Annotated in this window: 40 protein-coding genes and 1 riboswitch (2 of these 41 cut by a window edge); of the genes, 28 read left to right on the forward strand and 12 right to left on the reverse strand. The window is 56.9% G+C overall.

The window, feature by feature from the left end; all coding sequences use genetic code 11:
• Positions 1-144 carry the 5' portion of a LacI family DNA-binding transcriptional regulator gene (locus DW088_RS07700; RefSeq protein ID WP_118360290.1) on the reverse strand. It extends 873 nt beyond the left edge of the window, so only the first 144 of its 1017 coding nucleotides appear in the window; the start codon lies at positions 142-144; its stop codon lies off the left edge, out of view.
• 299 nt (positions 145-443) lie between these two features.
• Here DW088_RS07700 and DW088_RS07705 point away from each other — a divergent pair, with 299 nt between their 5' ends.
• On the forward strand, positions 444-1451 hold the full coding sequence (locus tag DW088_RS07705) for a Gfo/Idh/MocA family protein (RefSeq protein WP_118360291.1): 1008 nt from the start codon (positions 444-446) through the stop codon (positions 1449-1451).
• A 96-nt stretch (positions 1452-1547) separates the two neighbouring features.
• Here the strand turns inward: DW088_RS07705 and DW088_RS07710 are convergent, their stop codons facing one another.
• Positions 1548-2150 carry a hypothetical protein gene (locus DW088_RS07710; protein ID WP_118360292.1) on the reverse strand — a complete coding sequence of 201 codons (603 nt, stop codon included), beginning with the start codon at positions 2148-2150 and terminating at the stop codon, positions 1548-1550.
• A gap of 98 nt (positions 2151-2248) precedes the next feature.
• Positions 2249-3268 (reverse strand): Gfo/Idh/MocA family protein, encoded by a 1020-nt coding sequence (locus tag DW088_RS07715; RefSeq protein WP_118360293.1) that lies wholly within the window; start codon positions 3266-3268, stop codon positions 2249-2251.
• Between the two features lie 303 nt (positions 3269-3571).
• On the opposite strand from DW088_RS07715, the gene hrcA reads away from it, so the two are divergent.
• The 5 genes from hrcA to DW088_RS16735 all read left to right on the forward strand — a co-directional run bounded on the left by hrcA (position 3572) and on the right by DW088_RS16735 (position 8688).
• Positions 3572-4618, forward strand: a complete 1047-nt coding sequence (gene hrcA, locus DW088_RS07720; RefSeq protein ID WP_158574637.1) for a heat-inducible transcriptional repressor HrcA — start codon at positions 3572-3574, stop codon at positions 4616-4618.
• Between the two features lie 28 nt (positions 4619-4646).
• Positions 4647-5174: a nucleotide exchange factor GrpE gene (gene grpE / locus DW088_RS07725; protein WP_118360295.1), complete on the forward strand. Its 528-nt coding sequence runs from the start codon at positions 4647-4649 to the stop codon at positions 5172-5174.
• A gap of 56 nt (positions 5175-5230) precedes the next feature.
• Positions 5231-7078 (forward strand): molecular chaperone DnaK, encoded by a 1848-nt coding sequence (dnaK, locus tag DW088_RS07730; RefSeq protein WP_118360296.1) that lies wholly within the window; start codon positions 5231-5233, stop codon positions 7076-7078.
• Between the two features lie 166 nt (positions 7079-7244).
• Positions 7245-8396, forward strand: coding sequence for a molecular chaperone DnaJ (gene dnaJ / locus DW088_RS07735; protein WP_118360297.1), 1152 nt, complete (start codon positions 7245-7247; stop codon positions 8394-8396).
• A gap of 133 nt (positions 8397-8529) precedes the next feature.
• The gene (locus tag DW088_RS16735) at positions 8530-8688 is read left to right on the forward strand and encodes a hypothetical protein (protein ID WP_442861178.1); all 159 of its coding nucleotides are present in this window, start codon (positions 8530-8532) and stop codon (positions 8686-8688) included.
• 220 nt (positions 8689-8908) lie between these two features.
• Here the strand turns inward: DW088_RS16735 and ribH are convergent, their stop codons facing one another.
• The 4 genes from ribH to ribD all read right to left on the reverse strand — a co-directional run bounded on the left by ribH (position 8909) and on the right by ribD (position 12395).
• The gene (ribH, locus tag DW088_RS07745) at positions 8909-9370 is read right to left on the reverse strand and encodes a 6,7-dimethyl-8-ribityllumazine synthase (RefSeq protein ID WP_110436291.1); all 462 of its coding nucleotides are present in this window, start codon (positions 9368-9370) and stop codon (positions 8909-8911) included.
• 80 nt (positions 9371-9450) lie between these two features.
• Positions 9451-10659: a bifunctional 3,4-dihydroxy-2-butanone-4-phosphate synthase/GTP cyclohydrolase II gene (locus tag DW088_RS07750; RefSeq protein WP_117491331.1), complete on the reverse strand. Its 1209-nt coding sequence runs from the start codon at positions 10657-10659 to the stop codon at positions 9451-9453.
• A gap of 15 nt (positions 10660-10674) precedes the next feature.
• Positions 10675-11310 (reverse strand): riboflavin synthase, encoded by a 636-nt coding sequence (locus DW088_RS07755; protein ID WP_117491329.1) that lies wholly within the window; start codon positions 11308-11310, stop codon positions 10675-10677.
• Positions 11310-12395 carry a bifunctional diaminohydroxyphosphoribosylaminopyrimidine deaminase/5-amino-6-(5-phosphoribosylamino)uracil reductase RibD gene (gene ribD, locus DW088_RS07760; protein ID WP_118360298.1) on the reverse strand — a complete coding sequence of 362 codons (1086 nt, stop codon included), beginning with the start codon at positions 12393-12395 and terminating at the stop codon, positions 11310-11312. Before ribD ends, DW088_RS07755 begins: the two co-directional genes overlap by 1 nt.
• A 172-nt stretch (positions 12396-12567) precedes the next feature.
• Positions 12568-12694, reverse strand: a riboswitch (FMN riboswitch).
• 349 nt (positions 12695-13043) lie between these two features.
• On the opposite strand from ribD, the gene DW088_RS07765 reads away from it, so the two are divergent.
• From DW088_RS07765 to DW088_RS07845, 17 genes are all read left to right on the forward strand, one after another.
• Positions 13044-16424, forward strand: coding sequence for a PD-(D/E)XK nuclease family protein (locus DW088_RS07765; protein ID WP_158574638.1), 3381 nt, complete (start codon positions 13044-13046; stop codon positions 16422-16424).
• Positions 16405-19980, forward strand: coding sequence for a helicase-exonuclease AddAB subunit AddA (addA, locus tag DW088_RS07770; RefSeq protein WP_118360300.1), 3576 nt, complete (start codon positions 16405-16407; stop codon positions 19978-19980). The genes DW088_RS07765 and addA overlap by 20 nt, the downstream gene beginning before the upstream one ends.
• Before the next feature lie 378 nt (positions 19981-20358).
• Complete coding sequence (locus DW088_RS07775) at positions 20359-21864, forward strand: IMP dehydrogenase (RefSeq protein WP_117491317.1); 1506 nt, start codon at positions 20359-20361, stop codon at positions 21862-21864.
• A gap of 87 nt (positions 21865-21951) precedes the next feature.
• Positions 21952-23244, forward strand: coding sequence for a chloride channel protein (locus DW088_RS07780; RefSeq protein ID WP_118360301.1), 1293 nt, complete (start codon positions 21952-21954; stop codon positions 23242-23244).
• A 64-nt stretch (positions 23245-23308) separates the two neighbouring features.
• Complete coding sequence (locus tag DW088_RS07785) at positions 23309-23971, forward strand: HAD family hydrolase (RefSeq protein ID WP_118360302.1); 663 nt, start codon at positions 23309-23311, stop codon at positions 23969-23971.
• A 110-nt stretch (positions 23972-24081) separates the two neighbouring features.
• A complete protein-coding gene (locus DW088_RS07790; protein WP_118360303.1) occupies positions 24082-25470 on the forward strand; it encodes an MATE family efflux transporter in 1389 nt (462 codons plus the stop codon).
• Positions 25467-25925 (forward strand): S-ribosylhomocysteine lyase, encoded by a 459-nt coding sequence (locus DW088_RS07795; RefSeq protein ID WP_110436301.1) that lies wholly within the window; start codon positions 25467-25469, stop codon positions 25923-25925. Before DW088_RS07790 ends, DW088_RS07795 begins: the two co-directional genes overlap by 4 nt.
• Before the next feature lie 87 nt (positions 25926-26012).
• A complete protein-coding gene (rpmE, locus tag DW088_RS07800) occupies positions 26013-26216 on the forward strand; it encodes a 50S ribosomal protein L31 (RefSeq protein ID WP_016147979.1) in 204 nt (67 codons plus the stop codon).
• Positions 26217-26773: 557 nt separating this feature from the next.
• Entirely contained in the window at positions 26774-28054 is a 1281-nt protein-coding gene (gene hflX, locus DW088_RS07805) for a GTPase HflX (RefSeq protein ID WP_118360304.1), read from the forward strand.
• Positions 28055-28086: 32 nt separating this feature from the next.
• Positions 28087-28722 (forward strand): YigZ family protein, encoded by a 636-nt coding sequence (locus DW088_RS07810; protein WP_118360305.1) that lies wholly within the window; start codon positions 28087-28089, stop codon positions 28720-28722.
• A gap of 121 nt (positions 28723-28843) precedes the next feature.
• The gene (locus tag DW088_RS07815) at positions 28844-29845 is read left to right on the forward strand and encodes a deoxyguanosinetriphosphate triphosphohydrolase (RefSeq protein WP_118360306.1); all 1002 of its coding nucleotides are present in this window, start codon (positions 28844-28846) and stop codon (positions 29843-29845) included.
• A 58-nt stretch (positions 29846-29903) separates the two neighbouring features.
• Positions 29904-31670 (forward strand): DNA primase, encoded by a 1767-nt coding sequence (gene dnaG, locus DW088_RS07820; protein ID WP_118285635.1) that lies wholly within the window; start codon positions 29904-29906, stop codon positions 31668-31670.
• Positions 31667-32905: an RNA polymerase sigma factor RpoD gene (rpoD, locus tag DW088_RS07825; protein WP_110436306.1), complete on the forward strand. Its 1239-nt coding sequence runs from the start codon at positions 31667-31669 to the stop codon at positions 32903-32905. The genes dnaG and rpoD overlap by 4 nt, the downstream gene beginning before the upstream one ends.
• A gap of 608 nt (positions 32906-33513) precedes the next feature.
• The gene (locus DW088_RS07830; RefSeq protein WP_118360307.1) at positions 33514-35598 is read left to right on the forward strand and encodes an elongation factor G; all 2085 of its coding nucleotides are present in this window, start codon (positions 33514-33516) and stop codon (positions 35596-35598) included.
• Positions 35599-36174: 576 nt separating this feature from the next.
• Positions 36175-38109, forward strand: a complete 1935-nt coding sequence (locus tag DW088_RS07835) for a sensor histidine kinase (RefSeq protein WP_118360308.1) — start codon at positions 36175-36177, stop codon at positions 38107-38109.
• Positions 38099-38773 (forward strand): response regulator transcription factor, encoded by a 675-nt coding sequence (locus DW088_RS07840; protein WP_158574639.1) that lies wholly within the window; start codon positions 38099-38101, stop codon positions 38771-38773. The genes DW088_RS07835 and DW088_RS07840 overlap by 11 nt, the downstream gene beginning before the upstream one ends.
• Before the next feature lie 170 nt (positions 38774-38943).
• Positions 38944-48900 carry an InlB B-repeat-containing protein gene (locus DW088_RS07845; RefSeq protein ID WP_118360310.1) on the forward strand — a complete coding sequence of 3319 codons (9957 nt, stop codon included), beginning with the start codon at positions 38944-38946 and terminating at the stop codon, positions 48898-48900.
• 401 nt (positions 48901-49301) lie between these two features.
• Here the strand turns inward: DW088_RS07845 and DW088_RS07850 are convergent, their stop codons facing one another.
• The 5 genes from DW088_RS07850 to DW088_RS07870 all read right to left on the reverse strand — a co-directional run bounded on the left by DW088_RS07850 (position 49302) and on the right by DW088_RS07870 (position 53928).
• Entirely contained in the window at positions 49302-50228 is a 927-nt protein-coding gene (locus tag DW088_RS07850; protein WP_118360311.1) for an ROK family protein, read from the reverse strand.
• 12 nt (positions 50229-50240) lie between these two features.
• A complete protein-coding gene (locus tag DW088_RS07855) occupies positions 50241-50969 on the reverse strand; it encodes a phosphatase (protein WP_118360312.1) in 729 nt (242 codons plus the stop codon).
• Between the two features lie 109 nt (positions 50970-51078).
• Positions 51079-52584 (reverse strand): D-alanyl-D-alanine carboxypeptidase family protein, encoded by a 1506-nt coding sequence (locus DW088_RS07860; protein ID WP_118360313.1) that lies wholly within the window; start codon positions 52582-52584, stop codon positions 51079-51081.
• Positions 52571-52813 carry a hypothetical protein gene (locus DW088_RS07865; protein WP_110436314.1) on the reverse strand — a complete coding sequence of 81 codons (243 nt, stop codon included), beginning with the start codon at positions 52811-52813 and terminating at the stop codon, positions 52571-52573. The genes DW088_RS07860 and DW088_RS07865 overlap by 14 nt, the downstream gene beginning before the upstream one ends.
• Before the next feature lie 92 nt (positions 52814-52905).
• Entirely contained in the window at positions 52906-53928 is a 1023-nt protein-coding gene (locus DW088_RS07870) for a sporulation protein (protein ID WP_118360314.1), read from the reverse strand.
• Positions 53929-54045: 117 nt separating this feature from the next.
• Between DW088_RS07870 and DW088_RS07875 the strand changes: the two genes are divergently transcribed.
• The 5 genes from DW088_RS07875 to ybeY form a co-directional block, all read left to right on the forward strand.
• Positions 54046-54306 carry a YabP/YqfC family sporulation protein gene (locus DW088_RS07875; RefSeq protein WP_118360315.1) on the forward strand — a complete coding sequence of 87 codons (261 nt, stop codon included), beginning with the start codon at positions 54046-54048 and terminating at the stop codon, positions 54304-54306.
• Between the two features lie 16 nt (positions 54307-54322).
• Positions 54323-55546 (forward strand): sporulation protein YqfD, encoded by a 1224-nt coding sequence (locus tag DW088_RS07880; protein WP_118360316.1) that lies wholly within the window; start codon positions 54323-54325, stop codon positions 55544-55546.
• A gap of 20 nt (positions 55547-55566) precedes the next feature.
• On the forward strand, positions 55567-55989 hold the full coding sequence (locus DW088_RS07885; protein ID WP_118360317.1) for a hypothetical protein: 423 nt from the start codon (positions 55567-55569) through the stop codon (positions 55987-55989).
• Positions 55990-56348: 359 nt separating this feature from the next.
• Positions 56349-57356 carry a PhoH family protein gene (locus tag DW088_RS07890; protein WP_118285624.1) on the forward strand — a complete coding sequence of 336 codons (1008 nt, stop codon included), beginning with the start codon at positions 56349-56351 and terminating at the stop codon, positions 57354-57356.
• Positions 57356-57671, forward strand: the 5' portion of a protein-coding gene (gene ybeY, locus DW088_RS07895) for an rRNA maturation RNase YbeY (protein WP_116705409.1). It continues 176 nt past the right edge of the window; 316 of the gene's 492 nt are visible here — the first part of the coding sequence; it begins with the start codon at positions 57356-57358; the stop codon falls past the right edge of the window. The genes DW088_RS07890 and ybeY overlap by 1 nt, the downstream gene beginning before the upstream one ends.

A 57671-nucleotide genomic window follows, 5' to 3' on the forward strand; every position in this document is an offset into this window, starting at 1 on the left:
AGGCTGGTAGCCGAGTTTTTCTGCGGCACGGACAACTTTTTCGCGTATCATCGGATTGACGTTGGGGCGTCCGTGCAGCACACGGTCCACCGTGCCGCGCGACACACCGGACAGCTCTGCAATTTTTTGTATGGTAACTGCCATTGACACATTCTCCTTTTCTACTTCAAAGTATAGGGGAGAGCAGCGCTGACGTCAAGCATAACTACGCACAGTGCACAATCAAAAATGCGCTGTCATCTGCTTTTGAGACTTCATTTTGCCATAAATTTGCGGTGCTTTTTTAGGCAGGCTACCAATGTTTTGATGGGACGGTTGACCGTGACGGCGGGATTGCGGTACAATGTATGCAATGAAGAAAAAAGTGTGAAAAAACGCGGGAATCCGCGTGTATTAACGAGATTTTAAGTGATTATTCTTGCTGTTAAAAGGAGAGGATCAGCATGCTGAATATTGGTGTTATTGGCTGCGGCGCAATTGGCCGCGATCACATTCGACGCCTGACGGACATTGTTCCGGGCTGTCAGGTTGTTGCCTGTGCAGACTATTTTGAAGAAGCTGCGATTAAGGTTGCAGCGCAGTATGAAGGCATGAAGGCATACAAGACCGGCGAGGAGCTGATCGCAGCACCGGAGGTGCAGGCGGTCGTTATCACCTCGTCCGACCCGAGCCACGCAGGCTATGTGCTCGAGGCTCTCAAAGCGGGCAAGCAGGTGTTCTGCGAGAAGCCGCTGGCGCAGAACGCAGAGGACTGCGAGAAGATCATCGCCGCAGAAATCGCACACGGCAAGCGTCTGGTGCAGGTCGGCTTTATGCGCCATTATGACCGCGGCTATGCCGAGATGAAGCGCATCATCGACTCCGGCGAGCTGGGTGCACCGCTGATGATTCACGCGTGCCACCGCAACGTATCTCAGCCGGATGGCTTCCAGACCGAGATGGGCGTTTCCAACGTTGCAATCCATGAGCTGGATATCTGTCGTTGGCTGCTCGGTGACGAGTATAAGAGCGGTCAGGTGCTCAAGGTGCGCCAGTCTGCGTGCTCTACCAAGGGTTATGACAACCCGCAGATCGTGCTGCTGGAAACCCAGTCCGGTGCGCGCATCGACGTAGAGGTTCAGGTTGCGGACGCTTACGGTTACGACATCCAGTGTCAGGTCGTCTGCGAGAAGGGCACAGTCAACCTGCCTGATCCGTATGCGGTTGTCAAGCGATCGAACGCGACCCGTTCGTTCCCGATCCTGACCGACTGGAAGGACCGCTTTATTGAAGCCTATGACATTGAGCTGACCCATTGGGTCAAGACCCTCGAGGAGAAGGGTGAGCCGGATGGTCCGTCCGCATGGGACGGCTACGCTGCCTGCGTTGCAGCAGACACGCTCAACCGTTCCCGCGGCACGAATCAGTTCCTGCCGATTGAGATGATGGATAAACCTGCTCTCTACCAATAATCTCTCATATAAAAGAAAAAGGACCGCTTAGGCGGTCTTTTTTCGCGTTTGCAGAAGTATTTGATATCTTATGGGCGACATGATCTCGTGCCGCAGTTATGCAATCTCGCTCTTGCGAGCGGCGCGGACGAACAGTCCGAGCACGATCAGGCAGAAACACTTAGAAAAGAGCGAAATCGAGGTTTTGAGCGCGCTGTCCAGCAGGACGGCGGCAATATCGCAGATCAGCGGCACGAAAAAGCACAGTCGGATCAGGCGGGACGGATAATCATAGCCGCGTTCCGCGCGAAGCGCCTCCAATCCGGTATACAGAAAGAACTGGGAAACGTACAGGCAAATCACGCCCGCCATGACTACCAGACTCATCACCGCGATGACCGCGGCAGAGTTATAGGGCGGTCGGTCGGTCAGCGCGATCAGAAGCGAGATCAGTCCGACAACGGCTGCGCAGACGCTGATAATGTTGACAGTGAAGGCGCGGTGCAGACGGTCGGACAGCTTGCCGAGCTGATAGAACGGATAAAACTGTGCGACTGCGGCAGCGAGTGCGAGAATATTAGATAACGTGATTTGACCGGCTTCACCGCTGAACAATACGACCGGCAGGTCGATCACGCTGAACAGCACATTCAGAGCATTGAACAGCCAGAACAGCAGCAGCCAGCGGTACGCGGGAGCATTAGGGTTAGCATTCGTCATAGACTCTACCTCCTTTCCATTATCATAGCAGAGAAGATGGAAATGTGCAAGAAAAAGCAGAGCCTTTCGGCTCTGCTTTTGTGCGATTTTACAATATATTAATACTGTACCTGAACCGGCTTGCCGGAGTGGAACGAATCCGTAATCGCGTAGGTAACGAGGGTAGCCTTGGTGCCGTCGTAAACGGTCAGCTCGGGCTTGCGGTCGTTCTGGATGCAGTCGATGAAGTCGACCATTTCCAACAGGTATGCTTCTGCGAAACGCTGCGGGAAGTTCTCGATGATCTCCTGACGGGCGCCGTACTGGTCGTATACCATAACGCGGTCCTTCCACGGTACACCGGCAACGCGGATATGCGCCTCGGTGCCGACGATTTCGGTCTCGGTGTGGTAGCCGTGCGGTGCAGTGCGGCCAACGTGCAGGAAAGCGACCGTGCCATTGTCAAACTTGAGCATTGCCATGCCGGTCTCGGTGTCACCGTTCTCGGCAAACTCGGGGTGCTTGAAGTTGGTGCCCGCGGCGTAAACCTCGGTAACCTCACCGCCGAGGAACCAGCGCATCAGGTCAATGTCGTGCGAAGCCGCGTCAATGAAGATACCGCCCGAGGTCTTGGAGAACTTGATGCAGCTCTCGACCAGTGCTTCCGGGTCCAGACCGGTAGCCTTTACCAGATACGGCTTGCCGATGCGGCCTGCGTTGATCTGTGCCTTTGCATCCGCATAGGACGGATCGTAGCGGCGCATAAAGCCAAGGAAGAAGATCTTGTCCGGGTGACGTTCAACGGCAGCCTCAGCGCGCTTGCACTCCTCAAGCGAGCAGCCGAGCGGCTTGTCGGTGAAGACGTGCTTGCCTGCATCGAGCGCGTACTCGATCATCCAGCAGTGCTCCGGAGAGGAGGAGACGATAACGACAGCTTCGATGTCTGCCTCGTCAACCATTTTCTTGTAGTCCGTGGTGGTGTACTCTACCTTGAGGTAGTCCTTTGCCCAGTCCAGCTCCTTCTGCACGAGCGAGCAGGCAGCGACCAGCTTGCAGCCGGGAATCTTGAACGCGAGATTCTGCGCGTGCACCGAACCGAGGCGGCCCAAACCAACGATGCCAACTTTGATTTCCTTCATGTTTGTTCTCCTTTTTATAGAGCGGATTTTCTCTCTACGGCAATCGAACGATTGCCTGTCTCTCTCATAGTAATTCTATCACTGCGTGGACGCGAACGCAAGGAAAAACGACCAAATCAGAGCATTTTTCATACGGTGAAAATTGGCATTTCAGCACTCGGCAGACGAGTGTGATAAAATTCCGACCATCATTTCATAAATTGTTCACAAACAGCACTTGACTTTGTCCGTATGTGGTGGTAAATTAAGTTTAGCACTCGGGGAGATGGAGTGCTAACAACCGAAAGAAAGGAGTCTGCTTCGGTGGAGCTTTCGGAACGTAAAAAGCAAATACTCAAAGCCATCATCGGCGATTACATCCGCACGGCTGAACCGGTTGGCTCCAAGGCATTGACCGAGGGACACGAGCTGCCGTTCTCGTCCGCCACCATCCGCAATGAGATGAGTGAACTGGAGGACATGGGCTACCTCGAAAAGCCGCACACCTCTGCGGGACGAATCCCCTCACCGCAGGGTTATCGACTGTATGTGGATGAACTGATGGAGCGTCCGGCCGACAATGCGGAGGACGGAAACGCACTGCAGAACAGCGTGCTTACCAAGGTACGCGAGCTTGACCACCTCATTCAGGAGGCCGGCAAGCTGCTCACCAGTCTGACGAATTACGCGTCGGTTGCTATCACACCGGCCATGACGCAGATCGCCATCCGGCAGTTTGAGATCATCGCAGTCGATAAGATGAATTTCGTAATCGTAGTAGTTACGGATTCGGGCACGGTCAAGAACAAAATGGTCCGCACGGTGGCTGAGGTCTCCAAGGATGAGGCCGAGCTGCTCACCTATGTACTCAACCAGACGCTGACCGGACTGCCGCTCTCGAGCATCACCGCCGAGCGATTCGACATTGTGCGCCGCGCCGCGGGATTGACCGCGCTGCTCGCTCCGGTAGCCGAGTACATCGCAGAGCTGATCACCGAGCTGAGCGACCAGAAGGTTTACCTCGACGGTGCCAGCAAGCTGCTTCGTTTTCCGGAGTACCGCGATACGAAAAAGGCGCAGACGCTGCTCGATTACATGGAGGATGACCGCAAGCACCTGCTGCCGGCCACCTGCAAGATCGACGGCATCCAGTTCTTCATCGGACCGGAAAACGGCGAAAACCCGCTGAGTGAAACCTCGGCGATCTACGCAAAATACGATATCGGCAAGATCGGCCAGGGCGCGATCGGCATCGTGGGTCCGACCCGCATGGATTACGCCAAGCTGTCCGCACAGCTCAGCCGCTTCGCAAAAGGGCTGAACAAACTGATCGCCGAGACATTTTTAGATGAAAAAGACGGAAATCACTGATTTCCTGTAAACGGAGGCACAAAACGACATGAGCAAAAAGACAAAGCCGGAGGCGGAAGAGCAGGAGCAGGTAAAGACCGAGGCTCCCGCAGAGGAGACCGCCAAGGCTGAAGCGAAGCCCGCGACGGACTGGGAAGCCAAGTATAACGACCTGAACGACCGTTATCTCCGCATGGCGGCGGAGTACGATAACTTCCGCAAGCGCAGCCAGCGCGAGCGCGAGCAGGCGTACACCGATGCCGTCAGCCGCGCCGTAACCGCACTGCTGCCGACCTACGATAACCTCGAGCGGGCGCTCAAGGCAGAGACTGCCGACACCGAATATAAAAAGGGTGTCGAGCTGACCATGACGCAGCTGACCGAAAGCCTCAAGGGCATTAACGTCACCGTCATCGACGCTGCTGCAGGCACCGCATTCGATCCGAACTTCCACAACGCGGTTATGCACGTTGAGGATGAAACCCTCGGTGAGAATGTCATCGCGGAAACTTTCCAGCAGGGCTTCCAGATTGGCGATAAGGTTATTCGCCATGCGATGGTGAAGGTTGCAAACTGATTACTAACTACTAATTAAAGTAAACAAAATCCTATCATTTAAGGAGTGTATTTATTATGGGTAAGATCATTGGTATTGACCTTGGTACGACGAACTCTTGTGTATCTGTTATGGAGGGCGGCGAAGCCGTAGTCATCCCTAACGCTGAGGGTGCGCGCACCACTCCGTCTGTTGTTGCATTTTCTAAGGACGGCGAGCGTATGATCGGTCAGGTCGCTAAGCGCCAGGCTGTAACCAACGCAGACCGCACCATTATTTCCATCAAGCGCCACATGGGCACTGACTACCGCGTAAACATCGACGGCAAGCCGTACTCCCCGCAGGAGATTTCCGCTATGATCCTGCAGAAGCTGAAGGCTGACGCAGAAGCATACCTCGGCCAGCCGGTAAATCAGGCGGTCATCACCGTTCCGGCTTACTTCTCCGACTCGCAGCGTCAGGCTACCAAGGATGCCGGCAAGATTGCAGGTCTGGAAGTTCTGCGTATCATCAACGAGCCGACCGCTGCTGCACTGGCTTACGGTGTAGATAAGGAATCCGAGCAGAAGATCATGGTATACGACCTCGGCGGCGGTACGTTCGATGTATCCGTTCTGGACATCGGCGAGGGCGTTCTGGAGGTTCTGTCCACCGCAGGTGATACCCACCTCGGCGGTGATGACTTCGACCAGCGCATCATCGACTGGATGGTTGACGAGTTCAAGAAGTCTAACGGCATTGACCTGTCGAACGACCGTATGGCTATGCAGCGCCTGAAGGAAGCTGCTGAGAAGGCAAAGATCGAGCTGTCCGGCATGAGCCAGACCTCCATCAACCAGCCGTATATCACGGCTGACGCTACCGGTCCGAAGCACCTCGAGCTGACCCTGACCCGTGCAAAGTTCAATGAGCTGACCGCAGACCTCGTAGAGCGCACCATGGGCCCGGTTCGTCAGGCAATGAGCGACGCTGGTCTGTCCGCTTCCGACCTGTCTAAGGTCCTGCTGGTCGGTGGTTCCACCCGTATCCCGGCTGTACAGGAGGCTGTTAAGGGCATCACCGGCAAGGAAGGATTCAAGGGCATCAATCCGGACGAGTGCGTAGCAATCGGCGCATCCATCCAGGGCGGCGTACTTGGCGGCGAGGTCAAGGACGTACTGCTGCTCGACGTAACTCCGCTGTCCCTCGGCATTGAGACCCTCGGCGGCGTATGCACCAAGCTGATCGACCGCAACACCACCATCCCGACCAAGAAGAGCCAGACCTTCTCCACCGCAGCTGACAACCAGCCGTCGGTTGAGATCCATGTTCTGCAGGGCGAGCGCGAGATGGCTGCAGGCAACAAGACCCTCGGCCGCTTCACCCTCGACGGCATCGCTCCGGCACCGCGCGGCATTCCTCAGATCGAAGTTACCTTCGATATCGACGCAAACGGCATCGTAAACGTATCCGCAAAGGATCTCGGCACCGGCAAGGAGCAGAAGATCACCATCACTGCATCCACCAATCTGTCTCAGGATGAGATCGACAAGGCTATGCACGAGGCTGAGCAGTACGCTGAGCAGGATAAGAAGAACAAGGAAGCAGTTGAGGTTCGCAACAACGCTGAGCAGCTGGTATTCCAGTCCGAGAAGGCACTGACCGATCTGGGCGACAAGCTGTCCGCAGATGAGAAGGCAGGCGTTCAGGCTGAGATTGAAAAGGTTAAGGAAGCACTCAAGGGCACCGATACCGATATGATCAAGGCTGCAACCGAGGGTCTGTCCAAGAAGTTCTCCGATCTGGCCGGCAAGATCTATCAGCAGCAGGCACCGCAGGGCGACCCGAACATGGGCGGCGCTCAGGGTGCAGGCGCTCAGGGCGGTCAGCAGGGCGACTTCGTAGACGCTGACTTCACCGAGGTCAAGGACGACGACAACAAGTAATAACAGATAGGAGTTAGGAAGTAGGAGTTAGGAGTTATGGCTGCCGGTTTTCGGCAGAGTGCAGCGAGATTGCACGGTATCAAAACTCCTGTCTCCTCACGCCTATCTCCTCACTAAGAGAAGGCGCGCTTCGGTGCGCCTATCCCTGTGTATAGGATGATTTTTTATGGCTGATAAAAGAGATTATTATGAAGTGCTCGGCGTACAGAAGGGCGCAAGTGATGATGAGCTGAAAAAGGCATACCGCAAGCTGGCGCGCAAGTACCACCCGGACCTCAACAAAGATAATCCGGAGGCTGCGGATAAGTTCAAGGAAGCAAACGAAGCGTACGAAGTGCTGTCCGACAAGGAGAAGCGCGCTAAGTACGATCAGTTCGGCTTTGCCGGCGTTGACCCGAGCTACGGCGGCGGTGCCGGTGCCGGTGGCTTCGGCGGCGGCTTTGATATGGGCGATCTGGGCGACCTGTTCGGTTCGTTCTTCGGCGGCGGCTTTGGCGGCGGACGGTCGTCCCGCCGTAATGCACCGCAGCGCGGCGAATCCATCCGTCAGACGGTGATCCTGTCCTTCGAGGAAGCCGCATTCGGCTGTGAAAAGGAGATCACGGTCGAGCGCATCGAATCCTGTGACGACTGCGGCGGCACGGGTGCCGCAAAGGGTACCACGGCAGAGACCTGTCCGAACTGCCGCGGCACCGGTGTGGTAACGCAGACCCAGCGCACGCCGCTCGGCATGTTCCAGACGCAGGGCGCCTGCCCGAACTGCCGCGGCACCGGCAAGATCATCAAGAAGCCGTGCCCGAAGTGCGGCGGTCAGGGTCGTGTCCGCAAGACCCGCAAGTTCAAGGTCAACATTCCGGCAGGTATCGACGATGGTCAGTCCATCCAGCAGCGCGGTCAGGGCAATGCAGGCGTGAACGGCGGTCCCGCAGGCGATCTGTTCGTAACGGTTGCCATCCGTCCGCATCCGATCTTTACCCGCAACGGCTCGGATGTACATGTCGATATTCCGATTTCGTTCGCACAGGCCGCACTCGGCGATACGCTGCAGGTGCCGACCATCGACGGCCGCATCGAGTACAAGATTCCGGAAGGCACGCAGACCGGCACGACGTTCCGCATGCGCGGCAAGGGCATTCAGAATGTCAACGGCCGCGGTCGCGGCGACCAGTATGTCCGCGTAAACATCGAGGTGCCGAAGAACCTGTCCGAAAAGCAGAAAAAGCTGCTGCGTGAGTTCGAGGAAACGTCCACAGACGAGAATCAGGTAAAGCGCAAGAGCTTCTGGGATAAGGTAAAGGACGCACTCAAGGATAAATAATTAAAGGAGCATTGCTTTTTGAACAAATTCGGTAAACTGGAGCTTGTGCGCTGACCGGGAGGTCGGCTGTACAGGAATCCGTAAACCACCTCCCCAAAAGACGAAAAATATCGACTTTTCAGGAGGAATTCCTATGAATTGGAAGAATAAACGCAAGCAATATCAAAAGGGTTACTACAAAACGCATGCCTGCGACGACAGCTTCACCTGCAGGGTGTGCGGCCGTCCGGTCGTGCCCGCAGGTGCGGTGTACTGCACTCTAACCGCGCAGCGGCGGACGATAACCCGATGAAGCTGATGTCCATCGCCATGAAGCCGGTGGCGTTCCCGCCGTTCCCGTTGGAGCGGATTGAGAAGCTGACCGCGCTCATGGGCGGAGAAGGCTCGGTAGAATAAAGAAAACCACCCGGGATTTTCTCGGGTGGTTTTTCGTCTGCAGGAGGAAAATGGAGAATTGAGGATGGTAAATAAAAATGCTCTCTGAATCATCAGAGAGCATTTTTTGCACAATTTTAGATCTGCGGCAGCAGGTTTGCCAGCTCGAGCGCCGCAATCGCTGCATCTGCGCCCTTGTTGCCGGCCTTGGTGCCTGCGCGCTCGATGGCCTGCTCGATGTTCTCAGTGGTAATCACACCGAACGTTACCGGTACGCCGGTCTGCAGGTTGACCTGTGCAATGCCCTTGGCAGCCTCGTTGCACACGAGGTCGTAGTGGCTGGTCGAGCCGCGGATGACTGCGCCGAGGCAGATAACTGCATCATACTTGCCGCTCTGCGCCAGCTTCTGCGCCGCAAGCGGAATCTCAAATGCACCCGGAACCCATACGAGCGTGATGTCGTCCGTGTCCACACCGTGACGTACCAGTGTGTCCTCCGCGCCGGAGATCAGCTTGGAAACGATAAATTCGTTGAAACGTGCACCAACAATTGCAAACTTGCCCTTGGTTGCTACTAACTTGCCTTCGAGTACCTTCATCTTAAAATCTTCCTTTCAATATGGTGAACAGATATATTGCAGGGCGAGGTGAGGTCATCCCGCCCTGCGGGATAGATTGATTACAATGTTTCACTAAAGAGGTGACCCATCTTAATTTTCTTGGTTCTGAGGTAGAACGCGTCGTCCTTCTGCGGTGCGATCTCGATCGGCACGCGCTCGGTGATCTCTACACCAAAACCGTCCAGACCATAAATCTTCTCCGGATTATTGGTCAGCAGGCGCAGCTCCTTTGCGCCGAGGTCCTGCAGAATCTGAGCGCCGATCCAGTATTCACGCAGGTCGGGCGCAAAGCCGAGCTTTACGTTTGCCTCGACTGTATCGAAGCCCTTTTCCTGCAGCTCATACGCCTTCAGCTTGTTGATCAGACCGATTCCGCGGCCTTCCTGGCGCATATAGAGCAGCACGCCGCGTCCTTCCTTGTCGATCTGCTGCATGGCTGCCGCAAGCTGCTGACCGCAGTCGCACCGGCGGGAACCGAACACATCGCCGGTCAGACACTCGGAGTGTACGCGGCAGAGCAGGTTCTTGCCATCGCCGATCTCGCCCTTGACGAGCGCAACATGGTGCTCGCCGGTCAGGTCGTTGACGTAGCCGTAGATGCGGAACTCACCGAAACGGGTGGGCATTTTCGCACAGGCTTCACGGACAACGTGCTTATCATGACGGCGGCAGTAGTCCTGCAGGTCCTTGATGGTGATGATCTTGAGTCCCCACTCCTTGGCCTTCTCCATCAGCTCGGGCGTGCGCATCATCGTGCCGTCATCGCGCATGATCTCACAGCACAGACCGCACTGCTCGAGTCCGGCCAGACGGCACAGATCGACAGTCGCCTCGGTGTGGCCGTTGCGGGTCAGCACACCGCCGCGGCGTGCGACGAGCGGGAAAACGTGTCCCGGACGGCGGAGCTCCTCCGGCTTGGTGTGGATATCCGCACATTTGCGGCAGGTAAAGCCGCGTTCCTCGGCGGAAATGCCGGTCGTGGTGTCCACATGGTCGATGGAGACCGTGAATGCAGTGTGGTGGTTGTCGGTGTTGACCTTTACCATCTGCTCCAGACCGAGACGGAGCGCAACCTGCTCACTCATCGGCGTGCAGATCAGGCCCTTGGCATGGGTCGCCATGAAGTTGACGTTCTCGGTCGTGGCGAACTGTGCGGCGCAGATGAGGTCGCCCTCGTTCTCGCGGTCCGGGTCGTCGATGGTGAGGATGAGGTGTCCGGCGCGAAGCTCTTCGAGCGCTTCTTCAACTGTATTGAACTGATATTCCATAAAAGAAAACCTCCGTTAAAATCCGTGTTGTGCAAGAAAATCCATTGTAATACCGCTGGATTTGTGCGGCGTGAGCATTTTTTCAACGTATTTGCCGATCACATCGCATTCGAGGTTGACCGGCTCGCCCGGCTTTTTGCCAAGCAGAATGGTCTGTGCGCCGGTGTGCGGGATGATGGAGACCGAAAAGTCGGTGTCCGTCACAGCCGCCACGGTAAGGCTGACGCCATCAATGGCGATCGAGCCTTTTTCGACGATGTACCGGAGCAGGGGAGCCGGTGTTTTGATCGTCACCCACACGGCGTTGTCCTCGCGCCGCTGCGAGAGAACCGAGCCGGTGCCGTCGATATGGCCGGATACGATATGACCGCCGAACCGTCCGTCGGCAGGCATCGCGCGCTCCAGATTGACCGGCGAGCCGCTCTGCAGACTGCCGAGCGCGGAACGCCGCAGGCTTTCCGCCATCACATCGGCGCTGAAGCTGTCGTCCGTCAGCGCGACCACGGTCAGACATACGCCGTTCGTGGCAATGCTGTCGCCGATTTTTGTATTTTCGAGCACGGTATCTGCCGCAATCGTCAGCCGAGCGCCTTTTGCGCCGCGCTCGATGCGCCGCACCGTACCGATTTCTTCGATAAGTCCAGTAAACATTACAATCTCCCTTCAAGCAGGAAATCTTCGCCCATCGGCGTGCAGGTCACGTCCTTCAGCGGAAGCGCCTGCACCATCTTGTCAAATCCCAGACCTCCGACCGGACTTTTTGCGCCTGCACCGCCGATGATTTTCGGGGCGATGTACGCCTGCACGCGGTGTACCACACCGGCCTCCAGCGCGGAGAACGCAAGTGCCGAGCCGCCTTCAAGTAATACGCCGTCGATGCCGAGTGCGCCGAGCTGGCGCATCAGGTCGGCAAGGTCTACGCGCTCGTCTTTCGTTTTGCATTCGAGAATGTGTACACCGTGCCGTTCCAGTTCAGCGGTGCGCTCATTTCGACCGACGACCGCGATATAGGTCGGGATTTTGTTCGCCGTCTGTACGATTCTGCTGTCGATCGGCGTGCGTGCGCGGCTGTCGCAGATTATGCGGATCGGATCGCGCCCGCCGTCAATGCGGCAGGTGAGCAGCGGATCGTCCTCAAGCACGGTGCCGATGCCGACCATGATGGCGGGCAGCCGGTTGCGCGTTTCGTGTACATGACGGCGGGCGGTCTCGCCGGTAACCCAGCGGCTGTCGCCGGTGTGTGCGGCGATTTTGCCGTCCAGCGTCATCGCGTACTTGAGCGTCACAAACGGCGTCTTGTGCGTGATGTAGTGAAAGAAAACTTCATTCACGCGGCGGCATTCGTCCTCGCACACGCCGGTCTCGACTTCAATGCCTGCGTCGCGCAGGATCTGTGCGCCTTTGCCGGCTACCAGCGGGTTCGGGTCCAGACAGCCGATGAACACGCGGCCGATCTTGTGCTCGATGACTGCATCTGTACACGGCGGCGTGCGTCCCCAGTGGCAGCACGGCTCGAGCGTGACGTAAAGGTCTGCGCCCGTGCAGTCCTCGGTGCAGTGCGCGAACGCGTTGCGCTCGGCATGCAGGCCGCCGATGTGCTCGTGCCAGCCTTCACCGATGATTTTTCCGTCCTTGACGATGACGCAGCCGACCATCGGATTCGGATTGACGTGACCGGCTCCGCGCTGGGCCAGCGCCAACGCCTGACGCATATATTCCTGTTTTTGCTCCTGCATAGAATCACCTGATATAATAATTCTGTAGAAAATTTCACGATAGTTTGGCGACAGCCAAAAAAAACGTCCCAAAGACAGAATCTTCGGGACGCTGAAAAAAGCATTGTGAAAATAAAAAGTCTGAAACACCGAATCGGCATTTCAGAACAGCAAACAACGGAAAATCTTTCCGCGCATTCTTCTTTTATCCAGACTATACTGTCGGCCTCGGAATTTCACCGAATCATGCTTCCGCCGAATGGCATCCGCTCGCGGGCTGTACCGCCGGTAGGGAATTGCACCCTGCCCTGAAGAATCAAATATTTGGTTTTGCGGGGCAGAGCCTTTATTGTTCCGCCTGAGGAAAGTATAGTCCCAAGCGGAGAAAAATGCAAGGTTTTTTTGAAAAAATAATTTTACAGAATGTGTGAATGCAAACAAAGCACCGCAAAAGTTCGAAAAAGACTGGAAAATACGCAGATAACGCACAAAAAATATAAAATGACCATACGGTTGTTATTGGTAATTTTCCGTTTTCCATTCCGACTCGCTAAGAGCCGCCCTATGGGCGGTTGCTCGCTGGACGCCCACTGCGGTGGGTGTATCCATTTTCAATTTGCTCCGGTTGTGCTATAATCAAATAGCTATGAAATGAAAGGAGAGTGTGCCATGCGGATCTGGACCGGACGAGCGGGAAGCGGCAAGACAACGGCCATCCTGCGGGAGATCGCGGCGCTGAGTGAAAAGGGAGAGGGACGGCAGATTCTGCTCGTGCCCGAGCTGAACTCGCACCTGATGGAGAGGCGGCTTGCCGCAGCCACGCACAACCACGGCGCACGCACGGCCGAGGTGCTGACGTTCTCACGATTGGCGGACCGTGTGTTCTCTGAGGTCGGCGGACTGGCACAGCAGATGCTGACACCGGCAGGTCAGCTTTTGACCTTGCAGGAGGCGGCACGCCGTGTGCAGGGGGGGCTGAGTGCATGGAAGGGTCTGGCAGACAAGCCGGAGCTGCTGCAGGAGGCGCTGCGGCTGATCGACGAGTGCAAAACCTGTGCGGTCGCACCGGAGACGCTGTTTGCGGCTGCCGAGGAGAGTGAGGACACTGTACTTGCAGAAAAATTGTCCGATCTTGCACAGATTTTGACGGCCTACGAGCGCCTGTGCGAGGAGTCCCTGCCCGACCCGAGAGACCGTCTGACACATCTGCGCGACCGTCTGGCAGAAAGCCACACGCTGGACGGTGCAGCGGTCTATCTGGATGGTTTTCTCGGCTTTACCGTGCAGGAAAGTGCAGTGGTTGATGCCATGCTGGCGGCAGGTGTGCCGCTCTCTGCGGCGGTAACCTGCGATACGGATTACCCGGAGATTTTCCTTACCGGCTGTAAAACAGTGCAGAAATTAACCCGGATGGCAAAACATCATAACCAGACGGTCGAGCGCATCGAACTGGGCGAAAGCAAGGTGGCCCGACCGGCGGGACTGGCTGCGCTCGAACGCGAAAGCCTGCTGCCGGTGCGCACCCCACAGGAGAGTGCGGACGGCGTTCGGCTGTACGAGGCGGCTTCGCCGTTTGACGAGTGCGAGCACGCGGCGGCTTACATTCGGCGCAAGGTGCGGGACGAAGGCGCGCGCTGCCGCGATTTTGTGGTTGCGGCACGCGATATCGAGCCGTACAGCGCGTTTCTCGCAATGGCGATGGCGCGGTACGACATTCCGGTGTTCCTCGCGGAAAAGCCGGATCTGCTGTCTCGTCCGCCGATGGCGCTGGTCACGAATGCACTCGAGGCGGTACGAAATCATTTCCGATATGAAGATCTGTTCTCCTGTCTCAAGACCGGGCTTGCGGGCTTGGATTGGGACGAAATTGACAAATTAGAGAATTATGTGCTCACCTGGAACATCCGCGGCGGAGCCTGGGAACGCGAGTGGACCGAGCATCCGGACGGCTATGGTTTGCCAATCGACGAGAATGCGAAGGCGCAGCTTGCCGAGCTGAACACACTCCGCAAACGGGCAATCGCGCCGTTCTCCGCACTGCGCGAGGCACTTGCAGGTGAGCAGCCTGCAGGTGACTGCGTGCGTGCGCTCTATGCATTTCTTCTTGCGGTGGACGCGCCGCAGCGCATGACTGACCGCGCCGCCGGACACGAGCAGGCGGGCCGTCTGCAGCTGGCCGACGAGTACCGCCAGCTGTGGGAAATCCTGGTCTCTGCAATGGAGCAGTTCGCGTGGGTGTGCGGGGATATGCCGCTGACGCTCGACCGTTTCGCGCAGCTGTTCCGGCTGGTGCTCGGCGAGTACGATGTGGGTACGATTCCGGTTTCGCTCGACCGCGTGACCTGCGGCAACATCGAGCGTGCGTGTACGGAAAATGCGAAATATGTCATCCTGCTGGGCGTTAACGACGGCCTGATACCGAAAACCCCGTCCTCGACTTCGCTGCTGAGTGACATGGACCGCGACAAAATGGATGCGCTCGGCGTGGAACTCAAAGCCTACGGCGAGGAACGCCTGTTGATGGAGCAGGAAACGCTCTATCGAGCACTGGCGTGCCCGACGGACGAGCTGCTGCTGACGTATCACACCATCGACGCAGGCGGCGGTGAAACGCGGCCGTCCTACTTCGTAAACACAGTGCGCGAATTGCTGCCGGATGTGCCGTTTTCCACCCACCGGACGGAGACCGTGCGCGACCGCCTGCAGGCGGAACGACCGGCGGTCGAACTTGCGTGCGCGTATCTTTCGGGCGACCGGACAGCCGCTGTGCGGGCCGCCTATGACTACTATAAGGATGATGAGCGAGTCAAAAACGCGCAGGCGCAGCGGCGCGGCAGAGGACCGCTGAGCAGTCCGCACACGATTGACGGCTTGTACGGAAAAAGTCTTAATCTGACCGCTTCGCGTGTGGATACGTTCTATTCCTGCCGGTTTGCATTCTTTATGCAGTATGGTCTGAAGGCCAAGCCGCGCCGTGTGGCGAAGTTTGATGCGCTCTCGACCGGCACATTCATCCACTATGTGCTCGAGCATGCGCTGGATACCCTTGGAAAGTGCGAGGGCGGCGCCGCCCATGCCGATCAGCCGACCGTGCGCAAAGCCTGCCGTGAAGCGGTACGGCAGTATGTCGCGGAGGAACTGGGCGGCCTGGAGAATAAAACCGCGCGCTTCCAATACCTGTTTCGCCGACTGGTGCGCGCCGTGGAGCAGATCCTCGACAACGTGATCGAAGAACTTCGCGTATCCGACTTTGAGCCGATCGACTATGAGCTGGACTTCTCGCGCAGCGGCGACCTGCCGCCCGTGCAGTGTGAGGACGGCGATGTGTCGGTTTCACTCTCCGGCAAGGTGGACCGCGTGGACGGCTACATCAAAAACGGCCGCCTCTATCTGCGCGTTATGGACTACAAAAGCGGCAAAAAATCATTTTCGCTGTCCGACATCTGGTACGGACTCAACATGCAGCTTATCATCTATCTGTACGCGCTGCAGCAGGAGGGTCTGGACCGCTATCGTGCCCGCCTGACCGCCGAGCTGAACGAAATCGTACCGGCAGGCGTGCTGTATGTTCCGGTACGCGATGAGCTGCCGGATGCGGCGCGCGACACGGACGAGGACGGGCTGCGCATTCTGCGCGACAAGGCGCTGCGGCGTTCGGGTCTGCTGAGTGACGATATGTCGCTGCTCGAGGCAATGGAGCACGGTCTGGAAGGTGACGGACGGTTTATTCCGGTCTCTATCAAGACCGGGAAGGGCGAGGATGAGCCGACGCTTGCCGCCAAGTCTGCGGTAGCCGATCTGGCGAAATTCGGCAGACTGGCACGCTACACGCAGAAAAAGCTGCTCGAAATGGGACAGGCTCTGCGAAACGGCAGCATTGAAGCCGACCCGCGCAAGACCGACCGCAGCTACTGCGAATGGTGTGATTTCCGGGCAGCCTGCCGGTTCGACGAGACCGCCGGAGACAAGGTACGCTGGCTGAAAAACATCAAGGACAAGGAATTCTGGGAGCAGTTAGGAGGGGACGACAATGCCGAAGTGGACACCTGATCAGCAGACCGCGATCGACGACCGCGGCGGTGCACTGCTGGTTTCGGCGGCAGCCGGCTCGGGCAAGACAGCCGTGCTGACCGAGCGTGTGCTCCGGCGGCTGACGGACGAGAACGATCCGGTCGATATCGACCGCCTGCTGCTGGTTACCTTTACCAACGCAGCGGCAGCCGAAATGCGCGAGCGAATCGGTGCGGCCCTCGGTGCGGCCGTAGCCGCAAACCCGCGGGATACCCGTCTGCGGCGGCAGCTGTTCCTCGTGCACCGCGCGAAAATCACGACCGTGCATGCGCTGTGTCTGTCGCTCGCACGCGAGCAGGCGGCGGTGCTCGGTATTGCACCCGACTTTCGCCTGATGGACGAAAACGAGGGAAAGCTGCTTCGCGCCGAGGTGCTCGAAGAAGTGCTCGACACGGCCTACGAGCAGGCGGACGAGAAGTTTTTCGCGCTCTGTGACCTGCTGACGGCGGGGCGCGACGATAAAAAGCTGGGCGAGGTCATTCTCGGCACCTACGAGAAGATTCAGGCGCATCCTGATCCGCGGGCGTTCCTCGAGGATGTGCGCGCGGGATTGTACACGCGCGGCATGGACACGCCGCACGGCCGTGTGCTGCGAGAGCAGGCGAAGTCGGCGGCACAGCACGGTGCGGCATTTCTGCACATGGCTGTGGATGAATTGACCGGCATTGATGAGCTGGCGGACAACTATCTGCCTGCGCTGACGAGCGACTTAAATCAGGCCGAGCGTCTGCTGGACGCACTGTTTGGCGGCAGCTGGGATAACTGCGTGCAGGCTGCCCGGTCGATCTCGTTTGACCGATTGAAGGCCGCGAGAAAATTTGAGGACAAGGCGTTCCTCGAACAGATCAAGGCCATGCGCGAGGAGTGGAAGGGCGTTGCCAATAACATTCGGGAGAAATGGCTGACCGTCACTGCAGAGGAAGCGGAGTACGACCGCGGCCTGACAGCCCCCGCGCTGTTCGCGCTCATTGACATGGTAAACGCCTTTGACGATGCCTTTACGGCAGCGAAACGTGCGAGAAATGCTGCGGATTTCAACGATTTAGAGCACTTTGCCGTGCGTCTGCTGTATACAGACGGCAAGCCGTCCGCACTGGCGAAAACCATGTCCGAGCAGTTCACCGAAATTGCGGTGGACGAGTATCAGGACACCAACGCCGTGCAGGATGCCATCTTCCGTGCACTCTCCAGAGACGAGACCAACCTGTTCATGGTCGGTGACGTCAAGCAGAGCATTTACGGCTTTCGACTGGCTGACCCGTCCATTTTCCTTGAGAAATACCGCAGCTTCGGTGAGGTGGCGGACGCCGCTGACGGGCAGCCGCGCCGTGTCGTGCTCGGGCAGAATTTCCGTTCACGAGCGGCTGTGCTGGATGCGTGCAACTATCTGTTTGCCGCCGTCATGGGCGAGACCGTGGGCGATCTCGTGTACACGGACAAGGAGGCGCTGCACCTCGGCGCGGACTACTATCCGGAGTCCGGAAATGCGCGGTACAAGACCGAAGTCCTGCTCGTGGACGCGGACGGACTCGGCGAGGACGATGATGCGCCGGATAAGACCGAACTCGAAGCACGGCTTGCCGCGAAGCGAATTCGTGCGCTGCTCGACGAAGGCTTTCCGGTGACGGATAAGCAGACCGGGAAGCTGCGTCCGGTCACGCCGGGCGATATCGTAATCCTGCTGCGCTCGCCCAGAAGCAAGGCGCCGACCTACATTGCGGAGCTGGAGCGCATCGGCGTAACAGCCAGTGCCGAGCAGCGCGGCGGCCTGCTGGAGACTGCCGAGGTCGGCACGATGGTGTCGCTGCTCAGCGTCATTGACAACCCGCGGCAGGATGTTGACCTTATCGGCGTGATGCGTTCGCCGCTGTTCGGATTCACCGAGCAGGAACTGGCGGATATTCGCCTTGTGGACCGCAGGATCAGCTATTATGACGCGCTGCTGCAGGCGAGAACAGATTTTCCCAAGGTGGAAACCTTCCTGCAGCGGCTGGACTTTCTGCGCACCTTTGCGTGCGATCAGCCGGTGTACCGCCTGCTGTGGGAGATTTACGATCAGACCGGCGCACTCGGCCTGTACGGCGCGCTGCCGAACGGCGCACAGCGCCAGAGCAACCTGCTGACATTCTTCGAGCGGGCGCGCTCGTTTGAGGGACAGGGCTTCCGCGGTCTGTTTGACTTTGTGCGCCTGCTGCGCGGCATGCTCGAGCAGGGCGAGGATTTCCAGACGGTCGGTGCCGAGGCCACCGGCGGTGCGGTCCGCATTCTGTCCATCCACAAGTCTAAGGGACTGGAATTTCCGGTCGTTATCGTGGCAGACTGCGCCAAGCAGTTCAACGACAGCGACCTCAAGGAGCCGGTGCTCGTGCACCAGAACCTCGGCTTCGGCAGTAAGTGCCGCGACCGTGACCGCGGTGTGCAGTACGACACAGCCGAGCGCATTGCAGTCTCGGTGCAGATGCGCCGCGAAATGATTTCCGAAGAACTGCGCGTATTATATGTAGCGATGACGCGTGCAAAGGAAAAACTGATTCTGACGGCAGCTACCGGCAGCCTGCGGAATTCGCTGAAAAAATGGTCGCTGCTGGCGTCGCTCGACGAGCTGCCGCAGTACGCCATGGGTGCGGCGCGCACGCCGCTTGCGTGGATTCTGACACCGCTGCTGCGGCATCCATGCGCGCGTGCCTTCCGCGAGGAGTATGCGCCCGAGGTGCCCGAGCACGGCACGGACAATGACGCATTCACGCTCAAGGTGTATTATCCGAACGACCTGCAGCCGCAGGAAACTGAAATCCTGCGTTTCGAGGACAGGGAAACCGGCGACTGCACCGTGCAGCCGCACTTCGACTACCCGCATGCTTACCTCGCGGAGCTGCCGAGCAAGCTGACCGCCACCGGTGTCGGCCGCGGCTACCGCGCAGACGAGGCCGCCGAGCAGACACCGCCGCCGCGGAAAGAAGTGCAGCTGCGCGCACCGCTGTTCGAGAAGGGAGAAAAGAAGCTGACGCCTGCCGAGATTGGCACAGCGCACCACCTGTTTATGCAGTTCTGCGACTTTGACGCCGCCTGTGCGCCGAACGGCGTGGAAAACGAGCTGAACCGTCTGGCGGAAAAGAAGATTTTGTCCACAGAACAGGCGCATGCTGTGGATAAACGCAAGATCGAACGGTTTTTCGCCTCCGACCTGTACAAAACCTTTATGGCGGAAAACAAGGTGCGGCGTGAGTTCAAGTTCTCCGTGCTCGTTCCGGCGCAAGCGTATTTTCCGGTTGCGGCAGACGCACCCGAGGAAAACGTGCTCCTGCAGGGCGTTATCGACTGCCTGATCGAAACCGACGACGGCTTTGTTATCCTTGACTTCAAGACCGACCGCATCAAGAAGGGCGGTGCGGTCGAGAGAGCCGAGCAGTACCGCCCGCAGCTGGCCGCCTACGCGCGTGCCGTGCATGAGATTTACGGCAGACCGGTCCGCGCGTGTGTGCTGTACTTTTTCCACACCGGCGATACCGAATGGGTGTCGCTCGACGAGACCTGACGGCATTCGACCGCACAGCAGTTAAGAGCGTGTTAAGATTCATTTGCACGCATTGACATTACGGCCGCACGATGGTAAATTGAGTACAACAAAAGCAAAGGGGCACCGGAAAAATACCGGACGGCTCCGCAGAACCTCAATACGCCACCATCATTCATTCCTCATTTCCAAATGAAAAATCCGCAGACGGGAACGTCTGCGGATTTTTCTATCTGTCAGAGGCTGATTTCGCGACAGCCGTTTGCACGGATTGCATAACACGCATGCGGCAAAAATCGTGAAAAACCGTCATATGCCCGCTTTACTTTACAGGGCAAAAAGGATATAATAAGCTTAACTATCAAAAACGACCTATTTGGAGAAAAGGAGAACGACGAAATGGCGTATTATTTCAGTGAACCTTCGCATACCTTTAACGAATATCTGCTGGTACCGGGGTATTCCTCTGCGGAGTGCATGCCGGCGAACGTAAGCCTGCGCACACCAATCGTTAAGTACAAAAAGGGCGAGGAATCCGCGCTGTATGCCAACATTCCGATGGTTTCCGCAATCATGCAGGCGGTATCGGATGATCGTATGGCGATCGCACTGGCGCAGGAGGGCGGTATCTCCTTTATCTTCGGTTCGCAGTCGATCGAGAGTGAGGCTGCCATGGTTTCCCGCGTAAAGAGCTACAAGGCAGGCTTCATCGTATCCGACTCCAACGTAAAGCCGGACACCACCCTTGAGGAAGTCCTCAAGCTGAAGGAGCGCACCGGTCACTCCACCATGGCTGTTACCGATGACGGCACCGCTAACGGCAAGCTGCTCGGCATTGTCACCAGCCGCGACTACCGTGTTTCCCGCATGGAGCGCAGCGTTAAGGTTGAGGAGTTCATGACGCCGTTTGACAAGCTGATCACCGCTCCGGCAGACACCAGCCTCAAGATCGCAAACGACATCATCTGGGACAACAAGCTGAACTCTCTGCCGCTGGTAGACGACAAGCAGCATCTGGTTTATATGGTATTCCGTAAGGACTACGACAGCCACAAGGCAAACTCTCTTGAGCTGCTCGATGAGCACAAGCGTTATGTAGTCGGCGCAGGCATCAACACCCGTGACTACGCAGAGCGTGTTCCGGCACTGGTTGAGGCCGGCGCAGATGTTCTCTGCATCGACTCCTCCGAGGGTTTCTCCGAGTGGCAGAGCCGCACTCTGTCCTGGGTACGCGCAAAGTACGGCGACAGTGTAAAGGTCGGCGCGGGCAACGTTGTTGACCGCGAGGGTTTCCGCTTCCTTGCTGAGGCCGGCGCGGACTTCATCAAGGTCGGCATTGGCGGCGGCTCCATCTGCATCACTCGTGAGCAGAAGGGCATCGGCCGCGGTCAGGCTACCGCTCTGATCGAGGTTGCAGCCGCTCGTGACGAGTATTTCGAGGAGACCGGCATCTACATTCCGATCTGCTCGGACGGCGGTATCGTTCACGATTATCACTGCACGCTGGCGCTGGCTATGGGCGCCGACTTCCTCATGCTCGGCCGCTACTTCTCTCGTTTTGACGAGTCCCCGACGAACAAGGTCAACATCAACGGCAGCTACATGAAGGAGTACTGGGGCGAGGGTTCTGCCCGTGCCCGCAACTGGCAGCGCTACGACATGGGCGGCGACAAGAAGCTGTCCTTCGAGGAAGGCGTTGACTCCTACGTTCCGTACGCAGGCTCGCTGAAGGACAACCTCGGTCTGACCCTGAGCAAGGTCCGTTCCACCATGTGCAACTGCGGCTCTCTGTCCATTCCGGAGTTCCAGAAGAAGGCAAAGATCACGCTGGTATCCGCAACCTCGATCGTCGAGGGCGGCGCACACGATGTTGTGCTCAAGGAAACCGCATCTACGAGCAAATAAGCATAGTTTACTCACAAATTGCCCCACAGGTTATCTCTGCGGGGCAATTCTTATCGGAAATGAGATTGCATGAAGGGGAGGGGCGCTATGCCTCAGAATAATAAGCCGGGACGCCGTCTGCTGCGGCGGCTGTACGGTTCGTGGTACCGCGTGCGGCGCAATATCAGCGCGTTTGCGCGGTGGTGCCTGTTTGCAGTCATTATCGGCGTGGTGGTGGGCGCAGTCGGCGCGGCGTTTGAGCACGCACTCGAATGGGCGACCGAAACCCGTCAGGAATACAGCTGGACGCTGTATTTTCTGCCGCTGGTCGGTCTGTTTATCGCGTTCTGGTACAGTAAAATGGATATGCCGCTTGAACGCGGCACTAACTTCATCCTGACCTCGGTGCGGCAGGATCATCCGGTGCGGCTGCGGCTTGCTCCGAGCATCTTCATCACCTCGGTGCTGACCCACCTGTGCGGCGGCTCTGCCGGACGAGAAGGTGCGGCGCTGCAGCTCGGCGGTGCGATTTCGGGCAATATCGGACATCTGATGCACCTGGACGACAAGGATTCCCGCACGATCACCATGTGCGGCATGGCAGCGTGCTTTTCGGCGCTGTTCGGCACACCGCTTGCGGCGAGCGTGTTCGCAATGGAGGTTATCAGCGTGGGCGTGATGTACTACGCGGCGCTGTTTCCGTCCATCCTTGCGAGCGTAATCGCGCATCAGGTAGCGCTGCAGCTTGGCGGCGGCACGACCGCGTTTACGCTCTCCGGTGTGCCGGAAAATACGGATGTGCTGCTCATTGTAAAGCTGGTGGCGTTCGGCGTGGTCTGCGCCGGACTGAGTGCGCTCGTGTGCATCGTCTTCCATAAAATCGGTCATCTGTTCAAGCATTTTCTGCCGAACCAGTACGCCTGCATTGCGGTTGGCGGCGCGGTCGTGGTGCTCATCAGCCTGCTGCTCGGCACGCGCGACTACAACGGTGCAGGCATGCAGGTCATTGAACGCGCGATTGCCGGTCACGCGGCCTACGAGGCGTTTTTCCTCAAGCTGGTGCTGACGGCGATTACCATTGGCGTCGGCTATAAAGGCGGTGAGATCGTGCCTGTGCTGTTCATCGGCGCGACTTTCGGCGCCGCCTACGGCGGATTTTTCGGTCTGGCTCCATCCTTTGCGGCCAGTCTCGGTATGACGGCCGTGTTCTGCGGCGTGACAAATTCGCCGCTTACATCTATCCTGCTGGCGTATGAGCTGTTCGGCGGTCAGAGCCTTGCGCTGTTTGCACTGGTCATCGCCATCGCGTACATGCTCTCCGGCTACTATGGTCTGTACAGTGAGCAGAAGATCATCTATTCCAAGCTCAGACCGCAGTTTATCGACCGCAAAACGAAATAATGGAGAATGAACGCCATCTCCAGTTCCTGATTATTCATTACTAATTATCCTGAAAGGATTCAACATGGCAAACGCAAACATCAAAGGTGCAATTTTCGACATGGACGGCACGCTTTTGGACTCCATGCCGGTCTGGAAACGACTGACACAGCGCTACCTCGCGCAGTTCAACGTTCACATCACGGACGCGGACTACGCGGTATGCGAGGGCTTTTCTCAGCCGCAGGTTGCGGAGTATTTTCTGAAACGCTATCCGAATCTGCCGCTGACCCGTCAGCAGATGCTCGACGGCATGGACGAGTTGATTACCTCCCGCTACGAGACGATTGCAAAGCCCAAGGACGGTGTAATCGACTTTCTCAAAGGTCTGCGCGCATGCGGCGTCAAAATGGCCATCGCTACGCTGACGGCACGCCGCCACGCGGAGAAGGCGCTCATCGACCGCGACATGATGAAATATTTCGAGTTCATGCTCACCATCGAGGACGTGGGCGTGCCCAAGTACGAGCCGGACATTTATCTCGAAGCAGCAAAGCGCCTCGGTCTGACAGCAGGCGAGTGCATGGTGTTTGAGGACGCGCCGTATGCGGGCGTAACGGCGAAAAAAGCCGGTTTTGCGCTCTGCGGCATGGCCGAACCCGCCTACGCGGAGGGCGAAGACACGCTCCGGCAGGTCAGCGATATGTTCGTCGAGCATTCCTTTGCCGAACTTGCCGGAAAACTGTAAAAAACACTTGCAATATAACGCATCATATCCTATTATATATAGGAAAGAGAGTATGGAGCTGCGTTAGGAATCCTAACGCGGCTTCCTTTTACGTTGGGAGGCTGGAATTTTTGGAACAACAGAATAAAATGGGCACCGCGAAAATGGGTCCGCTGATCTTTTCGATGGCACTGCCGGCGATGATCTCCATGATCATCAACGCGCTGTACAACATCGTAGACAGTATCTTCGTGGCCAAGTATTCGCAGGATGCGTTGGCGGCGGTTTCGCTCGTATATCCGCTGCAGATGCTGGTCGTGGCGATCGGTGTCGGCACCGGTGTCGGCGTAAACTCACTGATCGCACGCCGTCTGGGCGAGAGACGCCAGAAGCACGCGGACTCTGCGGCAGAGCACGGTGTAGCATTGGCGGTTGTCGGCGGCATCGCGTTCTTCATCCTCGGATGGGGACTGTCCGGTGTATTTGTCGGTGCGTTCGGTGCAAGTGAGTCGGTTTCGACGTTCGCTATCCAGTATTCGCACCTTGCGGTCGGCATGAGTATTTTTGTTATGATCTCGATGATGTGCGAGAAGATCCAGCAGTCCGGCGGCAACATGATCATCCCGATGTGTCAGGGCCTGACCGGTGCGATCATCAACATCATCCTTGATCCGCTGATGATCTTCGGTATCGGTCCGTTCCCGGAGATGGGTATTCGCGGCGCGGCTCTCGCGACCGTTATCGGCCAAATCTTCGGCATGGCGCTTGGCCTGTGGGGCGTGTTCCGTCAACAGAAGGTGCTGAATGTCAACATGCGCGAGTTCAAGTGGCGCGGACAGACGGTCAAGGATATTTACCGCGTCGGCCTGCCGGGCATTGTCATGCAGAGCGTGGTCTCGGTTATGACGGCCGGTATGAACGGTATTTTGATTGCCTTCTCGCAGACGGCGGTCAACGTACTCGGTGTGTATTTCAAGCTGCAGACCTTCGTCTTTATGCCGGTATTCGGACTTAATCAGGGTGCGCTGCCGGTTATGGGCTACAACTACGGCGCACGCAACCGCAAGCGTCTGATGGGAGCGTACAAGATTACGCTGACGGCGGCTGTCGTCATTATGGCGCTTGGTCTGGTGCTGTTCCAGCTGCTGCCCGAGCAGATGCTCATGCTGTTTGTGGACAAGTCCGATGCGGCGGCAGCACAGGAGATGCTCGAGGTCGGCGTTCCGGCGCTCAAGACCATCAGCCTGTCGTTCCTCGGCGCGGCGTTCGGCATCATCAACTCCACGCTGTTTCAGGCCACCGCACGCGGCATGAACAGCCTGATCGTGTCCGTCTGCCGTCAGCTGGTCGTTATCCTTCCGGCGGCATGGCTGCTGGGTCAGCAGTTCGGCCTGAATGCGGTATGGTATGCATTCCCGATCGCAGAGATCGCAGCATTCTTTATCTCGTATATTCTGCTCTGGCGCGAATACCGCACGGAGCTTCGATTCCTTGGTATTGAAAGGGAGGCAAAGGCATGAAACGAATTGCCAGCTTTGAAGTAAACCATGACAAACTGAAGCCGGGTATGTATACCTCGCGTATCGACGGTGACATCACCACCTATGACATCCGCATGGTGTACCCGAATGCGGGCACTTACATCCAGCCTGCGGCGGGGCATACGTTCGAGCACCTGTTTGCAACCTATGCGCGCAACTCGAAGTTTGCCGATCAGATCATCTACTGCGGCCCGATGGGCTGTCAGACCGGCTTTTATTTTCTCGTGCGCGATATGAAGCCGTCGGATGCGATTGCGCTCGTGCAGGAGAGCATGGCGTTTATCGCCGCTTACGAGGGCGAGATTCCGGGCGCGAGCCGCATTGAGTGCGGCAATTATCTGCTGCACGATCTGGCAGGCGCAAAGCAGCTTGCTGCGTCCATGATTCCCGTGCTCGAGGGCTGGAAAGAAGAAAATCTGATTTATGAAAAATAATGCTTGCATTTTCGGAAAACATGTGGTAAGATAATTTTACGACTGTTGGAGATATGTAAACATATCCGTGGAAAGAGGTGAAACAACATGAAACAGGGCATCCATCCCGACTACAAGCAGACCACGATCCGCTGTGCCTGCGGCAATGTCATTGAGACCGGCTCCACCAAGGAGAACATCGTCGTTGACGTTTGCTCCAAGTGCCACCCCTTCTTCACGGGTAAGCAGAAGCTGGTAGACACCGGCGGACGTGTTGATCGCTTCAAGAAGCGTTTCAATCTGGACAAGTAATGAGAAAAGCCATCGAAACGTGTTTTCGATGGCTTTTTCGTTATCTATACGCTGCCCGCTCGGGGCAAGAGGGTAGACACCTGCGGTTTCTACCCTCTTAACTCCCGTTTCCCTTTGTTTCTTAGCTTGGCGCAGACCAGAGACCGGCGAACGCTCCGAAATAGGGGAACGGCAGTCGGGTTACCCGTCTGTAGGGGCGCGCATTGCGCGTCCATTACTCGACCGATTCGCAGTTCTCGGATACCGTACTGCTACACAGGTGGTTTAGTCTGCGCAGGCGCGGCATATCTGTGCCGCGCAACTCGTTGGTCTGGTGGCTATGGACGGCGCCTGCGGGTTTAATTTGATAACAGATGTTACTGCAGGGTGCGCTGACTTACAACGATAGGGCATTTTCTATATAACAAAAAATCCGCCACGGTTTGCCGTGACGGAAAAATATTCACTTTTTCTATCTTTATATTACCGCAAATCGGACGGAAAATCAAGTCTTATACGGTTTTGCGTTTGGGTGTAATAAATATAGAGGACAATTTAACAGCAAGGAGGAATTTTCCATGCCGTTTACCAATCAAACAGAAGAAAAGCAGATCGAACGGGCGGTTCTGGTCGGTCTGTCGTGTCCGAGCTTCAACGCCGATCAGGATGCGGACGAGCGCACGATGGACGAGCTGCGCGCGCTGGCGGAGACTGCCGGTGCGGAGGCCGTTGCGATGACGCTGCAGCGCCGTCCGGCACCGGATGCCCGCACGTTTATCGGTGAGGGCAAGGCGGAAGAGGTCAAGCAGCTTGCCGAGATGAACGACGCAAGTTTGATCTTGTTCGACAACGAGCTGTCGCCGTCGCAGATGAGCAATCTGGAGGAATTGACCGGCCGCACGGTACTCGACCGCTCGGCGCTCATCCTCGATATTTTCGCGCAGCGTGCGCGCACCGGCGAGGGCAAGCTGCAGGTCGAGCTGGCGCAGTACCAGTACATCCTGCCGCGTCTGGCGGGCATGGGCAAGGCGATGAGCCGTCTCGGCGGCGGCATCGGCACGCGCGGACCCGGTGAGAGCAAGCTGGAGAGCGACCGCCGTCACATCCGCAGCCGCATCGACAAGCTGCGCCGTGATCTGGAGCAGGTGCGTCAGGTGCGCTCCGTGCAGCGCCGCCAGCGCAAAAAGGCCGAGCTGCCGCTGGTTGCCATTGTCGGCTACACGAACGCGGGCAAGTCCACACTGCTGAACACCCTGACCGGTGCGGGCATCGAGGCGAACGACCGTCTGTTCGATACACTCGACCCGACTACGCGCAAAAAGCGCATTTCGGACACGCAGGAAATCCTCCTGTCCGATACCGTAGGCTTTATTCGCAAGCTGCCGCATCATCTCGTATCGGCGTTCAAGGCCACGCTCGAGGAGCTGGCCTACGCCGATCTGCTGCTGCACGTTGTGGACGTTTCGGACGAAAACTGGCAGATTCATGCACAGACTGTGGATAAGGTTGTGGCACAGCTCGGCGCACAGGATATTCCACGTGTAATGGTGTATAACAAGGCGGATAAGTGCGACCCGGACGTCATTCCGTTCATTCGACCGGATGAGGGCGTGAAGATTTCCGCAAAGAGCGGCGAGGGCGTTGACGACCTGCTGACTGCCATCGAAAAGGCGCTCGGCAAGGGCAAGCATAAGGTGAAGCTGTGCATTCCGTACAGCGACGGCGCCGTGCTCGATATGCTGCACCGCGAAGCACAGATCGACTCGACCGACTATGCCGCGGAAGGCACGATTGTTGAGGCGGTTGTGGATGATAAGACCTACGGCAGAGTTTCGACATACATTATGGGTAATGAGTAATTACTAATTCCTAATTATTTAAGGATTTGCTGATGGAAAAAGATTACTTTGTGCCTTTCGCCAGCTACGGCGAGGACAAATTTGAAGAAAAACGCTCCAAGTTCACCGGACGGCTGTGGCATGTTGAAACCGCCGAGGAGGCGGTAGCGAAGATAAAGGAAATGCGCGAGACCTACTGGGACGCGACACACAACTGCTACGCCTACATTCTCCGTGAAGGCAATGTGATGCGCTACTCGGATGACGGAGAACCGCAGGGCACGGCAGGCATGCCGATCCTCGAGGTGCTGCGCCACGAGAACCTGACCGACTGCGTTTGCGTTGTCACGCGCTATTTCGGCGGTATTCTGCTCGGCACGGGCGGACTGGTCCGCGCGTACACACAGGGCGCGCAGGTGGCTGTCGCGGCGGCCGGTGTGCAGAGAATGAGCCTGTATACGGTGGCGCTCATCGCGTGCCCGTACAATCTGTACGAGATTATTCTGCACCTGCTGCCGGACCACGACTGCGCGGTCGAGGAGACCGACTACGGCGCGGATGTAACGCTGACCGTGACGCTGCCCGCCGGTCATGAGGACAAGCTCAATCAGGCGCTCGCCGAAGCCACGGCAGGGCAGGTTTACGCCGAGGTCATGGAGACCCGATTCATGGGTCGGCGTGTCAAGTAAATACCGACTTGCAAGGCTCACAAAATTCTGAAAAAATTTTTGTGAAAAAAAGAGGATTTTCAGATTTCGTTTCGTATAACTATTATGTGACGGATTCTCCGAGGCTGAGGAGGCGGTACATATGACCATTCGAGAGCAGAACGAACAGCGCGAGCACGCGGTGCTTGAGCCGTGGGCGACCTTTGCGGACAGCTCCGCAGGCAGGCTGCGCCCGATGGAGCCGTGTCCGTACCGCACCTGCTTTCAGCGCGACCGGGACCGCATTATCCACTCGAAGGCGTTCCGGCGGCTGGGCAACAAGACGCAGGTATTTATCTCGCCGGAGGGTGACCACTACCGTGCTCGGCTGACGCATACGCTCGAGGTCGCGCAGATTGCGCGGACAATCGCGCGGGCGCTCGGACTCAACGAGGATTTGACCGAAGCGATCGCACTCGGACATGATCTCGGGCACACGCCGTTCGGTCACGCCGGAGAGGCGGCGCTTGATGAGGCTTGTCCGTTCGGGTTTCGGCACAACGAGCAGAGTTTGCGCGTTGTGGATGTGCTCGAGGATTTGAACCTTACGCGCGAGGTGCGCAACGGCATTGTCTGCCATACCGGCAGGCGCAAGGCGAGTACGCCGGAAGGCCGCATTATCCACTTTGCCGACCGCATTGCCTACATCAACCATGATATTGATGACGCGGTACGCGCGGGCATTATCCGCGAGAGCGATATTCCGCAGCATTTGAGAAAACGCCTAGGTGGGACGCACGGCAAGCGCATTGATACGCTGGTGACGGCGATGATCGAGTACGGTCAGCGGTATCTGGAGATCGGCATGGACGAGCAGATGCACGAGGACATGATGGAGTTGCGGCAATTCATGTTCGATCATGTGTACCATGGCACGGCTGCACAGCGCGAGGAAAAACGCGCAAAATCCATGCTGCGCAGTTTGTACGAATATTTTATCGAGCATCCCGACGAGCTGCCGGACGATTACTTCGTGCTGCAGGCCCGGGGGGAGGCGCTCGAGCGGATCGCGTGCGACTATGTTGCAGGCATGACCGACCGCTACTCGATAGCGGTCTATAAGAATTTATTTATTCCGAAAAGCTGGAATAAGATTGAGGATTAACGAAAATGGGTATCATATATTCGTTTTCGTTCGATAAATAGGGAAGGAGGGGCACGAAATGCCGTTTGACCGTATATTTCTGGACGAGCTGTCCGCGCGGAACGACATTGTAGAGATCGTTTCGCAATATGTGCAGCTGAAAAAGAGCGGCGCGAACTATTTCGGTCTGTGCCCCTTCCACAACGAGAAAACCGGTTCGTTTTCGGTCTCGCCGGACAAGCAGATCTTTCACTGCTTCGGCTGCGGCGCAGGCGGCGGTGTCATTACCTTTATTATGAAGGCGGAAGGTCTGACCTTCCCGGATGCGGTACGCTATCTCGCCGAGCGGGCGGGCATGCAGATACCCGAACAGGGCGAAGCCGAGCGCAAAGCGGCGCGCCACAGAGAGCGTCTGTACGCGCTCTGCAGGGACGCCGGACGCTATTATTATGACACACTCTGGCGGCCGGAAAACCGAACCGCACAGCAGTATTTTATCAACCGAGGTCTGTCCCGAAGGACGATGAACCGTTTCGGACTCGGCTATGCACCGGATTCTTTCCACGCGCTCATCGACGCGATGACGGCCAAAGGCTACACGCGCGAGGAACTCATGGACGCCGGTCTGGTCAGCCGCAGCGAAAAGGGACATATTTACGACCGGTTCCGCAACCGTGTCATGTTCCCGATCATCGACGTGCGCGGCCATGTGATTGCATTCGGCGGCCGTGTGCTGGATGATTCCAAGCCGAAGTACCTGAATTCGCCGGAAACGCCGATCTTCCACAAGAGCCGCAATCTGTTTGCGCTCAACCTGTCAAAAAGCACGAAGAACGATTATTTTATCTTAGCCGAGGGCTATATGGATGTCATCGCGCTGCATCAGGCGGGATTTGATTCCGCGGTTGCATCGCTTGGCACCTCGCTGACCGAGGAGCAGGCGCGCATTATCGCGCGGCATACCGACCGCATTGTCATCTCGTATGACGCGGACGGAGCCGGTCAGGCGGCGGCACAGCGCGCGATCGACATCCTGAAAAAATGCGATCTGCAGGTCAAGGTGCTGCGTATTCCGGGGGCCAAGGACCCGGATGAATTCATCAAGGCACGCGGCGCGGATGCGTTCCGCAATCTGATTGAACGCAGTGAGGATCACAATGCGTTCCGCATTGAGCAGATTGCCGCAAAGTACGACCTTGAGGACGATGAAGCACGCGTACTGTTCCTCAGAGATGCAGCACGGATGCTCGCCGGCATCGAGAGTACCATTGAGCGCGAGGTCTACGCCGGACGTGCCGCCAAGATGGCAGGCGTGACCGCCGAAGCCATGAACGTTGAGGTTCGGCGCGAACTCGGCATTCAGCGCAAGCGGCGAAAGGCCGCCGAACGGCGTGAGATACGCTCTCCGGTCGGACTGGCGCAGCCGAAGGACAGGTCGCTGGCGTATACCGACATGAAATCCGCCAAGGCCGAGGAGAACGTGCTTAGACTTCTGTTCTCGGACCAGAAATTGATTGCCGTTGCCGAAAAGGACTTGCAGCCGGCGTGGTTTTCCGCACCGGTGCTGCGTAAGATATACGAGCGCGTGCTGGAGCTGAACCGAAACGACCAGATGGTCGATGTGCTGTCCTTTGAGGGATGGCTGGAGCCTAACGAAATGAGCCTGCTGTCCGCGATACTCGAACCCGGCATTCCGGCCGGAGAGCATCGAGGGGAACTGCAGGAATACATAAACACCATACGAATGCAGCGCGTCAAGGATGGAACCATTACGCAGGCGGGAGAGGACCCGTTGCTTACATTCGGACGCATCAAAAAACAAAACGCGGGAGGACAAACGATATGACGAAAGCAAACGCAAATGCAGCCGCAAACGCACAGGAGCAGCAGGCAGCACAGCAGCAGATCCTGCGCGACCTGCTCGCGCTTGGCAAGAAGAACGGCCGCCTGACGCTCAAGGAGATTTCGGATGCACTGAGCCATCTGGAGCTGTCGAGTGAGGACATCGACAAGGTGTACGAGACGCTCGAGACCATGGGCATCGAGGTCGAGACGAACGGTGTGCTGGAGAAGGTCATCGGTGACGATGACGACTCCTTTGAGCCGGAGGAAGTGGAAGAGGTTCCGGAGGAAGAACTGGTCGATACCTCTGCCATGGCTGAGACGTTCGCCATTGATGATCCGGTCCGCATGTATCTGAAGGAGATCGGCAAGGTCGATCTGCTGTCTCCTGAGGAGGAGGTAACGCTCGCAGAGCGCATGCAGAAGGGCAACGAGGCCGCAGAGCGTATCGCAAACGAAGGCGATGCCATTCCGGCGGAGGAGCGCGCACAGCTTGAGAAGGATATCAAGCTTGGCGACCGTGCAAAGAAGCGTCTGGCTGAGGCGAACCTGCGACTGGTTGTCTCTATCGCAAAGCGCTATGTCGGCCGCGGCATGCTGTTCCTCGATCTGATCCAGGAGGGCAACCTCGGTCTGATCAAGGCAGTTGAGAAGTTCGACAGCACCAAGGGCTTTAAGTTCTCTACCTACGCAACGTGGTGGATCCGTCAGGCGATCACCCGTGCGATTGCGGATCAGGCGCGTACGATCCGTATTCCGGTACACATGGTTGAGACTATCAACAAGGTTATCCGCGTTTCCCGCCAGCTGCTGCAGGAGCTGGGCCACGATCCCAGCCCGGAGGAGATCGCCAAGGAGATGAACATGCCGGTTGACCGTGTGCGCGACATCCTGAAGATCGCGCAGGAGCCGGTATCGCTCGAGACGCCGATCGGCGAGGAGGAGGATTCTCACCTCGGCGACTTCATCCCGGACGACGACGCGCCGGAACCGGCAGAGGCGGCCTCCTTCATGCTGCTCAAGGAGCAGCTCGTCGAGGTGCTCAAAACTCTGACGCCGCGAGAGGAAAAGGTTCTGCGCCTGCGCTTCGGCATCGAGGACGGTCATACCCGCACTCTTGAGGAAGTCGGCAAGGAATTCAACGTAACTCGTGAGCGTATCCGCCAGATCGAGGCAAAGGCGCTGCGTAAGCTGCGCCATCCGTCGCGCTCCAAGAAGCTGAAGGATTTTCTGAACTAAGCAAGATATCAAAAGCCGCTTACCATTGGTAAGCGGCTTTTTTATGGAAAATGAAACCGTTGCGCTAATTCTCCATTCTCAATTACTGCGATATTCGAGATACAGCAAAAATGCTTGACCGGCGGAGATGTGTCTATCGTGTTGTAAAACTGCGGCAGAATATTGCCTGAGATCGGCAGAACGGACAGCTGTGCAAAATGCCGTCACAGGCTTCCCTTTGTCAGATTATGCGAAGGGCGTTTTTTTCTTCCTTTGTGAAGTAGCACTAAAATTATATCATTTTATTTGTAAGAAATAAACAAAAGTGAGTGATTTTGCTGAAAATCTTTCAGAAATGCAAAAAACAAAGGAAAATTCGGATTTTTTATCAGAATGTGTGCGAAACGTACACTAAGTGGCCGCCGCTGTTATTCGACGGCGTTGTGAAAAATGCTACATGAAAATTGCACAAAAAACTGCTTGCATACCTGGTTTGTATGGTGTATAATAACGAAGAAGGGGAACGATCCAGCAAAGAGAGGATTGCTCCCGCGAAACAAAGCGCCCAGGAGTATAACGTGCCGGCAGGGCACGATGACAGGTTAGGGCAGGGGAGTGTAATATAAACTATGGCGAATTATCCGGTTAACAAGATCCGTAATGTATGTCTGATGGGTCACGGCGGCGACGGCAAGACCTCGCTGGTCGAGAGCCTGCTCAATATCGCCGGTGTAACCGACCGCGTTGGCAAGATCGTGGACGGCAACACGGTTTGTGACTTTGATCCCGAAGAGATCAAGCGCAAGTTTTCCATTTCCACGGCTGTAGCGCCGGTAGAGTGGAACGGCTGCAAGATCAATCTGCTCGATACCCCGGGTTTCTTTGATTTTGAAAGTGAAGTGCAGTGCGCACTGCGCGTTGCGGAGTCCGCGCTGATCGTCGCAACCGGCAAGTCCGGTCCGGGCGTCGGCACCGAAAAGGCATGGGCTCACTGTGAGGAGCACGCAATGCCGCGTATGTTCTACATCTCCAAGATCGACGAGGAAAACTCGGATTACTATAACTCTCTGCACAAGCTGCAGAAGCAGTTCGGCGTATCGGTAGCGCCGATCGTTGTCCCGATTTTTGAGGGCAACCGCGATACCGTCGGCATTGTGGACTGCGTTATCCGCAAGGCGTACCGCATGGAAGGCAACAAGCGTGTCGAGATCCCGATCCCGGACAACATGAAGGACCGTATCGACCAGCACCGTGCAGCACTGTGCGAGAACATCGCCGAGCTGTCTGAGGACCTGATGGAGCGTTACTTCGCAGGCGAGGAGTTCTCGGATGAAGAGCTGATCGCCGGTATCCGTCAGGGTGTGAAGGATCTGGTTCTCGCGCCGGTATTCTGCGGCACTGCTGCAACCGGTATCGGCTCCTACGCACTGCTCAAGGGCATTGCGGACTACATGCCGTCTCCCGATGAAAAGCCGGTCGAGATCTGCGAGGACGAAAAGGGCGAGCTGATTGAGATCAACTGCACCCCGAACGGCTCTACCTGCGCATTTGTATTTAAGACGGTCGCTGACCAGTACGGCCGCTTCTCCTACTTTAAGGTTATGTCCGGCGAGGTCAAGCAGGATATGACGCTGGTCAACAAGCGTGCCGATGCAAACGAGAAGATGGGCCACATCTTCAACGTATGCGGCAAAAAGACGACCGAGGTTCCGGTTATCGGCTGCGGCGACATCGGCGCGGTTTCCAAGCTGGTTACCACCAAGACCGGCGATACGCTTTCGATGAGCGTTCGCAAGGTTGAGCTTGAGCCGATCGAGATTGCGCCGCCGTGCTACACGCAGGCCATCGCGCCTAAGGTAAAGGGCGTTGAGGAGAAGATCTCCACCGGTCTTGCTCGTCTGCATGATGAGGATCCGTCCTTCGATACCGAGTTCAACGCGGAAACCAAGCAGCACCTTATCTCCGGCGCGGGCGACATCCATCTGGATGTGCTGTGCTCCAAGCTGAAGGATAAGTTTGGCGTAGAGGTTACGCTGACCGACCCGATCGTTCCGTACCGCGAGAAGATCCGCAAGGCTGTTACGGTAGAAGGCAAGCATAAGAAGCAGTCCGGCGGCCATGGTCAGTACGGCCACGTTAAGATGGAATTTGCACCGTATGCCGAGGGCGATTACCTGTTCCAGGAGAAGATTTTCGGCGGTTCCGTGCCGAAGAACTTCCATCCGGCAGTCGATAAGGGCATCCGCGAGGCGATGGAGCACGGCGTTCTGGCCGGCTACCCGATGGTTGGCCTGCGTGCAACCCTGCTCGACGGCTCCTACCACGATGTAGACTCCAACGAGCTGTCCTTCAAGATGGCAGCACGTCTGGCATACAAGGCTGGTATCCCGCAGGCAAATCCGGTACTGCTTGAGCCGATATGCTCGCTCAAGGTCGTTATCCCGGATTCCTACATGGGCGATGTTATCGGCGATCTGAACAAGCGCCGCGGCCGCATCATGGGCATGAATCCGCTCGACGGCGGCAAGCAGGAGATCGTAGCCGAGTGCCCGATGGCAGAGCTTGGCGATTACGCGATCAAGCTGCGCTCCATGACGCAGGGCAGAGGCTCGTTTGTTTCCCAGTTCGAGCGTTACGATGAGGCACCGGTTCCGGTACAGGAAAAGGTTATCGCAGCGAATAAGGCTCGTCTGGAGGCACTGAACAAGGAATAACATTCCCTGCATTTTGTGAAATTGAAACCGGCTGCGTGAGCGGCCGGTTTTTCTTTGCTTAACCGGTTAGGAATGGGTGTTTGACGCTTGCGAAGCGAACGAAACTTGCCTACCCGGCAGGGGCACAAGAGGGTAGACACCTGCGTTTTCCACCCTCTGATTTTCACCCCTTTCCCTTAGAGGGCATAGCGAAAATCAGAGAGCGGCAACCGCTTCGAAATAGGGGGAACGTCAGAGGATTTTTTCTATCGTAGGGGAGCACAGTGTGCTCCCATTTCTTTACCTCTACGCAGTGCCAGATACTTTGCTGTTACACAGGCGGCTTCATCTCCGCAGGCGCGGCACAAAGTGAATGCCCGAAGGGCAAGAGAAGGTTCCCAGGGGATAACAGTGTTGCGCAACTCGATTGCGTGTTGTTATGGATGGCATCTGCGAATATATCTGTATGAATACGCTTTATCTGATATTCTCTCCACTCGCTACTCTCTGAAAAACGCCTGCTTCCTCACTCATAACTCCTATCTTGCAGAAACTGAAGATTTCTCCTATAATGAGATTTGAAGGGGGGAGCTGCCCATGAAGAACGAACGAATGCGCTATATCTCGATAACGGCGGCTATCCTGCTGGTTTTTGTGCTGCTGATGCTGCTGTTTTCCAACCGATCGGGCGATTTCAGCGCAATGGAAGCGCAGAACGGCGTACTGGATGCAACATCAGCGGACTTTTCGTCGGCGGTATATGAGATAGACGGTGAATGGACGTTCTATCCTGAGGTGCTCGGCAGCGGCGCAGAGCTGGACGCTGCCCAACCGGGAGAACGCAATGAATCCATTCCATACGGCTCATACCGGCTGAAAATACACGCGCAGCCGAAACAATACCTGACACTCGGCGGCTACTCATTCGATTACAGCACGCGCGTGCTGGTAAACGGCAGTGAAGTGCTCGAAATCGGCAAGGTGGGGGCGTCTGCGGTGGAGTCTGAGCCGCGCATCGACTATATGCTCATACCGATTTACACCGGCGAGGATGGCACGGTCGAGGTGGTCTGCCAGTACGCGAATTTCGTGCACCGCGAAGGCGGCGGTCTGACGCAGATGCATCTGTCCACCGCGGAGAACATCGACCGCATGCGCCGAAGCCGGAATCTGTATTCACTGGTGCTTGGCGGTTCGCTGTGCCTGTTCGGCATGTATTTTCTGCTGTTTGCGGTCTTTCAGGGCGAGAGCAAGTATGTTTTCCTCGCGGTCATCTGCGCGCTGCTCGGTCTGCGCGACCAGAATTTCTATGTGCTGCATCTGCTGCCTGCAAACTACAACTGGGCAGTCGCATATCGGTTTCTGGTGCTGATGATTACGCTGCAGCCGTGTTTTCTGCTGCTTTTGCTGCAAAGCCTGTACGAAAAACTGGCGAAGCCAATCGTTGTGCGGTGCTATGCGGCGCTGTATGCCGTGCTGGCGGCGGCGCATTTTATCCTGCCGACGCAGGATATCGCACCGCTGAGTAAAATCGGGTACTATCTCTCGATGCCGTTTTTCCTGTATCTGGTTGTACAGCTGATTCGGCGGTTCTGGCGTATCCGGCGGTTTGAATGGGACGATGTGCTTGTTCTGCTCGGCTATCTGCTGCTGTTCGGCTCGAACGTGTACGAGGCGGTATTTGGCCGCATCGTGACGACCATCACGCGCCACGGAGCAGCGCCGCCGTATCTGCTGGTGTTCGTGTTCCTGATTGCGGGAGCCATCAGCCTGAAGATCAACCGCCGGGAACAGGAGCTGTCCGAGAGCCGCCATCAGCGCGAAGTGCTGACCCAGCTCAACCGGCTGAAAAGCGAATTTCTGCACCAGATGGCGCATGAACTGAAAACGCCGCTCACGGTCATGAGCGGATACGCGCAGCTGACCGACTGGCAGCTTGGCACCGGAGCGGTCAGCGCGGACGCGCATGAACACATGCAGACCATTTCGTCCGAGGCGCAGCGGCTTTCTGCGCTCGTATCGCGGCTGATCGATCTCGCCAACGGCGGTTCACCCGATATTGAGATGGGCGTCATTGACGCGGCGCAGCTGCTGTCCGGTGCGGCGGATGTATGCCGTCCCATGCTGGAAAAAAAGCACAACCGGCTGGAAAGCGACAGCGGAGACGGCATTGTGCTCTGGGGCAATCCGGAAATGCTGCTGCAGGTGCTCATCAACCTGACGGTCAATGCCAACCGTCACACGGAGAACGGCGTGATTGCCTACCGCATTACGGACGAGGGCGAGCGGGTGTGCCTGCGCGTGAGCGACACCGGCAGCGGCATTGCACCCGACCTGCTGCCGCATATCTTTGAGAAGGGCTGCAGCGGCGATGGAGGCAGCGGTATCGGCCTGACGATCTGCGCGGACGCGATGAAGATTCACCACGGCTTGCTCGAGGTGGAGCACACCGATGCAGACGGCACGGTGTTCCGGCTCGAACTGCCGAAAAAGCCGCTCAAAACACAAGGAGAGAACGAGTGTGGAAGATAAACTGATTTTGCTGGTGGAGGACAACCCGCACATCATGGCGATCAACGACGCGGCACTGCACATGCGCGGTTACCGCACCCTGCAGGCGGAAACTGCACACAAGTGCCGGGAGCTGCTGTGCTTTCACGCGGTGGACTTGATCGTGCTGGATATTCTTCTGCCGGACGGCGACGGTGTGGCGCTGTGCCGCGAGATCAAGCAGGAATATGACGTGCCGATCCTGTTCCTGACCGCTATGGGCGAAAACGAGGATATTGTCAAGGGACTGACCGCAGGCGGAGACGATTATCTGACAAAGCCGTATGATCTGGAGGTGTTCATGGCCCGCGTGGAAGCGCGTCTGCGTGCGGCGCACCCGAAGGAACGCGCAGTACGGCTTGGCCCGCTGCGGATGAATCTGCTGAGCGGACGCGCGTACATCGGAGAGACCGACCTGAATCTGACGCAGAAGGAGTTTGCGGCGCTGCTGTATCTGGCGCGGCACCCGAACCGCAGCGTCAGCGCGCAGGAGCTGTACGAGGCGGTCTGGCAGCAGCCGATGGGAGCCGACCCGCATGCCGTGCGCATGACGATCTCACGGCTTAAGCAGAAGCTCGGCGGAGAGGATGCGAGGGTCACGGTCAATTCGTACCGCAGCAGCGGCTATCGGCTCGAGGAGCAATAATTGAACAGCGGACGGCGAAGGTAACAAATTTGATACCTTCGCCGTCCGCTGTCTTTTTGCCCTTATACTGAAAGTAGGGTGAAATACCTGTATCCTCGGACGGTGCTCCGCAGTAAAGCAAGGGGAAAGCCGTGGAAACCGTTTATTTCATAAGGCAAGGAGGAAGAAAAATGAAAAAACGAATTTGTAGTTTGCTGCTGATATGCAGTATGCTGGCAGGTCTGCTGCCGCAGATCGTGCTGCCGCAGGCGGCGGCAGCGGATACTGCAGCAGCAAAAGACGGCTTTGGTCTGCCCACGGAAGAAAAAACGGGCATAACAGACACAGCCACACTTCGTAATAACCCATACGGCACGCTGGGATGGGTTCCGCTGTTCCAGAACCACGAGCTGGTTGTAGCCGGTGTGGACTCGGATGAGTTCCAGACGACATACGAGGGTGCAGTCAACGGCAAGGGTGGACAGATGTCCACATTCCGGTGGAGCAACTCGACCGATGTCGGCAATGCCGAGCGTATTGCGACTGTGGCGTTTGATCCGAACGGCACCGGCAAGGATGAATACATTGCGAATCTGGTATTTGATAAAAGTTCGGCACGGCTTCACCTGTATGTGACGAACAAGGATCGCAGAGTATCGAAGGTTGTCCAGATTGGTGATGGAAACGACAGTGAATACATCAAGAAACTGAAATTCTACCAGACCCGCGCTATGCTGTGTCTGACCGCGGGCGACTTTGACGGCGACGGCAAGGACACCCTGATGGTCTACACGCCGGGCAACAACGAGGATACGGCTACTGTAGACAGCATTAAGGAGTATACGTTCAGCGGCGACACACTGACTGACAAGGGTCGAGTAATCAACCTCGGTGACGTCATTGACGGCGGCCGAAACGCGCTGAAGGCAATGCTGTACCACGACGGCAACGGCGATAACGAGCTGCGCGCGCATCTGAGCGTTGATATGGAAGTCGGCGACGTGGATATGGACGGTATCGACGAGCTGGCAATGACGGTCAACGTCAACGACCTGAAGGAGAAATCGTATGACGGTCATACCGACTACGAGAAATCCTATCTGACGGTTTACGATTACAACAACAATAAAAGCTGGAAGCAGCTGATGAACAAGAAACTGCTGAACAGCAATGACGGTCCAAGCGGCCGTGCCCGTTTTGCAGGCGTAACCATCGGTTATGTCAGCAATGCGCCGAGCGGCAGTATGCCGCCGGAAGTCGTTGCGGTTGGCTACTACGATAAGAAGGATAATTATCAGGACTGCGACTTTAACAAGAGCAAGCTGCTGGCATACAGCTATCAGTACAGCACGAAAGATAATTCGTGGACAGAGAAATGCAAGGCGACAGAAGTTGTCACCAACGGCTTTACCAATACCGGCACCAAGGGTGACGATGTGCAGAATCCGATCGCGGTAGCGGCTGTTGCAGCGGACGGCGTGAACACCAAGGAATATCTGTTCATTTCCGGCAGTATGTATCAGATTGGCACGGTGGACGGCAATCAGCGGCTGTCTATCCTGAACGGCTCGGATAAGGGCCATGACCGCTGGCTGGGCGGCCGTCTCATCAACAACAGCGGTATTCTGGACTATGCCGTCGGCAATTTTGACGGCAACAAGCAGGGCATGGAACAGGTATACTACGTTGAGTACCGCAAGCAGGAGACCTTCGACAAGCAGTTTTTGAAGATTGGTCAGCTTTACAAAGGCTCGACTGGCAGCACGTTCACGCGCTGGGAGGATGATTGGACATACTATGACAAGAGCAACTGCAATCTGGCGCTTACAACGGCAGATGTGAACAACGATGCCATGCTCGCGAAGATCCAAAGCGTCAGCACCGGCTACACCGACCCGAAGGTAATGGCGATTCTGGAGGCGTCGCCGCATTTTGCGGAGGTGAATGACGGCGATATCGGAAACTCGCAGACCGGAATCGGATACAGTAAGGATCATAGTGAAACAGTAACGGCATCCGGTTCGTTTGGTTTTGATATCATGGCGGGCTTTGAATATGTTGCACCGCTGATTGAGACCGGCGGCGGTGTTGAATTTAATACCAGTCATACATTTACTGTTGGTGCAACAAAATCTACAAGCAAGGAAATAACGGTCGAGTATTGTAATGATACGAACGACAATATGGTGCTCATGTATGCAACACCGATGACATATTACGAGTATCAGGTGAAGTATCCGGATGGCACAAAGAAGGGCAATTCGCCGAAGCTGACCAGTTCTATGACGCTGGCGGTTCCGGGTAATCCTTCGATGAACATGGTTTCGGTAGATACTTATAATAAGGCTGCTTCGGCGTACGAGGGTATGCAGCAGATTGGCAGCAACCTGCATCTGGGCACGTCCGGTCAGCCGAATACGTATCGTTCCAGTCTGCCGAGCGGTTCACATTCGGAGCAATCCGGTAAAGTTGGTCATTACAAAGATTCGGGTACACAGCTGCAGAGTTTTACGACTGCAACCAGCAGCGGCGTAAACTTTGAGTACACCTATGAGGGTTCGGTGCAGATGTATGGTGTAGTTGGCGGCTTCAAGGCTGGCGGCGGCTATCACTGGGGAGCAAGCGCCGGAACCGAAAGGGTAAACACAAATACGATTACCAAACTGGGCGCTGTTACCGGCGGCGGCGATTCGCGCTATAACTTTGACTGGAGCTTCGGCACATGGACGGTACCGTTCAACGGCGATGAAGTACCGGTATTGGGCTATGTTGTCAGCAATGTGACGGCACCGCCGTCTCCGGCGCAGGATCTGTCGCTGAGCGAGCAGACCACCAACAGCATGGTGCTGTCGTGGGAATCCGGCGACCGTCCGGCAGAGTATTACAAGATTTACCGCTATCTTAAAGATAATAAGGAAGAACCGTTCGTATTGATTGATACTGTGGATGCGGCTGAATCTTCGAGTGGTCAGTATGAGTACACGCTGAAGGATCTTGCACCTAATGCGAAGTATCAGTATGCGATTACCTCGGGATATTACACCAGTCAGGAAGAATCGGTTGAAAGCGAGATTATTGCCGGTACAACTCTGGCAAATGATAAGAGCCGTCCGAACATCAACGGACCGGATAACGCAACCGTTCAGATGAACGGCTCGGCGACCTTCGAAGTACTGGCTTCTGTACCTGCTGAGTACAGCAGCACGAGATACCAGTGGCAGCAGCGTCTGCCGGGAAAAAAGTGGGGCAATATTGCAGGGGCAGCTAAGGACAGCTATACTGTAAAATCGGTAACGAGTGACCTGAACGGTGCAATGTACCGCTGCGTGGTAACATGTTATGACGGTGCAAGAACGCCGATTTCGTTCTACAGTGATGCGGCAACGCTGACGGTTGGTACACCGCAGGCAACCGCCGGTTTGACGGTATCCGGTACTTCGGAGGGCAAGGGCACTCAGGATACCCCGTATATCGGTCAGAGCAATTTCAACACGGTTAAAACCACGACAGAATCCGTACAGACAACCGTTCCGTGCACCGTAGAAGTCGATGGCATGACGCTGAATGTTTACAAGGTAAACGATCAAGCGGGTACGATACTGGGATATGTCGGCATCGGTGAAAAGTCGGATGATTCGATATCGACCGTATACTACGCCGTAACAAAGAATGGCGAGACGTATACCGCAGGTGAGAAACTCACCATGAATACCACCTATCAGTGGAAAAACGGTGAGACGGCAGTAACGGTGCCGAGCACAATTACGCCGGAAACCGTGGTGATAGACAAAAACGAAAACGAAAACGCAAAAGCAAAAGCGTTCACGCTGAATAGTACAACGTATGTACCGACAGCCGCGGAATACGACGAAAGCAAGTACCGGAACGGCGAGCAGTACCTGATTCACGGTGAGGATACCATGACGGAGAACGGAGTTGAAGTTCCGCGCTATATCCTCAGCAAGATGGATAAGACGACCAGTGGTGTAGAAAGTACCGCAGAGGATACCTATACCGTCAAGTATTATCAGCTGCTGAAGAAGGCAGAGAACAGCTATGAACTGACCGAGCTGACCTGCACACAGCAGACGACCTTGGGCAGTTATACGGATCCTTCGTTCACACTGGTAACAAAGGAAACTACGGTTGAAAATAAGGTTACTACCTCTACGCCGGGTTCCGGTACGGCGCTGACCCTGATGACGAAAACGGCGGAACAGAACGGCGCTGCACTCGGTAATGTGGAGTACACGCTGACGATTACGAACACGTCGGACGGCACGGTCAGCACGATTGTCGGCAGAACAAACAGCAGCGGCACGGACAGCAAAACGTGGACCGCACCGACAGCCGGTCTGTATGCCATCACGACCACCGCGACCGGCGGCTTGACAAGTGATACGGTATATTATCTGGCAGGCGTGCAGAGCGTAAAGGACGGCGAGACCAGCACAACGGAGACCGTTTACACGCTTAAAAGCACTGTTGGCAACGAAAACAAGATTACGAGCGTATACGGTACGCCGATTGCTCTGACCGTGCAGCAGCAGACCGTAATGAAAAACGGAAACAATGTTACCGCAGGCAGCAAAACAGAGGTTACGGGAATCACCTACACCTGGCGTCAGTCCGGTCAGAGTGAGAGTCCGGAAACGGCTATCACCGGCAGCACTTTCCGACCGGCGAAGGCGGGAACCTATATTCTTATGGCATATCAGGATTACAGTGATACTTCCAAGCGCACCAAGCTGGCGTCCACGACCATTACAGTAAAGCGCAAGCCGCTGGAGCTGTATGTTACCTGGGATAAGGATAACGACACTCACACTTCGACCGAAGCGCCGGACAACAAGAGCGCATTGGTGGTCAAGGCGGATGCTCTGGAGTCGGGTGACGCTCTGCCGTCGGCAATTACAGCCGCATGTGCGCTGTATGATGACGATGGCAAACGAAAGAACGTCAGCGGCCGCTTTGAGGTAACGATTGCGGTCAACGGTGAGGACAAGGTTGTGAAGTCGCTGCTCGAGAAGTACGAGCTGAATCTGACCAAGCGCATGCTGGTTGTCCAGCAGGACACCCTGAGCGTAACCTATCACGCCGGTGAAGGCGGCTCACTCAGTGCAAGCTACAAAAGCGGTGACCTCGACCAGAAGTTTGAAAGCGGTAAGAACATCGCTAAGAACACCAAGCTGATGTTTGATGCCAAGAGCAACGACGGTTTCCTTGTAAAGGAATGGAAGGTCAACGGTCAGTCCATTACCGGTAATACAAAGTACAAGGTGACGGAGATTCTGTCGAACGGCAAAAAGGTCGGCGAACGACTGACGGTAGCGGCGCTGACGGAAAAGCTGGACGTAGAAGTAGCCTTCAGCAGTGATTCGCACACGATTATCTTCAGCAGCGGCCAAGGCGGTGAGCTGACCGCAGCACTGAAGGACGGCGGTGCAGTCACGACCGGACAGAAGATTGCGGAAGGCGCAAATGTGACGTTCACAGCTGCGCCGAACACCGGTATGTCGGTAGCACGCTGGATGGTGGACGACAAGCTGTATTGCTGGCCGGGTACGACCGATTTGTACCGTGAGAAAACGCTGACGCTGGAGAACATCGAAAAGGATCACACGGTCAGCGTATCGTTCAGCAACGCCAAGACCCATCAGGTGACCTTCACCTACGTGAACGAATCCGGTACGGCGATCGGTGAGCAGCAGACCTCTGCGAAGCTGGCGGACGGAACGGAGGCAGACCTTAATGCCATTCCGGACGGCGCGGCAGTGACCTTTGCGCTGGAAAATCTGAACGATAACTACACGGTCAAGGAGTGGCAGGTAGACGGCAAGGCGGCAGTCGGTTCGGGTGCAAAAACCAGCTTTACGCTGCGCAATATCACGCAGGATCACACGGTCAAGATCGTGATCAGTGCAGCACAGGCGGCAAAGATCACCTTCAAGGCAGTGGACGCAGACGGCGAGGATATCACGGACACGAATATCGCGTCTGTCACCGCGAAAATCGGCAGCACGACGATCAGCAGCGGCGATACGGTTCCGGCGTACACCGAAGTGACCTTCACAGCTGCGGTAGGCGAGGACTACTACGTTTCCGGCTGGAAGAACGCAGCGCAGGACGCACAGGACGCCAACAAGGCGGTTCTGACCGGCTGGAACACCGATACGGCAGTTGAAGTAACGGTGCTGGAGAAGCCGACTGTCACTGTAAATGCGGCAGAAAACGGCACAATTACCGTTAAGGGCACGCGTCTGAACGAAGTAACGCTCACGAAGGATAGTCTGGATACGCATGTTGACCATGACAGCACGATCACGGTCAAGGCAGAGCCGGCAGTCGGCTACTACGTCAAGAGCATTACGGTTGGCGGTCAGAAGTTCGACTACGATGCGCAGAGCAGCTATAAGCCGGGTGCACGTGAGGAAACCATTGAGAACATCACGGCAGACACCACGGTAACGGCAGCGTTCGGCAAAAAGCCAATCATCGTATTCTCCGGCACGTATGCCGATGTTACTGCGCAGGATATTTCGCTGACAAGCGGCGGCTATGTGGAAAAATATCTGAATCCGCTGAAGCTGCTGGCAACGCCGGATTTCGGCTACGAGCTGACCGCATGGACGGTGAACGGCAATGCAATCGCAAGCGGGATTGAGCAGAAGCCGGAGGAGAAGCAGCTTTACAAGCTGAACGGTCCGATTACTGCAGATCAGACCATCGTTGTAACCGCAACCGAAATTCCACAGTACAACTTCATCCTGTCCGTTGATTCGCTCGGTGACGAGGGTGACGGCGGTACAGTTTCCGCAAAAATCACCCGCAAGGGTATGAGCGCATACGAACAGGAGAACCTCGAAGCAGGCACGCACCGCTTCTACCGCGACTCGGGTATCAAGATCACGGCGGTGCCGAGCGCAGGCTACCGCGTACAGGACTGGACCATCAACGGCCAGACCACGGCGGATACCGCAACGCGCAAGACACTGGGCAACCTGCAGGATGAAACGACGGTTCAGGTCCGCTTTGTCAAGCTGGTGACCGGCATCACCTTCGGTCCGACGAACGAGAACAGCGAAGGCGGCTACTTGAGTGAAGCCATTGCGAACGGCGAGTCTATCCTCAAGGATGCGGCTACCGGTGCGAATATTGCGGCAAGCGTGCCGATCCAGTTTACGGCAGAAGTAAAGCCGGGTTACGAAATCGAAGGCTGGTACGTTAACAATGTGCGTGACGAGGAAGCAGGCAATTCGGAAACCTATAGCTATCCGAATACGACCAGTGCAAGCTCGATTTACATTGCACCGAAGTTCCGGCAGGTTGAGTATGACATCACCACAGGCGATAACGTCACCGTAAACGGACAGAACCGCACAACCGCACGCGGCGGCGAGTCGCTCACCTTTACGGCAGTACCGCCGGCAGGTCAGAATGTGACCGGCTGGGCGGTAAACGGCGAGGCTGTACAGGGCAGCGGCAATACGCTGACTTGGACGGTCGAGAACGGCTGTCTCACGAAGCCGAACGTAACGGCATATCATGTTGAAGCACAGTTCAGCGCAGGCGAGTACGAAGTAACGTACAGCCAGCCGGCAAACGGCAAACTAACGGCTTCCGTTGAGAGCGGCACACAGGTCAACGGCGGCACTAAGGTTGCCTTCACTGCAGAACCCGATGAGGGTTACGAGATTGACGAGTGGACGGTAAACGGTCAGACCGTTGCGAACAGCAGCAGCACCTACACCCTGAACGTAACCGAAAACAGCACGGTTGCAGTCACCTTCAAGGCAATGGTTCCGGTCAGCGCCGTGCCGAACGGCCGAAACGGCAGTATCGCCATCACCGCAAACGGCAAGACGATCACGGACGGCTATGTTTCCTCCGGTTCGGACGTAACCTTCACCATAACGCCGGAGAACACGGACGATATGGTGCAGACATGGCAGGTGAACGGCTCGACAGTCGCTGAGATGACCGATACGGCGGATGCACCGCTCAGTTACACCGTGCAGAATGTAACCGCAGATACCAAGGTTTCCGCAACGCTGATTGAGCGCCCGACATACACTATTACGGTAACAAGTGAGGGCAGCGGCACGGCTTCGGCAGAACCGGCAAGCGTCAAGCGCGGCGGCAGCACGACCGTTACGGCAGTGCCGAGCAGCAATAGCTACTATCTCAAGGAATGGTCGGTTAACGGCGGTGCTGCACAGGCTGCCTCCGGCAATACGCTGGCTCTGACGGAAATTCGCAGAAATACCACAGTCAAGGCCGTATTTGACGGCGCGATCAACTACGATGTAACCCTGGATGTTCAGAGTGCAGATACCGGCACAACGGTTGCTGCAGCGGCGAACGGCAGATCCATCAACCCGGGCAAAACAAGTCCGGTAAGCGTGGTACAGGGCAGCAAGCTGGTATTTACCGCAGCGCCTGCTATGGAAAGCGCGGACAAAAACAAGCAGATGGTTGCAAAGTGGACGGTCAACGGCAATGTTCAGGATAACATCACCAATGTGCTGACCATTCCGAGCCTGACAGGCAAGACCAATGTCAAGGTCGAGTTTGTACCGTACGAAGGCTTTGTGATTCCGGCAAGTGACACGAACTGGACGGTTTCCGTCGTCAAGCGCACACCGGAGGACACTAAGCCGGCAACCGAAATCCGCAAGAACGGCACGGTCACCTTTACGATGACGCCGGTTGGCAAGCGCCTGTTCCGTAAGCTGATAATCGGCGGCGTGGACTGCATGAAGCTGCCGATCGACGGCAATGTCACCGCTGTCAAGAACGGCGCGGCGTACACGATCACGGTCAAGGATGTGACGAGTGATATCACGGTTGACGCGGAAGCGGTTGAGTATCAGGTAGCAAGCAGCACGCTTTCCGATGTTCCGACTGCACTGAAGGGTACGTTCGACTCGCTCGACAAGCTGAAATCCGCACTCCGTTCCAAGGTGAACAGCGCAGTCACCGAAGCGAACACTGCTTATCTGGATATCGTTCTGCAGTACAAGAGCAGTACGGGTTGGGTAACGGTTACGAATCCTGCCGACTTCCCGGAGGGCGGCATTGACGTCAAGGTGCTGTACAGCACGCTTTCGGCAACCAATGCGCCGAACAGCAGCTATAACTTCTCGGTCGTTCATATGTTTACGACTGATATGAGCGGCAAGACGGTTGGCGATACGGAAACGCTCACGCCGACCAAGCTCGACGATGGAATTACGTTCCATGTTTCCAGCCTGTCTCCGTTTGCCATCGGCTGGTACAAGAGCACCGCACCGTCCGGCGGTGGCGGTGGTGGTGGCGGAGCCGTTGCCCCGACCACCTACGATGTTGTGATCCCGTCCGCACTGGCGAATACCGTTAAAGCGGATAAGACCAAGGCGGCCGCAGGCGACACCGTAACGCTGACTGCGGCCGGAGAAGGTACGCTGACTGTCACGGACGCAAACGGCAAGGCGGTTGCCCTGACCGACCTCGGCAGCGGCAAATACACCTTTAAGATGCCGTCGGCTAAGGTCAACGTGGGCTTCAAGACCACCGCAGATCAGCCGTGCGACGGCGGCAAGGATTGTCCGTCCGCACCGTTTACGGATGTAGATACTGCAAAGTGGTATCATCTGTCCGTTGATTATGTGCTCACGCACAAAATGATGAACGGCGTATCGAGCCGTGCATTTGCACCGAATGCCAACCTGACACGCGGTATGCTCGTGCAGATCCTGTATAACCTGGAAGGCAAGCCGAAGGGCACAGCGGCGAACTTCTCGGATGTGCAGGCTGACGCATGGTATGCCGAAGCAGTCGGCTGGGCAGCGACCAATAAGGTCGTAACCGGCTATGCAGACGGTACCTTCCGACCGAATGCCGCCGTCACCCGCGAGCAGGCGGCAGCGATCCTGTATCGCTACGCCCAGAGCAAGGATATCGACGTAAGCGTGGGTGAGAATACCAATATTCTCAGCTATGTGGATGTTCAGCAGGCCAGTGAGTACGCGATTCCGGCTCTGCAGTGGGCAGTCGGCGCAGGTGTGCTGAACGGTAAGAATGGCGGCCGTCTGGCACCGGCCGGCACCGCCACCCGTGCCGAGATCGCAGCAATCATGCAGCGCTGGTGCGAAAACATCATCAAGTAACGGCAGACAAAACAGCAGGACAGAGAAAAGGGCTGACCCGACGGGTCAGCCCTTTATGTTGGTACATTTTGGGAATAATTAGTGGTTAAGAATTAGGAATTGGCGCAGTGGGAGGGAATGACGCGCCGTACTGGAAAACGAGTTGCGCGGCACGGTCATGCCGCGCCTGCGGAGAGCAAACCGTCTGTGTAGCAGTACGGTATCCGACGCTGCGTATAGGTAAAGAAATGGGCGGACACATAGGTCCGCTCCTACGGAAATGTAACCCGACTGCCGCGTCCTTGTGCTTACGCAGTCTACCATCTGCACCCAAGTCCTCTACAAAGGAAAGGTAGGAGTTCAAAGAGGAAGGGAAACCTTGGTGTCCCTTCCTCTTTGCTCTCTGCGGCGAGTGCCGCTATTTACTCCTCCAGCATCGCTGCGCCCACCAGACCTGCGTCATTGCCGAGCGACGCACAGACGATCTCGGTATTTCGGTCCTCGCCGCGGAAGGTCTGCGGGAAAGTGAGCATGCGCAGCGGCTCAAGCAGCTTTTCGCCGTAGCCCGCCAGTCCGCCGCCGAGCACAATACTCTCCGGCTGGAACAGGTTGACAAAGCTCGCCAGACCGTTCGCCAGATTGCCGCAGTATTCGTCGAACAGCTCCTGCGCGAGCGCGTCACCCGCGTCTACCGCATCGCAGATCTGCTTGGCGTTCAGCTGCCCCTTGTGTACGGCAAGCACGCTCTTTCGTCCGTCCTCGAGCGCACGCTCGGCAAACCGCACAAGCGAAGCCGCTGAGCAGTACGCCTCCAGACAGCCGCGCCGTCCGCAGTTGCACGGCTCGCCGTCCTTCTTGATGACCATGTGCCCGATTTCACCGGCAATGCCGTTGCAGCCGGTGTACAGCTGGCCGTTAATGATGATGCCGCCGCCAACGCCGGTGCCGAGCGTTACCATCAGCATGTTGCGCGTGCCCTTGGCCGCACCGGCAGTCGCTTCGCCGAGCGCGGCGCAGTTGGCGTCGTTATCCAGATGCACCGAACAGCCGAACTCCGGCAAAAACGCATCCGCAAAGCTGACGTTATTCAGTCCCAGATTGGTGCCGAACCGCAGAGTGCAAGTCGCCTTGTCAAACGAGCCGGGCACACCGATGCCGATCGTCGTTACGTCCTCTACCGCGCAGCCATGCGCCCTGCACAGCGAGAGCGCCAGCGCTTTCATATCCGCTTTCAGGCCGGCTGCGTTGCCGGTCTGGGTCGGAAGGCTGTCCCTCAGCAGCAGCGTGCCATCCTCGGCGCAGAGCGCCGCCTTAACGGTCGTGCCGCCCAGATCAATACCGATTCTCATCGCAAATCCTCCTTATTCGTCGAACAGATACAGGCCGCGGCCCTTGAAATAGGTATCCAGTCGCTCCACACTGCTGTTGATGATCAGCTCCTCCGGGAAACCGATCTCCTCGAGCATCTCCAGTGCGCCTTCCACATGACCGACACGGTAGCAGATATGGCTGTCGCTGTCCACCGAGATAGGCACCTCATACTTCATGCACAGGCGGGCGATGTCCATGCAGTTGTCATGGCTGCCCTTACGGATGGACAGAGATGCGTTGTTGATCTCGACAATCTTGCCGTGGTCGTTGCAGCGGCTGATGATGTACTCGTGATCGAACGGAAAGTTGGAGTTGCCGAGGTGGCCGAACGCGTTGACATACGGGTTGTACAGGATGGCCTCGAGCGCCGCCGTGTGCACACTGCTGTCCACCGGCGGGAACATGCACTCGTGGAAGGAGGCAAGCGCAAACTCAATGGGCTTGAGACTCTTGTTGGAAATGACGTTGATGCCGCCTGCCGGAGCGGTGATGTCGAATTCGATGCCGCGAATGACCGTTACCTTGCCGATCTTGCGCGGGATAAGGTCCAGGTTGGAGAAATGCCACTCGTGCGGGCCGTCCGGATTGGTGGGGCCGTGGTTGGTGATGGCGATAGCCGCAAGACCGCGGTCCTCGGCCGCCTGCACCATTTCGGTGAGCGTGCTGAACGCGTGGTCGGTTACATTGGTGTGGGTATGCAGGTCTGCGATGATTTGCATGGGAAAAGGCTCCTTTTAACGTATGATTTTTTTGGGGGGGAAGATGAAAGGCGGACACATGGGTCCGCCTCTGTATTTGCAGTTCGCTGAACCGCCGGTATGCGATTGTTTATCGGCGGTGTCTGCGAGGATAATCATCGTTATCGTAGCGCTTGCGCATCGCCTTGCGGCGACGGCGGCGCCGGATTCCGCCGAATGTGATGTTGAACAAAATGTACAGCACGATGAAGATTGCGGCTGCAATCAGCACGATCTTGAATACGGTGCTCTGAAAGAAATGGCTCAGCTTGTCCGAGTAATAGAGCACGCGGCTCATTTCCACATCGCTGAGCGCGACCAGCTCGACCGTGCCGTAGGACGTGCCGTTGCAGCTGTATGTCATGCTGCCGATCACATCGCCGGCCTTGATGGGTGCGTCAACGGCTTCCGGCAGATTGGGGGTCGCTTCCAGCGAATCGATCTCTACATCGGCAGGGAGCAGCGCCATCAGATCGGTTTTCGCGGTCAACACCAGCTGATCGGTCTGCGTGGACAGGTCTACCTTGACATGGGCGAGCGTGTCGCCCTTTTTCGCAACGGTCTTGGTCTTAAAATGGGTGAAGCCCCACTGATACAGCGATTTGGTATCCGTGAAGCTGGCCGCTACCGTCGGGTACTCCTTGGACGAGGTGGCACTGCCGAGCACGACCGAATACAGCTTGGCATCGCCGTACTCCGCGTAGCCGACAAAGCAGTTGCCCGCCTGCGAGGTGTGTCCGGTTTTGATGCCCTTGTTGTACGGGTATGACCACGGGTTGAACGAGCTGAAGATCAGCTGGTTGGTGGTGAAGATGATGCGTTCCTCGTGCATGTTGGTCTTGGGCATGCGATACTGCACGGTGTCGATAATGTTGGTGAATGTGTCGTTCTTCATGGTCTCGCGGGCAATGAGGTACAGATCACGGGCGGTGGTGTAGTGATCTTCCTCGTGCAGGCCGCACGGGTTGCTGAAATGCGTTCCGGTGCAGCCGAGCTCCTCGGCGCGGGTGTTCATCATGTCCACAAAGTGCTCGCTCGTGCCGCCGACATGGCGCGCGAGCATGTACGCTGCCTCGTTTGCGGAGGGCAGCATGAGCGCATACAGCAGGTCGATGACGCGCACGGTCTCGCCGACCTTGATGTCTGCGTTCGAGCTGTCTGCTGTAACCTTGGTGAAGTCGCCCTGTTCGGCCGTGACGGTCTCGTTCAGATCCTTGACATTCTCAAGCGTCAGCAGCGCGGTCATAATTTTGGTCGTGGACGCCGGATAACGCTTTTTGTCCGCATTTTTCTCATACAGCACCATGTCGGAATCCGGGCTGATGAGCAGGGCGGCGGTAGCCGTTACGGCCGGCGCTTCGCTTGCCGCTGCGATAACATCCTTGTCATTGTCAGCGGTCATGTCCTTGGTGTCCTTGGAATCCTTGCTGCCCGAATCGATGGACGAGGTGTCCGTGCTGTCGGAATCCGACTGGCTCGATGAGGTATCGCTCTCGTCATTCACGGCATAGGCGTGGGTGATCGGCGCCGCACCGAGCAGCAGCGTAAAGCACAGCGCCAGTGCGGTAAGACGGTTTTTGAAATTATTGCTCTTCATCGGTATCTCCTAAAGAAAAATCGGCATCGGTGAAGTGCCCGCGCAGAACCGCCGGCTTGGGCGGTGTGCGCCGCAGCGGATCGTAGCGGAAAGAACGGCAGTGATCGGTGCCGTTTACCACACCGCGTTTGCGGCAGGCAATGCGTTCGCCGTCCGCCAGCGGAGAGCCGTGCGCGCAGTAGGTGCAGCGCGGTTCTATATTTTTTCGCAGCAGCTTTTTGAGCCTCATGCGTAGGGTCACTCCAATCGGTTAAAATCAGTGGTAAAAGTGTCCTGTCGAGTGGTGTCGGTGAATACAGGACGTATATAAAATATTATATATCATTTCCTGCGCTTTTTCCACCCCCAAATTGGATACAAAGCGGAAACGAACAGCACAGCAAGTGTATACCGGAACCGTACCGATATCGGTGTCAGCTCCGGTGAGGAAACCGTCAGCACGGCAGGTGAGAGGGAAAAAAGGAAAGCTGTCAGCACAGCTGCGAGCGTACCGTGCAGCAGCTTTGCGGCAAACAGGCCGCGAACCGGCAAATCGTGTGCTTCCGCGAGAACGCGCACCTGAAACTGCACAGCCAGTCCGCCAAATCCCAGCAGGAAGGACGCAAGCGTCAGCCGCGCTCTGCGCGGCAGCGGCAGCACGGCTAGCTCGTCTAAGCCGTTGGTCAGCTCGATCATGCCGTCCAGTACGTTTCCATACGGCAAAAGTGCAAAAACCGGCGAAAGCAGCCGCAGCAGGATGGAAAACATGGTCAGAAATGCCGTTACCGTCAGCGCCGTGGACGCTGCCTGCTGTACGGATGCGCAGAAAATCGAGGGGAATGAGGTGCGGTTCCGGTTATGGAAACGCTGCGACACGGCAGATAACGGGGTACGCGCGAAAAACAATCCGACGAGCAAAGCCGAAACGATATGTATCCCGTACAGCATCGCGCCTGCCCGCGCGGAGCCGAACACGCCGAGCCCTACCAGTCCGATGCAGAAGCCCGGACTGGCGCAGTTGCAGAAGCGGTTCACGCGCTCTGCCGCTTCGCGGGATAGCACACTCTCGGAGAACAGCGCACATGCGGTCGCGGCGCCGACCGGATACCCGCCGATGAGTCCGAGCACCAGTGCAGGCGCAGCCTCGGGCGGCAGGCCGTATAAGCGGGCAAGCGGCTTTGCCAGCAGCGGCGACAGCCGCGCGGTATCACAGCGGACAAGCAGTCCGCTGACAACGAAAAACGGAAATAAAGCCGGTAAAGCCTGCGCGGCAGCAAGGGAAAGTCCCTCGCGGACACCATCCGCGCAGGCGGTCGGGCAAAGCAAAAACGCGGCAAAAAGAGCCAGCGATAAGAACAGCTTCATAGCGTCACCTCGGAACAGTGTATGAGAAGCAGGAAAGTTTCAGTACGCTGATACATAACATATACCGTTATACCTGCCCTACGGAGAAGGTAAAATGCGATATGAAGGTGGCGCGATATGCTGAAAGATAACTTATACGTCGAACTCATGGAGGACCTCCACCCAAACCGCCCGCGCGTGGAAATCCTCGGAGACAGCCGGGTGATCGTGGAGAACCACTGCGGCATACAGGAATACGACGACAGCATCCTGCGCGTCAGATGCCGCGGGTGCGAGGTACGCATTCTGGGTGCAGACCTGGAGCTGACGGCGCTTTCCATGGACGAACTGGCGGTGATCGGCGTGATCTCGTCGGTGGAATACATTACGACCGAGTGAGGAAGGAGGGGCGCGAATGATCGGGCGGCTGTGGCTGCTGGCCTGCGGGCAGGTGCGCGTGCGCGTGACAGGCGCAAGCCTGACGCGGTTTCTCAACCTGTGCGCGGCGCAGGGTATCACGCTGCGGCAGATGGACCGCACGGCATGGAATGAGCTGCACGCAACCCTGTCCATCCGGGATTTCCGGATGCTCAGGCGGCACATGGGCCGCACCGGCTGCCGCGTGCATATTCTCCGGAAACGCGGTCTGCCGTTCCTTGCGGCGCGTCTGTGTCCGCGTACGGCGCTCTGGGGCGGAGCTATAGCGGCAGCGGCACTGTGCTGGCTGCTCGGCACGCATGTATGGGCGATACAGACCGAGATCGCACCGGCGATAGACGAAACGGCTGTCATGCAGCAGCTGAGCGAAATGGGGGTGCGCATCGGCATGCCCATCAAGGACCTGAACACCCGTCAGATACGGTGGAAAATGATGCAGCTGCAGCCGAATATCACGTTCTTTTCGCTTAATCTGCGGGGCAACAGCCTGACCGTGGTCGCCTACGGCAGTACCGACCCACCGGAGGTGCTGGACGAGCACGCGGTCACCAAGGTGGTGGCCACGCGGGACGGCGTGGTCACGCAGGTGCGTGCGCTCGAGGGACAGCCAATGGTGCGGGCAGGAGACGCGGTGCAGACCGGCGATACGCTCATCAGCGGTCTGGTGGAGCCGACACGCGAAGGCGGAAAGTACCGCACAGCGCATGCGCACGGCACCGTGCAGGCGTACACCACGCATACGGTTCAGGCGGCGCGGCCGCTCACCGAGCAGAGCAAGCGGTATACGGGTAAAATTCGTCATCAATATGCACTGGTGATGGGAAATAAACGGTTAAATTTCTATATTGGCAGTGGAATTGCAGGGGGTACTTGTGATAAAATAGTAACGACCAGACATTTTTGGCTGTCGGACAGCGTGGTGCTGCCGGTGGCGCTGGTCACACAAACGTATACATTCTACGAGCGGGAGCCGACGGCGCGCACCGCCGAGGACGTGCGGGTGGCTATGCTGTCGCGCGCACTGGGCGAGACAGCCGCGGATATCGACGGCATGGTGACGAGCCACAGCGAAACGCTCACCGAGCAGAACGGCGCGGCAGTGCTGTACCTCACCGTCCACGCCGAGGAGCAGATCGGCACCGAGGCCGTGGATGACAGTACCATTCCGGAGGAAACGGCGGAGATGGAACAGGTGCCGTAGAGACAGAAAAGGAGACGCCTATGAACCGTAAACTCACGACGATTCTCGCAGGACTGAGCACTGCAGCGGCGTTTGCTGCTAACGGCTCGGACTGGCTTCACGGCGGTTCCGCGAGCGCAGGCAAATTCTGCGTCAGCGCGGTGTTTATCGTGCTGGTATCGCTGCTGGTGTATGCATGGCGGAAAAGCAATACCGCTATGTGTCTGCTGACGATTGTATCGGCGCTGATTGCGATTGGTGCGGCATCCGGTTTGCTTATGACGACGGATATCCTTCCGGCAAATTCGATGCTGCTGCCGTTTAGCGTGTTCCTCGTGCCGTTTTTCGGCGTGACGAATTTTATGACGTCCACAGCTGCCGCAATGTTTCTGCCGACGGCGGTTTCGGTGGTGTGGCTGATTGTCGCGGTTGGAAACTGGATTCACAATTGGAAAAACGTATGATTTTACGTTGTGTGGGCGAACAATGTTCGCCCCTACGGTTAGGCAATATGCAGATCGTTTACAACGGTGCGCCGAGTCGTACCTCAGGGCACCTTCTCTTGCGGCGTTGCCGCAATTCACCTTGCCGCACCCTACGGTAAAGATATACCGGTTAAATAAGTGTGGGGAAGCGTAGGGAAGTGTAGGTATATACAAATAATTTTAGCATACCACCCACACTTACCCACACATACCTACACTTCTTCTGTAAGGAGTGCGGATATGATGACCGCCGGGGCTGCGACTTAGAGCAGAGCTATATCAAACAATAATTCCTAATTACTAATTAAGCATAAGAGGGTGTAATCATAGAACAGGTAATGCAGATTGAACAAACCGAACTGCTGATGGCAGTATTCGGTGCATTTGACGAAAACATCAAGCAGATCGAGCGCGAACTGAACGTCTCGGTCATCAGCCGCGGAACCGAGCTGAAAATCACCGGCGAGGACGAAGGCGTGTCCATCGCGGCACGCGCGATTACGGCGCTGCTGGCGATGGCAGGCCGAGGAGAATCCATCGGCACCCAGACCGTGCAGTACGTCATCGGTCTGGCAAAGGACGGCCGCGAGAGCGAGGTTCACACGATGAGCCGCGATGTGCTGTGCATCACAGCCAAGGGCAAGCCGGTCAAGGCGAAAACGCTCGGCCAGAAAAAATACATGGAGGCTATCCGCAAGAATACTATCGTTATGGGTGTTGGCCCTGCCGGTACCGGCAAGACCTATCTCGCCGTTGCGGCGGCTGTTGCGGCCTTTCGGGACAAGCAGGTGTCCCGCATCATCCTGACCCGTCCGGCGGTCGAGGCGGGCGAGAAGCTCGGCTTTCTGCCCGGCGACCTGCAGAGCAAGGTAGACCCGTATCTGCGCCCGCTGTACGACGGTCTGTTTGACATGCTCGGCGCGGACAATTTCACCAAGTATCAGGAGCGCGGCTCCATCGAGGTTGCCCCGCTTGCGTACATGCGCGGACGCACGCTCGACGACAGCTTCATCATCCTCGATGAGGCGCAGAACACCACGCCCGAGCAGATGAAAATGTTTCTCACCCGACTGGGCTTCGGCTCCAAGGCAGTCATTACGGGCGATATTACCCAGATCGACCTGCCGGACGGCAAGCAGTCCGGTCTGCGCGAAGCGCTGCGTGTGCTGGACGGCGTAGAGGGCATCGCCCAGTGCTTCCTGACCGAAAAGGACGTTGTGCGCCATGAGCTGGTGCAGCGCATCGTCAAGGCATATGCAGAGTACGAAAACAAAAAGGGCAAGGGCAAGCCTGCCGCAAAACCGGCAGGAAAGCGCCTTCCGACCCGCCGCAAGGAGGGAAAATGATGAATCATCAGATCAATATCGGCTTTGAGACCGAGGTAGCAGACGAAAACAGCGTGCGTGAGCTGATCCGCACCTGCGCCGAGCGTGTGCTGACGAGCGAGCAGGTGGACTTTGACGCCGAAATCGACGTTACCGTTGTCGATGCCGACGCCATCCGCGAAATGAACGCCGAATACCGGAATAAGGATGCCGTGACAGACGTTCTCTCGTTCCCGATGTACGAATTCCTCAACGGTGAGCCGCAGGAGGAGTTGGAGGCCGAGCCGGACTCCGGCTGTGTCATGCTCGGTGATATGATTTTATGCTACACGCGCG

Source organism: Butyricicoccus sp. AM05-1 (genome assembly GCF_003474415.1).
Lineage (GTDB): Bacteria > Bacillota > Clostridia > Oscillospirales > Butyricicoccaceae > Agathobaculum > Agathobaculum butyriciproducens.

Coding starts and splice junctions, on each gene's coding strand:
- DW088_RS16735 (WP_442861178.1), top strand. CDS start 8,530: ATGAATTGGAAGAATAAACGCAAGCAATATCAAAAGGGTTACTACAAA.
- ribH (WP_110436291.1), bottom strand. CDS start 9,370: ATGAAGGTACTCGAAGGCAAGTTAGTAGCAACCAAGGGCAAGTTTGCA.
- DW088_RS07795 (WP_110436301.1), top strand. CDS start 25,467: ATGAAACGAATTGCCAGCTTTGAAGTAAACCATGACAAACTGAAGCCG.
- DW088_RS07880 (WP_118360316.1), top strand. CDS start 54,323: ATGATCGGGCGGCTGTGGCTGCTGGCCTGCGGGCAGGTGCGCGTGCGC.
- DW088_RS07755 (WP_117491329.1), bottom strand. CDS start 11,310: ATGTTTACTGGACTTATCGAAGAAATCGGTACGGTGCGGCGCATCGAG.
- hflX (WP_118360304.1), top strand. CDS start 26,774: ATGCCGTTTACCAATCAAACAGAAGAAAAGCAGATCGAACGGGCGGTT.
- addA (WP_118360300.1), top strand. CDS start 16,405: ATGCCGAAGTGGACACCTGATCAGCAGACCGCGATCGACGACCGCGGC.
- dnaJ (WP_118360297.1), top strand. CDS start 7,245: ATGGCTGATAAAAGAGATTATTATGAAGTGCTCGGCGTACAGAAGGGC.
- rpmE (WP_016147979.1), top strand. CDS start 26,013: ATGAAACAGGGCATCCATCCCGACTACAAGCAGACCACGATCCGCTGT.
- DW088_RS07775 (WP_117491317.1), top strand. CDS start 20,359: ATGGCGTATTATTTCAGTGAACCTTCGCATACCTTTAACGAATATCTG.
- DW088_RS07815 (WP_118360306.1), top strand. CDS start 28,844: ATGACCATTCGAGAGCAGAACGAACAGCGCGAGCACGCGGTGCTTGAG.
- DW088_RS07865 (WP_110436314.1), bottom strand. CDS start 52,813: ATGAGGCTCAAAAAGCTGCTGCGAAAAAATATAGAACCGCGCTGCACC.
- DW088_RS07785 (WP_118360302.1), top strand. CDS start 23,309: ATGGCAAACGCAAACATCAAAGGTGCAATTTTCGACATGGACGGCACG.
- DW088_RS07890 (WP_118285624.1), top strand. CDS start 56,349: ATGCAGATTGAACAAACCGAACTGCTGATGGCAGTATTCGGTGCATTT.
- DW088_RS07835 (WP_118360308.1), top strand. CDS start 36,175: ATGAAGAACGAACGAATGCGCTATATCTCGATAACGGCGGCTATCCTG.
- DW088_RS07885 (WP_118360317.1), top strand. CDS start 55,567: ATGAACCGTAAACTCACGACGATTCTCGCAGGACTGAGCACTGCAGCG.
- DW088_RS07810 (WP_118360305.1), top strand. CDS start 28,087: ATGGAAAAAGATTACTTTGTGCCTTTCGCCAGCTACGGCGAGGACAAA.
- DW088_RS07710 (WP_118360292.1), bottom strand. CDS start 2,150: ATGACGAATGCTAACCCTAATGCTCCCGCGTACCGCTGGCTGCTGCTG.
- grpE (WP_118360295.1), top strand. CDS start 4,647: ATGAGCAAAAAGACAAAGCCGGAGGCGGAAGAGCAGGAGCAGGTAAAG.
- DW088_RS07830 (WP_118360307.1), top strand. CDS start 33,514: ATGGCGAATTATCCGGTTAACAAGATCCGTAATGTATGTCTGATGGGT.
- DW088_RS07705 (WP_118360291.1), top strand. CDS start 444: ATGCTGAATATTGGTGTTATTGGCTGCGGCGCAATTGGCCGCGATCAC.
- DW088_RS07750 (WP_117491331.1), bottom strand. CDS start 10,659: ATGGAATATCAGTTCAATACAGTTGAAGAAGCGCTCGAAGAGCTTCGC.
- DW088_RS07780 (WP_118360301.1), top strand. CDS start 21,952: ATGCCTCAGAATAATAAGCCGGGACGCCGTCTGCTGCGGCGGCTGTAC.
- ribD (WP_118360298.1), bottom strand. CDS start 12,395: ATGCAGGAGCAAAAACAGGAATATATGCGTCAGGCGTTGGCGCTGGCC.
- rpoD (WP_110436306.1), top strand. CDS start 31,667: ATGACGAAAGCAAACGCAAATGCAGCCGCAAACGCACAGGAGCAGCAG.
- DW088_RS07845 (WP_118360310.1), top strand. CDS start 38,944: ATGAAAAAACGAATTTGTAGTTTGCTGCTGATATGCAGTATGCTGGCA.
- dnaK (WP_118360296.1), top strand. CDS start 5,231: ATGGGTAAGATCATTGGTATTGACCTTGGTACGACGAACTCTTGTGTA.
- dnaG (WP_118285635.1), top strand. CDS start 29,904: ATGCCGTTTGACCGTATATTTCTGGACGAGCTGTCCGCGCGGAACGAC.
- DW088_RS07860 (WP_118360313.1), bottom strand. CDS start 52,584: ATGAAGAGCAATAATTTCAAAAACCGTCTTACCGCACTGGCGCTGTGC.
- DW088_RS07850 (WP_118360311.1), bottom strand. CDS start 50,228: ATGAGAATCGGTATTGATCTGGGCGGCACGACCGTTAAGGCGGCGCTC.
- DW088_RS07765 (WP_158574638.1), top strand. CDS start 13,044: ATGCGGATCTGGACCGGACGAGCGGGAAGCGGCAAGACAACGGCCATC.
- DW088_RS07715 (WP_118360293.1), bottom strand. CDS start 3,268: ATGAAGGAAATCAAAGTTGGCATCGTTGGTTTGGGCCGCCTCGGTTCG.
- DW088_RS07875 (WP_118360315.1), top strand. CDS start 54,046: ATGCTGAAAGATAACTTATACGTCGAACTCATGGAGGACCTCCACCCA.
- DW088_RS07870 (WP_118360314.1), bottom strand. CDS start 53,928: ATGAAGCTGTTCTTATCGCTGGCTCTTTTTGCCGCGTTTTTGCTTTGC.
- DW088_RS07855 (WP_118360312.1), bottom strand. CDS start 50,969: ATGCAAATCATCGCAGACCTGCATACCCACACCAATGTAACCGACCAC.